The sequence below is a fragment of the Pseudomonas sp. AP42 genome (assembly GCF_001728935.1).
GTDB lineage: Bacteria > Pseudomonadota > Gammaproteobacteria > Pseudomonadales > Pseudomonadaceae > Aquipseudomonas > Aquipseudomonas lactis.
In genome coordinates, this window is the sequence record NZ_LYSO01000003.1 from 1 (window position 1) to 57,671 (window position 57,671).

General features: G+C 60.8%; 51 protein-coding genes and 1 pseudogene (1 of these 52 running past the window's edge). 36 read left to right on the plus strand and 16 right to left on the minus strand.

The features are described 5' to 3' along the window. From A7K61_RS01870 to A7K61_RS01890, 4 genes and pseudogenes are all read left to right on the plus strand, one after another. The coding region (locus A7K61_RS01870; RefSeq protein WP_069556887.1) for a pentapeptide repeat-containing protein at positions 1 to 588 on the plus strand (588 nt) is incomplete at its 5' end. 130 nt (positions 589 to 718) lie between these two features. Next, a pseudogene (locus A7K61_RS01880) lies at positions 719 to 2,002 on the plus strand (RHS repeat domain-containing protein); the annotation flags it as partial. Next, positions 2,002 to 2,661, plus strand: a complete 660-nt coding sequence (locus A7K61_RS01885; RefSeq protein ID WP_069556847.1) for a hypothetical protein — start codon at positions 2,002 to 2,004, stop codon at positions 2,659 to 2,661. The pseudogene A7K61_RS01880 and the gene A7K61_RS01885, both read left to right, overlap by 1 nt. A 136-nt stretch (positions 2,662 to 2,797) precedes the next feature. After that, positions 2,798 to 3,460: a hypothetical protein gene (locus tag A7K61_RS01890; RefSeq protein WP_069556848.1), complete on the plus strand. Its 663-nt coding sequence runs from the start codon at positions 2,798 to 2,800 to the stop codon at positions 3,458 to 3,460. A gap of 129 nt (positions 3,461 to 3,589) precedes the next feature. Here A7K61_RS01890 and A7K61_RS01895 read toward each other — a convergent pair whose 3' ends face one another. From A7K61_RS01895 to A7K61_RS01905, 3 genes are all read right to left on the minus strand, one after another. Further along, positions 3,590 to 3,865: an HU family DNA-binding protein gene (locus tag A7K61_RS01895; RefSeq protein ID WP_003213368.1), complete on the minus strand. Its 276-nt coding sequence runs from the start codon at positions 3,863 to 3,865 to the stop codon at positions 3,590 to 3,592. A 190-nt stretch (positions 3,866 to 4,055) separates the two neighbouring features. Further along, positions 4,056 to 5,204 (minus strand): NAD(P)/FAD-dependent oxidoreductase, encoded by a 1,149-nt coding sequence (locus A7K61_RS01900; protein ID WP_003195591.1) that lies wholly within the window; start codon positions 5,202 to 5,204, stop codon positions 4,056 to 4,058. A gap of 36 nt (positions 5,205 to 5,240) precedes the next feature. After that, positions 5,241 to 5,408, minus strand: coding sequence for a rubredoxin (locus tag A7K61_RS01905; RefSeq protein WP_002555879.1), 168 nt, complete (start codon positions 5,406 to 5,408; stop codon positions 5,241 to 5,243). A 195-nt stretch (positions 5,409 to 5,603) separates the two neighbouring features. Between A7K61_RS01905 and A7K61_RS01910 the strand changes: the two genes are divergently transcribed. Together A7K61_RS01910 and ubiA are read left to right on the plus strand one after the other, a co-directional pair. Then, positions 5,604 to 6,167: a chorismate lyase gene (locus A7K61_RS01910; protein ID WP_069556849.1), complete on the plus strand. Its 564-nt coding sequence runs from the start codon at positions 5,604 to 5,606 to the stop codon at positions 6,165 to 6,167. Beyond that, on the plus strand, positions 6,167 to 7,057 hold the full coding sequence (gene ubiA, locus A7K61_RS01915; protein WP_044269935.1) for a 4-hydroxybenzoate octaprenyltransferase: 891 nt from the start codon (positions 6,167 to 6,169) through the stop codon (positions 7,055 to 7,057). Before A7K61_RS01910 ends, ubiA begins: the two co-directional genes overlap by 1 nt. Before the next feature lie 120 nt (positions 7,058 to 7,177). On the opposite strand, the gene A7K61_RS01920 is transcribed toward ubiA, so the two are convergent. Beyond that, positions 7,178 to 7,555 carry a hypothetical protein gene (locus tag A7K61_RS01920; protein WP_003195615.1) on the minus strand — a complete coding sequence of 126 codons (378 nt, stop codon included), beginning with the start codon at positions 7,553 to 7,555 and terminating at the stop codon, positions 7,178 to 7,180. A gap of 154 nt (positions 7,556 to 7,709) precedes the next feature. Between A7K61_RS01920 and phoB the strand changes: the two genes are divergently transcribed. The 3 genes from phoB (at position 7,710) to A7K61_RS01935 (ending at position 11,379) form a co-directional block, all read left to right on the plus strand. After that, entirely contained in the window at positions 7,710 to 8,399 is a 690-nt protein-coding gene (phoB, locus tag A7K61_RS01925) for a phosphate regulon transcriptional regulator PhoB (RefSeq protein ID WP_003195617.1), read from the plus strand. A gap of 95 nt (positions 8,400 to 8,494) precedes the next feature. Continuing rightward, positions 8,495 to 9,781 (plus strand): phosphate regulon sensor histidine kinase PhoR, encoded by a 1,287-nt coding sequence (gene phoR / locus A7K61_RS01930; protein WP_256557694.1) that lies wholly within the window; start codon positions 8,495 to 8,497, stop codon positions 9,779 to 9,781. 257 nt (positions 9,782 to 10,038) lie between these two features. Continuing rightward, entirely contained in the window at positions 10,039 to 11,379 is a 1,341-nt protein-coding gene (locus A7K61_RS01935) for a hemolysin family protein (RefSeq protein ID WP_003195620.1), read from the plus strand. Between the two features lie 140 nt (positions 11,380 to 11,519). On the opposite strand, the gene A7K61_RS01940 is transcribed toward A7K61_RS01935, so the two are convergent. From A7K61_RS01940 to A7K61_RS01970, 7 genes are all read right to left on the minus strand, one after another. Then, positions 11,520 to 12,419, minus strand: a complete 900-nt coding sequence (locus tag A7K61_RS01940; RefSeq protein ID WP_014720514.1) for a response regulator — start codon at positions 12,417 to 12,419, stop codon at positions 11,520 to 11,522. 164 nt (positions 12,420 to 12,583) lie between these two features. Continuing rightward, on the minus strand, positions 12,584 to 13,345 hold the full coding sequence (phoU, locus tag A7K61_RS01945) for a phosphate signaling complex protein PhoU (protein WP_003195624.1): 762 nt from the start codon (positions 13,343 to 13,345) through the stop codon (positions 12,584 to 12,586). Positions 13,346 to 13,415: 70 nt separating this feature from the next. Then, positions 13,416 to 14,249 (minus strand): phosphate ABC transporter ATP-binding protein PstB, encoded by an 834-nt coding sequence (pstB, locus tag A7K61_RS01950; protein WP_003195626.1) that lies wholly within the window; start codon positions 14,247 to 14,249, stop codon positions 13,416 to 13,418. 140 nt (positions 14,250 to 14,389) lie between these two features. Further along, positions 14,390 to 16,060, minus strand: a complete 1,671-nt coding sequence (gene pstA, locus A7K61_RS01955) for a phosphate ABC transporter permease PstA (protein WP_003195629.1) — start codon at positions 16,058 to 16,060, stop codon at positions 14,390 to 14,392. A gap of 15 nt (positions 16,061 to 16,075) precedes the next feature. Beyond that, positions 16,076 to 18,109: an ABC transporter permease subunit gene (locus A7K61_RS01960; protein ID WP_171905448.1), complete on the minus strand. Its 2,034-nt coding sequence runs from the start codon at positions 18,107 to 18,109 to the stop codon at positions 16,076 to 16,078. A 486-nt stretch (positions 18,110 to 18,595) separates the two neighbouring features. Next, positions 18,596 to 19,582, minus strand: a complete 987-nt coding sequence (locus A7K61_RS01965; protein WP_003195633.1) for a phosphate ABC transporter substrate-binding protein PstS — start codon at positions 19,580 to 19,582, stop codon at positions 18,596 to 18,598. Between the two features lie 119 nt (positions 19,583 to 19,701). Next, positions 19,702 to 20,982 (minus strand): MFS transporter, encoded by a 1,281-nt coding sequence (locus tag A7K61_RS01970; protein ID WP_171905449.1) that lies wholly within the window; start codon positions 20,980 to 20,982, stop codon positions 19,702 to 19,704. 561 nt (positions 20,983 to 21,543) lie between these two features. Here A7K61_RS01970 and A7K61_RS01975 point away from each other — a divergent pair. Beyond that, positions 21,544 to 21,948, plus strand: coding sequence for an acyl-CoA thioesterase (locus A7K61_RS01975; protein WP_003176975.1), 405 nt, complete (start codon positions 21,544 to 21,546; stop codon positions 21,946 to 21,948). A gap of 58 nt (positions 21,949 to 22,006) precedes the next feature. Further along, entirely contained in the window at positions 22,007 to 22,906 is a 900-nt protein-coding gene (locus A7K61_RS01980; RefSeq protein ID WP_044269945.1) for a D-hexose-6-phosphate mutarotase, read from the plus strand. 143 nt (positions 22,907 to 23,049) lie between these two features. Here A7K61_RS01980 and A7K61_RS01985 read toward each other — a convergent pair whose 3' ends face one another. The 5 genes from A7K61_RS01985 to A7K61_RS02005 all read right to left on the minus strand — a co-directional run bounded on the left by A7K61_RS01985 (position 23,050) and on the right by A7K61_RS02005 (position 26,844). Further along, entirely contained in the window at positions 23,050 to 23,586 is a 537-nt protein-coding gene (locus A7K61_RS01985; protein ID WP_003195640.1) for a DUF3299 domain-containing protein, read from the minus strand. A 77-nt stretch (positions 23,587 to 23,663) separates the two neighbouring features. Continuing rightward, positions 23,664 to 23,909, minus strand: coding sequence for a GlsB/YeaQ/YmgE family stress response membrane protein (locus A7K61_RS01990; protein ID WP_003195642.1), 246 nt, complete (start codon positions 23,907 to 23,909; stop codon positions 23,664 to 23,666). A 105-nt stretch (positions 23,910 to 24,014) separates the two neighbouring features. Beyond that, positions 24,015 to 25,100 (minus strand): 5-(carboxyamino)imidazole ribonucleotide synthase, encoded by a 1,086-nt coding sequence (locus tag A7K61_RS01995; protein WP_044269947.1) that lies wholly within the window; start codon positions 25,098 to 25,100, stop codon positions 24,015 to 24,017. A gap of 11 nt (positions 25,101 to 25,111) precedes the next feature. After that, positions 25,112 to 25,603: a 5-(carboxyamino)imidazole ribonucleotide mutase gene (purE, locus tag A7K61_RS02000; protein ID WP_003195648.1), complete on the minus strand. Its 492-nt coding sequence runs from the start codon at positions 25,601 to 25,603 to the stop codon at positions 25,112 to 25,114. Between the two features lie 332 nt (positions 25,604 to 25,935). Beyond that, positions 25,936 to 26,844: a LysR substrate-binding domain-containing protein gene (locus A7K61_RS02005; protein ID WP_014720521.1), complete on the minus strand. Its 909-nt coding sequence runs from the start codon at positions 26,842 to 26,844 to the stop codon at positions 25,936 to 25,938. A 181-nt stretch (positions 26,845 to 27,025) separates the two neighbouring features. Here A7K61_RS02005 and aspA point away from each other — a divergent pair, with 181 nt between their 5' ends. The 25 genes from aspA to A7K61_RS02130 all read left to right on the plus strand — a co-directional run. After that, positions 27,026 to 28,450 (plus strand): aspartate ammonia-lyase, encoded by a 1,425-nt coding sequence (gene aspA, locus A7K61_RS02010; RefSeq protein ID WP_003195657.1) that lies wholly within the window; start codon positions 27,026 to 27,028, stop codon positions 28,448 to 28,450. 409 nt (positions 28,451 to 28,859) lie between these two features. Next, the gene (locus tag A7K61_RS02015) at positions 28,860 to 29,696 is read left to right on the plus strand and encodes an ABC transporter ATP-binding protein (RefSeq protein WP_050499539.1); all 837 of its coding nucleotides are present in this window, start codon (positions 28,860 to 28,862) and stop codon (positions 29,694 to 29,696) included. Positions 29,697 to 29,735: 39 nt separating this feature from the next. Further along, entirely contained in the window at positions 29,736 to 30,728 is a 993-nt protein-coding gene (locus A7K61_RS02020; protein ID WP_057701923.1) for an ABC transporter substrate-binding protein, read from the plus strand. A 27-nt stretch (positions 30,729 to 30,755) separates the two neighbouring features. Then, positions 30,756 to 31,532: an ABC transporter permease gene (locus A7K61_RS02025; RefSeq protein ID WP_032894483.1), complete on the plus strand. Its 777-nt coding sequence runs from the start codon at positions 30,756 to 30,758 to the stop codon at positions 31,530 to 31,532. Further along, positions 31,529 to 32,296, plus strand: a complete 768-nt coding sequence (locus A7K61_RS02030) for an SDR family oxidoreductase (protein ID WP_171905447.1) — start codon at positions 31,529 to 31,531, stop codon at positions 32,294 to 32,296. Before A7K61_RS02025 ends, A7K61_RS02030 begins: the two co-directional genes overlap by 4 nt. A gap of 13 nt (positions 32,297 to 32,309) precedes the next feature. Continuing rightward, positions 32,310 to 32,849: a cupin domain-containing protein gene (locus tag A7K61_RS02035; protein ID WP_014720525.1), complete on the plus strand. Its 540-nt coding sequence runs from the start codon at positions 32,310 to 32,312 to the stop codon at positions 32,847 to 32,849. A 4-nt stretch (positions 32,850 to 32,853) separates the two neighbouring features. Continuing rightward, positions 32,854 to 33,732 (plus strand): alpha/beta fold hydrolase, encoded by an 879-nt coding sequence (locus tag A7K61_RS02040; protein WP_069556853.1) that lies wholly within the window; start codon positions 32,854 to 32,856, stop codon positions 33,730 to 33,732. After that, a complete protein-coding gene (locus tag A7K61_RS02045) occupies positions 33,729 to 34,562 on the plus strand; it encodes an IclR family transcriptional regulator (protein ID WP_003195671.1) in 834 nt (277 codons plus the stop codon). The genes A7K61_RS02040 and A7K61_RS02045 overlap by 4 nt, the downstream gene beginning before the upstream one ends. Position 34,563: 1 nt before the next feature. Beyond that, positions 34,564 to 35,361, plus strand: coding sequence for an SDR family oxidoreductase (locus A7K61_RS02050; RefSeq protein WP_032894477.1), 798 nt, complete (start codon positions 34,564 to 34,566; stop codon positions 35,359 to 35,361). Next, positions 35,354 to 37,039: a thiamine pyrophosphate-binding protein gene (locus A7K61_RS02055; RefSeq protein ID WP_047712100.1), complete on the plus strand. Its 1,686-nt coding sequence runs from the start codon at positions 35,354 to 35,356 to the stop codon at positions 37,037 to 37,039. Before A7K61_RS02050 ends, A7K61_RS02055 begins: the two co-directional genes overlap by 8 nt. 10 nt (positions 37,040 to 37,049) lie before the next feature. Then, positions 37,050 to 37,853, plus strand: a complete 804-nt coding sequence (locus A7K61_RS02060) for an aspartate dehydrogenase (RefSeq protein ID WP_069556854.1) — start codon at positions 37,050 to 37,052, stop codon at positions 37,851 to 37,853. A gap of 9 nt (positions 37,854 to 37,862) precedes the next feature. Then, complete coding sequence (locus tag A7K61_RS02065) at positions 37,863 to 39,359, plus strand: aldehyde dehydrogenase (RefSeq protein ID WP_069556855.1); 1,497 nt, start codon at positions 37,863 to 37,865, stop codon at positions 39,357 to 39,359. Next, positions 39,356 to 40,321: a VOC family protein gene (locus tag A7K61_RS02070; RefSeq protein ID WP_014720531.1), complete on the plus strand. Its 966-nt coding sequence runs from the start codon at positions 39,356 to 39,358 to the stop codon at positions 40,319 to 40,321. The genes A7K61_RS02065 and A7K61_RS02070 overlap by 4 nt, the downstream gene beginning before the upstream one ends. A 13-nt stretch (positions 40,322 to 40,334) precedes the next feature. Continuing rightward, positions 40,335 to 41,477 carry an FAD-dependent monooxygenase gene (locus A7K61_RS02075; protein ID WP_047712103.1) on the plus strand — a complete coding sequence of 381 codons (1,143 nt, stop codon included), beginning with the start codon at positions 40,335 to 40,337 and terminating at the stop codon, positions 41,475 to 41,477. A 17-nt stretch (positions 41,478 to 41,494) separates the two neighbouring features. Next, the gene (locus A7K61_RS02080; protein WP_032894471.1) at positions 41,495 to 41,722 is read left to right on the plus strand and encodes a recombinase-like helix-turn-helix domain-containing protein; all 228 of its coding nucleotides are present in this window, start codon (positions 41,495 to 41,497) and stop codon (positions 41,720 to 41,722) included. 19 nt (positions 41,723 to 41,741) lie between these two features. Next, complete coding sequence (locus A7K61_RS02085) at positions 41,742 to 42,776, plus strand: aromatic ring-hydroxylating dioxygenase subunit alpha (protein WP_003195686.1); 1,035 nt, start codon at positions 41,742 to 41,744, stop codon at positions 42,774 to 42,776. Continuing rightward, the gene (locus A7K61_RS02090; protein ID WP_069556856.1) at positions 42,773 to 43,732 is read left to right on the plus strand and encodes a PDR/VanB family oxidoreductase; all 960 of its coding nucleotides are present in this window, start codon (positions 42,773 to 42,775) and stop codon (positions 43,730 to 43,732) included. Before A7K61_RS02085 ends, A7K61_RS02090 begins: the two co-directional genes overlap by 4 nt. A 453-nt stretch (positions 43,733 to 44,185) precedes the next feature. After that, the gene (locus A7K61_RS02095) at positions 44,186 to 45,412 is read left to right on the plus strand and encodes a hypothetical protein (RefSeq protein WP_047712105.1); all 1,227 of its coding nucleotides are present in this window, start codon (positions 44,186 to 44,188) and stop codon (positions 45,410 to 45,412) included. A gap of 1,025 nt (positions 45,413 to 46,437) precedes the next feature. Next, on the plus strand, positions 46,438 to 47,883 hold the full coding sequence (locus A7K61_RS02100; protein WP_034129133.1) for a sodium:alanine symporter family protein: 1,446 nt from the start codon (positions 46,438 to 46,440) through the stop codon (positions 47,881 to 47,883). Positions 47,884 to 47,959: 76 nt separating this feature from the next. Beyond that, positions 47,960 to 48,937: an asparaginase gene (locus tag A7K61_RS02105; protein WP_069556857.1), complete on the plus strand. Its 978-nt coding sequence runs from the start codon at positions 47,960 to 47,962 to the stop codon at positions 48,935 to 48,937. A 114-nt stretch (positions 48,938 to 49,051) separates the two neighbouring features. Beyond that, the gene (locus A7K61_RS02110; RefSeq protein ID WP_069556858.1) at positions 49,052 to 53,689 is read left to right on the plus strand and encodes a hypothetical protein; all 4,638 of its coding nucleotides are present in this window, start codon (positions 49,052 to 49,054) and stop codon (positions 53,687 to 53,689) included. A gap of 63 nt (positions 53,690 to 53,752) precedes the next feature. Continuing rightward, entirely contained in the window at positions 53,753 to 54,745 is a 993-nt protein-coding gene (locus tag A7K61_RS02115; protein WP_069556859.1) for an AraC family transcriptional regulator, read from the plus strand. Between the two features lie 127 nt (positions 54,746 to 54,872). Continuing rightward, positions 54,873 to 55,907 (plus strand): histone deacetylase family protein, encoded by a 1,035-nt coding sequence (locus tag A7K61_RS02120; protein WP_044269965.1) that lies wholly within the window; start codon positions 54,873 to 54,875, stop codon positions 55,905 to 55,907. Continuing rightward, entirely contained in the window at positions 55,904 to 56,995 is a 1,092-nt protein-coding gene (locus A7K61_RS02125; protein ID WP_069556860.1) for a polyamine ABC transporter substrate-binding protein, read from the plus strand. The genes A7K61_RS02120 and A7K61_RS02125 overlap by 4 nt, the downstream gene beginning before the upstream one ends. 177 nt (positions 56,996 to 57,172) lie before the next feature. Further along, on the plus strand, positions 57,173 to 57,671 hold the 5' end (the start) of the coding sequence (locus A7K61_RS02130) for a dermonecrotic toxin domain-containing protein (RefSeq protein ID WP_069556861.1). The gene runs 4,112 nt beyond the window's last position; 499 of the gene's 4,611 nt are visible here — the first part of the coding sequence; it begins with the start codon at positions 57,173 to 57,175; the stop codon falls past the right edge of the window.

The window sequence follows — 57,671 nt, forward strand, 5'->3', positions numbered from 1 at the left end:
AACAGCAACAGCAACAGCAACAGCAACAGCAACAGCAACAGCAACAGCAACAGCAACAGCAACAGCAACAGCAACAGCAACAGCAACAGCAACAGCAAATTCGAGAACTGCACTTTCATAAAGTGCAACTTTCGAGAAGCGTCTTTGAAAGATTGTGAATTCAGCAACTGCCTATTTACCCAGTGCAAGATCACTGACAACTCGTTCAATGCCAGCAAAATAAAAAACCTCAAGTTTTCGGGAAAATTACAAGAGGTAAGTTTCATATCCGAACCGCCCAACACCCCCCTTCTTGTTGATTTTGAATTGTGCAAATTGGATTGGGTAACATTTCAAAACTGTGATCTTACGCAGATTATCCCCCCCGCAGATATCCAGCACGTTTTTTTCAAAGACGTGTCAGATCGCGCCCGTAAAGCGCTTGCATCAATTACCTCTGAGCCAGACAACCAGATCAATAAGCTATTGAAACGCCGCCTCCAAAAACTCACAACGCAACGAGGCGCGCTCTTCAATATCAAGAATCTTGAAGAATACGAAGGGCCTAAGTTCACCAAACAGTTTATTGCGCTTCTTCAGGCAACTTAAGAAACGTTAGGGCAGCTCTGAATTAAAAATTCCTGATGATCGGGACCTCAGTTTATTAAAAACTGCAAAAGGTGGGCAGATTATTTAATTTAAATCGATCAAATAAATCCGTCCCCTTTAACCAAACGGCCAGCCCACGCAACTGCCGGCCGCCCAGCAAAAACACTTTGACTATGACCCGGCCGATAACCTGATCGGCCGCCTGGAGCGTGACCGCGATAACCGTCGGGATCAGCGCCAACTGCTCCACTACGACGCCACCGGGCGCATTATCGCCAGCCAGGACAACGCTCAGGGCCAGCGAGAAACGTTTGCCTACGATGCCGCAGCAAACCTGCTGGACGGACCATCAGCCAGTGCGGGGCTGGTGGTGCATAACAAGCTGTTGACCTATCAGGACAAACGCTATCGTTACGACGGCTTTGGCCGAATGATCGAAAAGCGCAGTGTCCTACGCGGCGTACAGCTCTTTGCCTACGACGCAGAGCATCGCCTGATCGAAGTCCGTAGCCAGAAGGATGGACGCGAAACGGTCGTAAAAATGACCTATGACCCCCTCGGCCGGCGCATCGCTAAAACCGAACATGACAGCAACGGTTATCCGTTGGGTGAAACCCGCTTTGATTGGGAGGGGTTGCGCCTGCTGCAGGAGCATCGGCATAGCCAGACCAGCCTCTATCTCTATGAAGAAGACGGCTATGTACCGCTGGCTCGAGTGGACGGCACGGGTGAGCATCAAAGCGTGCGCTACTACCACAACGACCTGAATGGATTGCCTGAGCAACTGACCGAAGCTGATGGGAAAACGGTGTGGCAGGCGCGCTATCAGGTGTGGGGGAATGCTGACGAAGAAGTGCGTGAAGCGTACTTTATCGAAGAGCAGAATTTGCGGTTCCAGGGGCAGTATCTGGATCGGGAGATTGGGCTGCACTACAACACGTTTCGGTTTTATGATCCGGATGTGGGGAGGTTTACGACGCCGGATCCGATTGGGTTGGCGGGAGGCGGCAATCTTTACCAATACGCTCCTAACCCGACGGGTTGGATAGACCCCTGGGGCTGGGCCTGTTCCTCAGCACAAAGGAGGCAGAATAAAGTCAACGGTAAAGCCGCTGAAAACCTGGTGCATCAGAAGCTATTAAATAATCCCAAAGTGACCGTGCTCGGTACACAGGTTTATGTCAAAACTCCAGGTGCAGGGAGAGGCCGCTACGTAGACATTTTGATAAAAAATAACAAAACCGGGAAAGTCGTCGCAATTGAGGTCAAGTCAGGTGGCGCTGTACGGTCTAAAGCCCAGCTTGCAAAAGACAAAATCATCGCCGATGGGAAAGGCATATTTGGTAATTCTGGAAAGAGCACAAAAGGCGTAACCGTTAGCGAAGCCAGGGTCCCACTATGGAGGTTGCCGTAATGACTGAAACTGTAAAAGATATATTGAAGTTACTGACCTCATTCTTAGCAGAACCCTTTGCGAAACATGGGTACGCGCTAAAAAAAGGCAGACATTTTGAAACGAATGGCGCGCGTGGTCGAGTTCGTCGCTACACGATAAATCTATCCAAGAGTAAGGGATGGTTTTCTCTCCACTTGACGCTTCAGATAGTGGAACCAGCGCTGATGACGTGCGTGAACAACGTCCTTAATAAAGCACTCCGAGACGAACGGTTTGAATATCCGGAAAACTGGTCCCAGTCTATTATCGAGAAGACTATTAAAACCCGGACTTCCAACCATGTTGTCGCCGAGCTGACGGACTGGCGGCCACTAAAAAATCCCGGCGAAACGCTTGAGAACTTCAATGAGCGTTTTTCAATATGGTTGTATTCATTTGACAGCCTGGATGAAAAACCTGACTGGAAAGAGCAGTTGCTGACCAGTATTGGATTAGCCCAATGTTGGTTTGACGAAGCAGATTCGGAAGACTGGATTCGCACCAACACTGATTATCCTGCTCTTTATTTGCTATATAACGAAGGTCTAAATCAGAAACTTGAAGACAAATACAAAGCTGTGCTGAGGTCCTCTGAAGACCCAAATGAAGTGGAACTGTTTTACCTGCATCTGTCTTGATAGCCAGAACAACACCCAAGGTCAACGGGAACCTTCATCTACGATGCCGAGCATCGCTTGATCGAAATCCATAGCGAGAGGCGCTCTGCCACGTCATTCGCCAAACGAAAAGGTTGTTTCTAAAGGATCACCGGCTATGGGTATCAATCAAATTATCCTCTCAGAGCAAGACCATAACCTTGGACAAATAGGCGGAGGTGCGTGGCTTACAGACCTTGCACTGTGGCCTAAAGACCCGCAAACCAATCAGCTTATGCTGCCGGTGATTACGATGACCTCAACGTTCTTGGACGTCCCATTCATACCCTCCGGGATGGCGCTTACGGTGTTCGTCTCCGTTGAGCGGACTGACGAAACGTACACACGATCGTCTGTACGAAAGTTGACTGTCCATCAACAAAGCGAGATGGAAAAACTTCAACTTGGCCATAGCCAGGTTCTGCTTCACGCGCTGGCGACTTCCGAACTCACACCCGCTGCGTTGGTTGATCCAATTCCGCGAACGTATATTGCCCAGCAACCGTTCACTCCCGAACAAATGGAGGAGGAATTGGAAGACGTGGACAGTGGCGCGGGTATCAGCAAGGCCCTTGGGCGCCCTGCTCGGTTGCAAGACCCTTTGTATGAAAGCCCTCGCTACTATTTCTTGGCTCAACTCAGCGACGCCGACATTGCAAAAATCAGCCCTAGTCACGAAGGAATATTCGGTGGCGGTATCGGCTATGTGTTCGCCGATAATCGAGCGAAAAAGCTGAAGGAAGGGGATGTGGGCGGCTATTTCCTAGTTCAATTCACCTGAAAATGCGACTAGGCGAGCTGGCTTAATCTGGCATACGCATCAGCACCCAACAAAAAATGGGCACCCGACCCAGTCGGCGTGCCCATCTTTTTTACCGCCCCGCCTCCCTTCGAGACGGTACCGCTTAACTTACGGGTTGACGCTGTCTTTGAGCGACTTGCCCGGCTTGAACGCTACGGTGTTGCTCGCCTTGATTTTCACTGGCTCACCGGTTTGCGGGTTTTTGCCGGTGCGGGCGCCACGGTGGCGTTGCAGGAAAGTGCCGAAGCCGACCAGGGTGACGCTGTCTTTGCGGTGCAGGGCGCCGGTGATTTCTTCGAGGACGGCGTTGAGGACGCGGTTGGCCTGTTCTTTGGTGAGATCGGCTTTTTCAGCGATGGCGGCTGCGAGTTCTGGTTTACGCATATGTGAAGCCTCTTTGACGGTTTTTTGTTGTTATGTCCGTGCTGCTCTCTGGTGGAGCAGCGCCAAGGCGCCGCAGGCTCTACTCTGCGGCAGACGGGAGTGAGGATGGCATGCCCTCGGGCGCCGCGCCAGTCTCGCGGCGGCCTTTCTCCGGGTAAGAACGTGATGTTTGCGACAGAACGGGTGGTATTTACGCCAGCAGCGGCGGAAGTTCTTTGTTCAGCGCCAGTTTTTCCATGACGGCGCTGCCGGTCAACGCATAACCCAGCAGGCGGCCGCTGGCATCGCGGCACAGGGCCTTGATGTCGGCACCCTGCCCTTCGACGCTCCACACGCCTTCCGTGCCCCGTGGCGCAGGTGATACCACGAGCGGGCACACCGGGGTTTTCACGGTGATGGGCATCGGCCCGTAGCTCACCGCCGTGGCATTGCCGGCCAGGGTTTGCGCCAGGGCGCGGGCGCAGCTCATCAGCGGCATCACGTACAACAGGTTCAGGCCATCGACCTCGGCGCAGTCGCCCAGGGCATAGATATTGGCGTGGGAGGTCTTGAGGTGGCGGTCCACCATGATCCCGCGGTTGATTTGCAGGCCGGCCGCTGCGGCCAGGTCTACGCGAGGGCGCAGGCCAATGGCCGACACCACCAGGTCACAGTGGATCACTTCGCCGTCCGACAGGTGCGCTTCAAGGCCATCAGCCGTGCGTTGCAGGCGATTGAGCACCGGGCCCAGGTGGAAGCGCGCGCCGATGCCTTCCAGCCCGGCTTGCACCGCTGCGGCTGCCGCCGGGTGCAGAAGGGTCGGCATGACTTGCTCACAGGGCGCGACCAGGTCGATTTCATAGCCGCCCAGGATCAGATCATTGGCAAACTCACAGCCGATCAGGCCGGCGCCGAGCAGCAGCACGCGCCGTTTGCCGGCAGCGGCAGCGCGAAAGCGCGCGTAGTCTTCCAGGTCGTTGATCGGGAAAATCAGCTCAGCCGCATCGCCTTCGACCGGTACGCGCACGGTTTCTGCACCCCAGGCCAGGACCAGGTCGCGGTAGGTCACTGCTTCCTCGCCGATCCACAGACGCTTGTGGCCTGGGTCGATGCCGCTGATGCGCGTATGGGTGCGCACTTGGGCCTTGAGTTGCTCGGCCATCGCGCCAGGCTCGGCCATGCTCAGGCCATCGGCTTCCTTGTTCTTGCCAAAGCCGGTGGAGAGCATGGGCTTGGAGTAGGAGCGTCCGTCATCGGCAGTGATCAGCAGCAACGGGGTCTCGCTGTCGAGCTTGCGAAACTCCCGGGCGACGTTGTAACCGGCCAATCCTGTGCCGATGATCACGACAGGTGCGTTCATTCCCTTCTCCTTGTAGTACGTTTCTTAATTCGTTGATTAGCCGATTTCGATCATTTCGAAATCCATTTTGCCCACACCGCAGTCCGGGCACAGCCAGTCTTCCGGGACGTCCTGCCACAGAGTGCCTGGTGCAATACCGTCATCCGGCCAGCCGTCCGCTTCGTTGTAAATAAGGCCACAGACGATACATTGCCACTTCTTCATTACGTGCTTCCTCAGGTTCAGGCGTGTTGGCCGGCGGTCGATGGATCCAGCGTTGCCGCACGGCTCAGGGCGTTTTGTACTGATCGGGGCCTGCAGATGCAAGCATGTTCGACGCAAACGACGGGTTTGGCACGGCAAAAGCCCAGGGTGCCATGGTAAGCTCGCCGCCTCCTTTGCTGCCAATACTGACTCACCGTGCCGCACTCAATCGCCCTTCCCGACGCTTGCCAATGGCTGACCCAGAGCCTTCTGAGCCCCTTGCCCACGCCCTTGACCCTCAATTGGCTGTTTGACGAAGGCTCGCTGACGCGACGACTGACGTGGCTGTCCAACGAGGGTTTCAGCGTGACGCCGCTGTTCGAAGGCTGGCAACCGTTGCGCGACGACGAATGTGCCGCGCTGGACCTGCCGCCGGCCAGTATCGGTTGGGTACGCGAGGTGTATTTGCGCGGGCACGGCCAGCCTTGGGTGTTCGCCCGCAGCGTGGCGGCCCGCAGTGCCTTGCAGGGCGATGGGCTGCACATGGACGAGCTGGGCAGCCGCTCGCTGGGCGAGTTGCTGTTCTGCGACCGCGCCTTTACCCGCCAGGCCATTGAAGTGTGTCACTACCCTCGTGCCTGGCTGCCGACAGCGGACCAGGCCGATAATCTGTGGGCGCGCCGCTCGCGCTTCGACCGCGGGACGCTGAGCGTGCTGGTGGCGGAAGTCTTCCTGCCGAGTTTCTGGCACGCGTTGCACGATCATCCGGAGAACTGCTGATGTACCAACGTCTGCTCAAGTCCCTGAACCGCCTGAACCCCAGGGCCTGGGATTTCATTCAGTTGACGCGCATGGACAAGCCCATCGGCATCTACCTGCTGCTGTGGCCGACACTGTGGGCCCTGTGGATTGCCGGCAAGGGTTCGCCGTCGCTGATCAATATCGTGATTTTCGTGCTGGGCGTGATACTCACCCGGGCCGGCGGCTGCGTGATCAATGACTGGGCCGACCGCAAGGTCGATGGCCATGTGAAACGCACCGAGCAACGCCCGCTGGTGAGCGGCAAGATCAGCTCGAAAGAAGCGCTGGTGTTTTTTGCCGTGCTGATGGGCATCAGTTTCCTGCTGGTGCTGCTGACCAACGCCAGCACCATCCTGCTGTCCCTGGGCGGCCTGGCACTGGCGGCGAGCTACCCGTTCATGAAGCGCTACACCTATTACCCCCAAGTGGTGCTGGGCGCGGCGTTTTCCTGGGGCATGCCGATGGCGTTTACCGCCGAGACCGGCCATTTGCCTGCCACGGCGTGGCTGCTGTACATCGCCAACCTGTTGTGGACGGTGGGCTACGACACCTATTACGCCATGACCGACCGCGATGACGACTTGAAGATCGGGGTGAAATCCACCGCGATTCTATTTGGCGATGCCGACCGCGTGATCATCCTCACCCTGCAAGGCCTGGCGCTGGCGTGCCTGTTGCTGGCCGGCGCACGGTTCGAGCTGGGCGGGTGGTTCCACCTGGGGTTGCTGGCGGCAGCGGGCTGTTTTGTCTGGGAGTTCTGGTACACGCGGGACAGGGACCGCATGAAGTGCTTCAAGGCGTTCTTGCATAACCACTGGGCGGGGTTGGCGATTTTTGTCGGGATTGTGGTGGATTACGCGGTTCGCTGAGGATTCTGTGGTGATTTTTGGGGCGCCATCGCAGGCAAGCCAGCTCCCACATTTTGATTGTATTCGCACATCAAAAGTGGGAGCGGGCTTGCTCGCGAAGGCCTCAAAGCCGCCGCTTAGTCAGGGTTTGATGATGTGCCAAACGCTACCCTTGCCATCACCGGTCTTGTCACCGGCTTTCTTGTCGTCCTTGTAGGTATAGACAGGCTTGCCTTTGTACGCCCACTGGCTGGTCTGGTCGTCGCGGGTGATCACCGTCCAATCGCCGGTCTTGGTGTCGGTGGACTCTGCCTTCAGCGGTGGCCAGTTGGTCGCGCACTGGTCCTTGCACACTGATTTGCCATCAGCGTCCTTGTCGAAGGTGTAGAGCGTCATCCCTTTGTGATCCACCAACATCCCGTCTTTAGTCATCGCCGGCTCTGCCGCAAACGCCAGGCCTGGCAGCGTCAACACCGCAGATACCAGCAGGGCTTTCCAGGAAACAGTGCTGTAAGTCATCGGAACCTTCCTTTTGTGGTTGTCAGGATTCGGACCCAAAGGGTAGTCCAGAGTGCCGTTAATTGCCCAAGCGACTAAATTACTGTCACACGACTGCAATAATTCCGTTATCTAATGCGGCGCAAGACAGTTAAATGACAAGAGGATTTTGAGCATGGTTGGCAGGAGCATTCTGATTGTTGACGACGAAGCGCCCATTCGCGAGATGATCGCCGTTGCGTTGGAAATGGCCGGCTATGACTGCCTGGAGGCGGAAAACTCCCAACAGGCCCACGCCATTATCGTCGACCGCAAGCCGGACCTGATCCTGCTCGACTGGATGCTTCCCGGCACCTCAGGCATCGAGTTGGCCCGCCGTCTCAAGCGTGACGAGCTGACCGGGGATATTCCGATCATCATGCTCACCGCCAAGGGCGAAGAGGACAACAAGATCCAGGGCCTGGAAGTCGGCGCCGATGACTACATCACCAAGCCGTTTTCCCCCAGGGAGCTGGTGGCGCGCCTCAAAGCCGTGCTGCGCCGCGCCGGCCCGACCGATGGCGAAGCGCCTATTGAAGTCGACGGCCTGATTCTGGACCCGATCAGCCACCGCGTGACCATCGACGGCAAGCCTGCGGAGATGGGACCGACCGAATATCGCCTGCTGCAATTCTTCATGACCCACCAGGAGCGCGCCTACACCCGTGGCCAACTGCTCGACCAGGTGTGGGGCGGCAACGTCTATGTGGAAGAGCGCACGGTGGATGTGCATATCCGCCGCCTGCGCAAAGCCTTGGGCGATGCGTACGAGAATCTGGTACAAACCGTGCGCGGCACCGGCTATCGGTTTTCTACCAAAGGCTGAGCCAGCTGCTTCGTGACTTAATCGCCTGACTTAAACAGCTGACAAGGACGCATGTTCAAGTGAACCAAAACTGGCATGGCACCCTGATCCGCCACATGCTCTTGCTGGTCACCGGCTGCCTGTTGGTGGGGCTAATCAGCGGCTACTACGGCTGGAGCCTGGCTGCGGGCATTGCCTTGTACCTGGGCTGGACCCTCAAGCAGTTGCTGCGCTTGCATGAATGGCTGCGCCAGCATAAACCCGATGAAGCACCGCCCGATGGCTACGGCCTGTGGGGCGAGGTGTTCGACAGCATCTACCACCTGCAACGCCGCGACCAACGGGTACGCGGGCGCCTGCAAGCGGTGATCGACCGGGTGCAGGAGTCCACCGCCGCGCTCAAGGACGCGGTGATCATGCTCGACAGCGACGGCAACCTGGAATGGTGGAACCGTGCCGCCGAGACCCTGCTGGGCCTCAAGACGCCCCAGGACAGCGGCCAGCCGGTGACCAACCTGGTGCGTCACCCGCGCTTCAAAGAGTACTTCGAGCAGGACAACTACGAAGAAGCCCTGGAAATCCCCTCCCCCACCAACGACCGCGTGCGCATCCAGCTGTACCTGACCCGCTACGGCAACAACGAGCACTTGATGCTGGTGCGTGACGTGACCCGTATCCACCAGCTGGAACAGATGCGCAAAGACTTCGTCGCCAACGTTTCCCATGAGCTGCGCACGCCGTTGACGGTGATCTGCGGCTACCTGGAGACGTTGCTCGACAACGTCGAGGAGATCAACCCGCGCTGGAGCCGCGCCCTGCAACAGATGCAGCAGCAAGGCTCACGCATGCAGACCCTGCTCAACGACCTGCTGTTGCTGGCCAAGCTTGAGGCCACGGACTACCCCTCGGACAACCACCCCGTGGCCGTGCACAGCCTGTTGCAGACGATCAAGAACGATGCCCAGGCCCTCTCGGGCGAACGCGGGCAGCAGATCACGCTGGAGGCCGACCCAACCGTATTGCTCAAGGGCAGCGAGGGCGAACTGCGCAGCGCATTCTCCAACCTGGTGTTCAACGCGGTGAAGTACACCCAGGACAAGGGCAATATCCGCATTCGCTGGTGGGCCGACGAGCACGGTGCGCACCTGAGTGTGCAGGACTCGGGTATCGGTATCGACGCCAAGCACCTGCCGCGCCTGACCGAACGCTTCTACCGGGTCGACTCCAGCCGCAACTCCAACACCGGCGGCACCGGGCTGGGCCTGGCCATCGTCAAGCATGTACTGCTGCGCCATCGGGCCCGCCTGGAAATCAGCAGCGTGCTGGGGCATGGCAGTACCTTTACCTGCCATTTTCCGCCGGCGCAGGTAAGCCGTTCGCGGGCACTCGAGACCGATGATTAGGTTGAAGTGAGCACGGCCCAATGTGGGAGCTGGCTTGCCTGCGATGGCGGCGGGTCAGCCAAATCATCGGTAGCAGGCAGACCGCCATCGCAGGCAAGCCAGCTCCCACACGGGTTCTGCGACACGACTTTGCAGCCCCGCCCGGCAGCGGGCACTAGGCAAGCGCCCCGTCAGCCGCTACATTGGCCGACTTGTGCCTGCCTTTCAGGCCCACCTGTCACCCCTTATTGAACACACGGAACCTGCAAAACCCCATCATGGACCCTTCCCCTGGCATTACCCTCGCTACACTCTTCGCCGATTTCGGCATGATTCTTTTTGCACTGATCCTGGTACTGCTCAACGGTTTCTTCGTTGCGGCGGAATTTGCCATGGTCAAATTGCGCGCTACCCGCGTCGAGGCCATTGCCCATAAGAACGGCTGGCGCGGGCAGATCCTGCGTACCGTGCACAGCCAGCTCGACGCCTACCTGTCGGCTTGCCAGTTGGGTATCACCCTGGCGTCCCTGGGCTTGGGCTGGGTCGGTGAACCGGCCTTTGCGCACATCCTCGAGCCGATGCTGGGCGCGGTCGGCGTGCAGTCGCCGGAAGTGATCAAGGGCGTGTCGTTCTTTGCCGCCTTCTTCGTGATTTCCTACCTGCACATCGTGGTCGGTGAGTTGGCCCCCAAATCCTGGGCGATCCGCAAACCCGAACTGCTGTCGCTGTGGACGGCCGTGCCGCTGTACCTGTTCTACTGGGCGATGTACCCGGCCATCTACCTGCTCAACGCCAGTGCCAACGCCATTCTGCGCATCGCTGGCCAAGGCGAGCCTGGCCCGCACCATGAGCACCATTACAGCCGCGAAGAACTCAAGCTGATCCTGCACTCCAGCCGTGGCCAGGACCCCAGCGACCAAGGCATGCGCGTACTGGCCTCCGCTGTGGAAATGGGCGAGCTGGAAGTGGTGGACTGGGCCAACTCCCGGGAAGACCTGGTGACCCTGGACTTCAACGCGCCGCTCAAGGAAATCCTCGCGCTGTTCCGTCGTCACAAATTCAGCCGTTACCCGGTGTATGACGCGGTGCGCAACGAGTTTGTCGGCTTGCTGCACATCAAGGATTTGCTGCTGGAGCTGGCGGCCCTGGACCATATCCCCGAATCGTTCAACCTGGCCGAATTGACCCGCCCGCTGGAACGCGTATCGCGGCATATGCCGTTGTCGCAACTGCTGGAGCAGTTCCGCAAAGGCGGCGCGCACTTCGCCCTGGTGGAAGAGGCCGATGGCAAGATCATCGGCTACCTGACCATGGAAGACGTGCTGGAAGTACTGGTGGGCGATATCCAGGACGAACACCGCAAGGCCGAGCGCGGCATCCTCGCCTACCAGCCCGGCAAACTGCTGGTACGTGGCGACACGCCGTTGTTCAAGGTGGAACGCCTGTTGGGCGTCGACCTGGACCACATCGAAGCCGAAACCCTGGCCGGCCTGATCTACGACACGCTCAAGCGCGTGCCGGAAGAGGAAGAAGTGCTGGAAGTTGAAGGCTTGCGGATCATCATCAAGAAGATGAAAGGGCCGAAGATCGTATTGGCCAAGGTGCTGCTGCTGGACTGACTGTAGACCAGTCGCCCTCTGTAGGAGCGAGCTTGCTCGCGAAAAACTCACAGGCGCCGCGTTTATTCAGGAAGCACGCGTTATCGTTGGCGTTTTTCGCGAGCAAGCTCGCTCCTACAGGGGATAGGCGTCGCGGTGCTTCATGCACCCGGCACGAAATGCTTCTGCGCCGTGCCACGGGCGATCAGGCGGGAAATGTAGTCCAGCTTCTGCGCATCCTGGTCGATAAAGCGGAAGGTCAGTTGCAACCAGTCGCTGTCGGGCTTGGGCTCGTAGGCGACGATGGCGTGCAGGTAGCCGTTGAGCCGCGCGACTTCGGCGTTGTCGCCCTGCTCAAGGTCGAGCACGGCGCTTTCCAGCACCTGAGGCAGGACCTCGCCACGCTTCACCACCAGCAACGCTTCCTTGATGCTCAGGGCCTTGATCACGCATTGCTGGGTGCCGCTTGCGAGGCGCAACTGGCCCTGACCGCGACTGCCAGCCGGGGCCGCTGCTGCGGGGGCCTTCACGGGTGGGGTGTTGAGCAGGCCTTTGCTGGGCGCCGCCACCGGGGCCGGCTTGACCGCTTCGGGCTTGCCGCCGGTCAGGGCGCTCAGGGAGTCGTTGCCGAAGGCTGAGTTCATCTTGGTCGGCGCGCTGGCAATCAGCGCATCGAGGCGACCGATCTTGTGCAGGGCCTGCTTGACCTTGTTCAGCAACTGTTCGTTGGTGAACGGCTTGCTCACATAGCCGGAAACGCCGGCCTGAATCGCCTGCACCACGTTTTCCTTGTCGCCACGGCTGGTCACCATCACGAACGGCATGGCCTTCAGGTGCGCTTGCTCGCGGCACCAGGTCAACAGCTCAATACCGGACATTTCCGGCATTTCCCAGTCACACAGCACCAGGTCGAAGGTTTCGCGCATCAGGATGGATTGCGCCTTTTTGCCGTTCACCGCATCTTCGATCTTGATTCCGGGGAAGTAATTGCGCAGGCACTTCTTCACCAGGTCGCGAATAAACGAGGCGTCATCCACCACCAACACACTGACTTTACTCATCGACCCTTCATCCTATAAAAACGTCTGCAAAACGCCTGACTGATGGCATTTTGCCAAAACTCGCGGGTCACAGAAGGACTTTATGGCGCCTGCTGTGCAAAAAATTCAGATGCCACAAACGAAAACGCCCGGCCAGAGGCCGGGCGTTAATTTCTCGGGCAACCTTACTTATCGTCAGATTCGCCCGAAACATTAGGGATTAGATCAGCAGTGCCTTCAACTTCGGCCTTCATGCGCTTGAGGCCCATGTGCCGCACGTCGGTGCCGCGCACCAGATAAATCACCAATTCCGAGATATTGCGCGCGTGGTCGCCGATACGCTCCAGGGAACGCAGCACCCAGATAATGTTCAAGACCCGCGAGATCGAGCGCGGGTCTTCCATCATGTAAGTGGCCAGCTCGCGCAGCGCGGTCTTGTATTCGCGGTCGATGATCTTGTCGTACTGGGCCACCGACAACGCCAGTTCGGCGTCAAAGCGGGCGAAGGCGTCGAGGGCATCACGCACCATGTTGCGCACCTGATCACCGATATGGCGCACTTCCACGTAGCCACGGGGCGCCTCACCCTCTTCGCACAGCTGGATGGCGCGGCGGGCAATCTTGGTGGCCTCGTCACCGATGCGCTCCAGGTCGATCACCGACTTGGAAATACTGATGATCAAACGCAGGTCCGAGGCCGCCGGCTGGCGGCGGGCAAGAATGCGTAGGCACTCTTCGTCGATATTGCGTTCCATCTGGTTGATCTGCTCGTCAATCTCACGCACCTGCTGGGCCAGGCCCGAGTCGGCCTCGATCAGCGCGGTGACCGCATCGTTGACTTGCTTCTCCACCAGCCCGCCCATCGCCAGGAGGTGGCTGCGCACTTCCTCAAGCTCGGCATTGAACTGCGCGGAGATGTGGTGGGTAAGGCCTTCTTTGCTAATCATGTTGGCGTCCTTGGAGCGTCCGGTAAGGTGCGGAGAACCGCAGCGTCAGTACAATCAGAACCACAGCTTCCTAGCCGTAGCGACCGGTGATGTAGTCTTCGGTCTGCTTCTTCGCCGGATTGGTGAACAGGGTGTCGGTATCGCCGAACTCCACCAGCTTGCCCATGTACATGAACGCGGTGTAGTCGGAAACCCGCGCCGCCTGTTGCATGTTGTGGGTCACGATGACGATGGTGAATTTGGACTTGAGCTCGTAGATCAGCTCTTCGACTTTCAACGTGGAGATCGGGTCGAGGGCCGAGCACGGTTCGTCGAGCAGCAACACTTCCGGCTCTACGGCGATGGTACGGGCGATCACCAGACGCTGCTGCTGGCCGCCGGACAAGCCGAGTGCCGATTCGTGCAGGCGGTCCTTGACCTCGTCCCACAATGCCGCACCCTTGAGCGCCCACTCAACCGCTTCGTCGAGGATGCGTTTCTTGTTGATGCCCTGGATACGCAGGCCGTAGACCACGTTTTCGTAGATGGTCTTGGGGAACGGGTTTGGCTTTTGGAACACCATGCCCACGCGGCGACGCAGCTCGGCCACGTCTTCGCCCTTGCGGTAGATATTGGTGCCGTAGAGGTTGATCGCACCTTCCACGCGGCAACCATCCACCAGGTCATTCATGCGGTTGAAGGTACGCAGCAACGTGGACTTACCGCAGCCCGACGGGCCGATGAAGGCGGTCACGCGTTGCTTGGGGATGTTCATGCTGACGTCGAACAGCGCTTGTTTATCGCCGTAGTAGAGGCTCAGGCCAGGGACTTCGATGGCCACGGTTTCCTGGGCCAGGCTCAGGCTCTGCTTGTCGCGACCCAGGGCAGACATGTTGATGCCGTGGGATTGGGTTTCGTGTTGCATGGGATGCTCCCTGTGCTACCAATTCATTGTGTGGGAGCGGGCTTGCTCGCGAAGGCGTCGTATCAGTCGCCAGGTGTGCTGAATGACACACCGCTTTCGCGAGCAAGCCCGCTCCCACATTTAATTCGCGTTCACTTCAATTAACTGTCCAACGCCTTGTACTTCTCGCGCAGGTGGTTACGAATCCACACCGCCGACAGGTTGAGCGTGGCGATCACCAGTACCAGCAGCAAGGCAGTGGCGTACACCAACGGCCGTGCGGCTTCGACGTTGGGGCTCTGGAAGCCGACGTCATAAATATGGAAACCCAGGTGCATAATCTTCTGGTCCAGGTGCAGGTACGGATAGTTACCGTCCAGCGGCAGCGACGGCGCCAGCTTCACTACACCCACCAACATCAGTGGTGCCACCTCACCGGCGGCACGCGCCACGGCGAGGATCATGCCGGTCATCATTGCCGGGCTGGCCATCGGCAGCACGATCTTCCACAGCGTTTCCGCCTTGGTCGCGCCGAGTGCCAGAGAGCCTTCACGCACGGTGCGGGGAATGCGCGCCAAGCCTTCTTCGGTGGCCACGATCACCACCGGCACCGCCAGCAGGGCCAGGGTCAGCGAGGCCCAGAGCAGCCCCGGCGTACCGAACGTCGGCGCCGGCAGGGCTTCAGCGAAGAACAGACGGTCGACCGAGCCCCCCAATACATACACGAAGAAGCCCAGGCCGAAAACGCCGTAGACGATGGCCGGTACGCCGGCCAGGTTGTTCACGGCGATGCGGATGATGCGGGTCAAGGTGTTCTGCTTGGCGTACTCACGCAGGTACACCGCGGCCAGTACGCCAAACGGGGTCACGATCATTGCCATGATCAGGGTCATCATCACGGTGCCGAAGATGGCCGGGAAGATCCCGCCTTCGGTGTTGGCTTCCCGTGGGTCATCGCTGAGGAATTCCCAGACCTTGCTGAAGTAGAAGCCGATTTTGGTCATGGTGCCCATGGCGTTCGGCTGGTAGGCGTGCACCACTTTGCCGATGCCGATTTCCACTTCCTTACCGTTGCCGTCACGTGCGGTGAGGGCGTCGCGGTTGAACTGTGCGTGCAGGTCGGCCAGGCGCGCTTCGATGTCCTGGTAGCGGGCGTTCAGCTCGGCGCGGTCGGCATCCATGTCGGCCTGGGCGGCTGCGTCGAGCTTGCCTTCCAGCTCCAGTTTGCGACCGTGCAAGCGGATGCGCTCCAGTCCTGCGTTGATCGCGCCGATATCGGATTTTTCCAAGGTCTTGAGCTGAGCGGCGAGCTTGTTCACACGCTCGACACGCGCCTGCAGTTCCGGCCACGCAGCTTCGCCTTCAGCGATAACCTTGCCATCCTGCTTGACGTTGACCAGGGTGCCGTAGAAGTTGCCCCACTCACGACGCTCGATGGCCATCAGGTTCGCAGGCTTGGTCTGGTCCTTCAGCCACTCGCCGACGATCCAGGTGAAGTCGTTTCCATTCAGGTCGCGGTTGCCGACCTTGATCAGCTCACGGGTCATGAATTCCGGGCCTTGGTCCGGCACCGGCAGGCCCGCGCTTTTCAGGCGTTCACGCGGCACTTCTTCTTTCTGCACCACTTCGCCGATCACGATGTGGTTGGCCTGGCCTGGCACGTTGTAGTTGGCCTGGATCAGGTCGGCCGGCCAGAAATGGCCCAGGCCCCGCACCGCAATCACAGCCAGCAAACCAATGGTCATGATGACCGCGATGGACACCGCGCCACCGCTGATCCAGACGCCGGGGGCGCCGCTCTTGAACCATCCATTCAGGGAGTTCTGTTTCACAGACTTCTACCTTTCTTAAAGCGACGAGTATTTCTTGCGCAGACGCTGACGAATCAGCTCGGCGAGGGTGTTCATGATGAAGGTGAACAACAGCAGCACCAGCGCCGAGAGGAACAGCACGCGGTAATGACTGCCGCCCACTTCCGACTCGGGCATCTCCACCGCAACGTTGGCCGCCAGGGTGCGCAGGCCCTCGAACAGGTTCATCTCCATCACCGGAGTGTTGCCGGTGGCCATCAGCACGATCATGGTCTCGCCCACGGCGCGGCCCATACCGATCATCAGCGCCGAGAAGATGCCCGGGCTGGCGGTGAGGATGACCACGCGGGTCATGGTCTGCCACGGCGTGGCGCCCAGGGCCAGAGAGCCCAGGGTCAGGCCGCGTGGCACGCTGAACACGGCGTCTTCGGCGATGGAGTAGATGTTCGGGATCACCGCAAAACCCATGGCCAGGCCGACCACCAACGCGTTGCGCTGGTCGTAGGTAATGCCCAGATCGTGGGAGATCCACATGCGCATGTCACCGCCGAAGAACCAGGTTTCCAGGTACGGGCTCATGTACAGCGAGAGCCAGCCCACGAACAGGATCACCGGGATCAGGATCGCGCTTTCCCAACCATCGGGAACGCGCAGGCGGATCGACTCAGGCAAGCGGCTGAAGACAAACCCTGCGACCAGAATGCCAATCGGCAACAGCATCAACAGGCTGAAAATGCCCGGCAGGTGCCCTTCCACATACGGCGCCAGGAACAGGCCGGCGAAGAAACCGAGGATCACCGTCGGCATGGCTTCCATCAGCTCGATCACCGGCTTGACCTTGCGGCGCAGGCTCGGTGCCATGAAGTAAGCGGTGTAGATCGCTGCGGCAACCGCCAGTGGCGCCGCCAGCAGCATGGCGTAGAACGCAGCCTTCAAGGTACCGAAGGTCAGCGGGGCCAGGCTCATCTTGGGTTCGAAGTCGGTGTTGGCAGCTGTGGATTGCCAGACGTATTTAGGTTCGTCGTAGTTTTCGTACCAGACCTTGCTCCACAACGCACTCCACGACACTTCCGGGTGCGGGTTATCGAGCAACAGCGGTTGCAGCTTGCCACCCGCCTCGACGATCACACGGTTGGCCCGTGGCGACATGCCGAACAAGCCCTGGCCGTCGACCACCGGGTCCACCAGCAAGGTGCGGTGGGCGGTGCTGTGGAACACGCCGAACTGGCCAGCAGCATCTAGGGCGGTGAAGCCTTTGCGGCGCTCTTCAGCGCTGATTTCGACGATGGGCGCGGTGCCCATCTGGAAGGTGCGGATCTGTTTCAGGCGCTGTTCGCCATCCGGGTCGCGGGCCATGAACCACTGGGCCAGGCCGCCTTTGGAGTTACCCAGGATCAGCGAGATGCCGCCAACCAACTGGGTGCTGGCGGTGATTTCGGTGTCGGCGTCTTCCAGCAGTTTGTAGCGACCGTTGAGGCTCTTGTCGCGCAGGCTGAACACATCGGCGAGGGCACGGCCGTTGATCACGTACAGCCACTGCTGGCGTGGGTCGATGAAGATCGCTTTCACCGGCTCGGTCATCTGCGGCAGCTCGACACGCTTCTGCTCGCTGGTGACTTCACCGGTCATCATGTTTTCTTCGCGGCTCAGGGTCAGCACGTTCAAGTGCGAACCAGCGGAACCTGCCACCACCAGGGAGGTGTCGGTGGCGTTGAGCGCAACGTGTTCCAGCGGGCGACCGGCGTCATCCAGCACGATCGGCGTTTCGCCGTAGGGGTATTCGATTGCCGGGGTGATGGTTTTCTTGCCGTCCGGGTACGACACCTTATAGGTGTGGCGGAACACCAAAGATTGGCCATTGGACAAGCCGAGGATCACCAGCGGGCTGCCCGGCTGGTCTTCACCAATGGAAGCAACGCTGGTACCGGCCGGAAGCGGCAGGTCGACACGCTTGAGCTCGGCACCGGTGTCCACGGCAAAGAACAACGCCTGGCCCGTGTCGGAGACCCGCATGGCGACTTGGTTCTGTTCTTCGAGGGAGATCATCAACGGCTTGCCGGCGTCCTGCATCCAGGCGGGCGTCAACGCGTCTTCCTTGGTCAACGAGGCGCCCTGGAACAGCGGCGCAACCACGTAGGCGAGGAAGAAGAAGATCAGGGTAATGGCCGCCAGCACGGCGAGGCCGCCGACCAGCACATACCAACGGGTGAAGCGATCCTTGAGCGCGCGGATGCGGCGCTTGCGTTGCAGCTCAGGCGTATTGAAATCAATGCGCTTGGGAGGGGAAGTCGTCGTCATGGTGGAATTGGCCAGATCATTCATGCGCACACCCTAGCGATCCTGTATGACAGAAAGATGACAGTGCAGTGACGCAACAAATCCGCCGCGAAGCAGGGCTGGCAGCGGATAAAAAATTCGGGATGTAACCGGGCTTGTGTGGGAGCGGGCTTGCTCGCGAAAGCGGTGTGTCATTCAACACATCGGGCGACTGACACGACGCCTTCGCGAGCAAGCCCGCTCCCACAGGGGCCCGGTATTACACCGGGTATCGCAGGCTTAGTTGCCTTCTTTCAAACCCAGGTCAGCCAGGGCCTTGGCGGCGACTTTGGCTGGCAGTGGGATGTAGCCGTCTTTGACCACGACTTCCTGGCCCTGCTTGGACAGCACCAGTTTCACGAACTCAGCTTCCAGCGGCGCCAGTGGCTTGTTCGGGGCTTTGTTGACGTACACGTAGAGGAAACGCGACAGCGGATACTTGCCGTTCAGGGCGTTTTCTTCGGAGTCTTCGATGTAGTCAGTGCTGCCTTTCTTGGCCAGTGGCACGGTCTTCACGCTGGCGGTCTTGTAGCCGATGCCCGAGTAACCGATGCCGTTCAGCGAGGAGCTGATCGACTGCACAACCGAAGCCGAGCCCGGTTGTTCGTTCACGTTTGGCTTGTAGTCGCCTTTGCACAGGGCTTCTTCCTTGAAGTAGCCGTAGGTGCCGGATACCGAGTTACGCCCGAACAGTTGCACTGGCTTGTTGGCCAGGTCGCCGGTCACGCCCAGGTCGCCCCAGGTTTTCACATCGGCCTTGGCGCCGCACAGACGCGTCGAGGAGAAGATCGCATCGACCTGTTCCATGGTCAGGTGCTGGATCGGGTTGTCCTTGTGCACAAATACCGCCAGGGCATCCACCGCAACCGGGATTGCCGTTGGCTTGTAGCCGTACTTCTGCTCGAAGGCCGCCAGTTCGGTGTCCTTCATCTTGCGGCTCATCGGGCCCAGGTTGGAGGTGCCTTCAGTCAACGCAGGTGGCGCAGTGGCAGAGCCGGCAGCTTGAATCTGGATGTTGACGTTCGGGTATTCCTTTTTGTAACCCTCGGCCCACAGGGTCATCAGGTTAGCCAGGGTATCGGAGCCGACGCTGGACAGGTTGCCCGACACACCAGTGGTCTTGACGTAAGCCGGGATTGCCGGATCAACACCAGCGGCCACCGCGTTGGCGGTCGCAACGCCAGCAGCGACAAAAGTCATTGCCGCCATCAAACGTTTCAGTTTCATGCCTTGCTCCTAGCAGATAGGGATAATTGGATCGGGGCCAAGTATCGGCAGGCCGTGTGAACACTCTATGTCTGAAATATGACAATTAGATGAAAGGCCACTATCTGAATGTGCAGGCTTCAGCGACCGCGTTTCCACAGATACCCGCCTACCAGCATCCCCATCACGCATAGCACGGCTACGTAATAAGCCGGGCCCATGGGGCTCTCCTTCATCAGCAGCGACACCACCAATGGCGTCAGCCCGCCGAACACGGCATAAGCAACGTTGTAGGAGAACGACAGGCCACTGAAACGCACCACCGGCGGGAAAGCTTTGACCATCACGTAGGGCACCACACCGATGGTGCCGACAAACAGGCCAGTCAAGGCATACAACGGGAACAGCCAGTCCGGGTGGGCCATCAGGCTGTGATACAGCGTCCAGGAAGTCGCCAGCAGCAGTGCGCAACCGGTTACCAGCACGCGGCCGGCGCCAAAACGGTCGGCCAGGGCACCCGAGGCGATGCAGCCCAGGCTCAGGGTCACGATGGCCAGGCTGTTGGCTTGCAGCGCAACCGTAGGGCTGAAGTGGTAGATGGTTTGCAGCACGGTCGGGGTCATCAGGATGACTACCACCACGCCGGCCGACAGCAGCCAGGTCAGCAGCATCGACAACACAATGGCGCCACGGTGATCGCGCAACACGGCGCGCAACGGCAGTTCAGCGGCCAGGCTTTTGCGTTGCTGCATCTCGGCGAAGATCGGGGTTTCATGCAGCCAGCGACGCAGGTACACCGACAGCAGGCCGAATACGCCGCCGAGCAGGAAAGGAATCCGCCAGGCGTAATCAGAGACCTGTTCCGGTGTATAGGCGCTATTGATGGCGGTAGCCACCAACGAGCCCAGCAGAATACCGGCGGTGAGGCCGCTGGTCAGGGTGCCGCAGGCGTAGCCGATGTGGCGCGGCGGCACGTGCTCGGAGACGAACACCCAGGCGCCCGGCACTTCGCCGCCAATCGCCGCGCCCTGGATGATGCGCATCAACAGCAGCAGCAGCGGCGCCCACAGGCCGATCTGTGCATAGGTCGGCAGCAGGCCCATGATCAGGGTCGGCACGGCCATCATGAAGATGCTCAGGGTGAACATCTTCTTGCGGCCCAGCAGGTCACCGAAGTGCGCCATGATGATGCCGCCCAGCGGGCGCGCCAGGTAGCCTGCGGCGAAGATGCCGAAGGTCTGCATCATGCGCAGCCATTCGGGCATGTCGACAGGGAAGAACAGCTTCCCAACCACGGTGGCGAAAAACACGAAGATGATGAAGTCGTAGAACTCCAGCGCCCCACCCAGGGCAGACAGCGACAGGGTTTTGTAGTCGTTGCGGTTAAGCGGTCGTGCGGGCGGCGCAATGCTTGAAGGCACTGTGGTCATGGCAAGGCTTCTCTTATTAGTCAGATCAGGAATCCGCAACAGCGTGGGTTTGCGCCTGGCAGGTCCGGCACGATAGCAAATTGCCCGGAAAAGCACAGTCCAAACCCTTGCGCCGCATCAGCGCCACCTCGCAAGCATCCCCACTTGCGAAGCACCTTATTCCCTTTCCGAATTGTTATGGGGGGCCGAAAACGCCATCAGATACTGACGGCCAGCGCTAAAAAGAAACAATGGTCAAACCCCTCAAGTTGAATGACCGTTTTGGCCAATTTTTTGACGCATGGAAACTCTTCTATATAGATGCACAAAATCAGGAGCAGATGGTCGTCGCGCAGGCTATCGACCGATATACTCCCAGCCCTGCACCGGTCTATTGCGTGGAAGTTGCGCGAAACCGTCGTTGGCACCGGCCAGCCGATTTCGCAGAGTTTCCCTCAAGGCGCCTTTCGAAAAACGTGACGAACGTAGTATGTTCGGGGCTGAATCGTTTTTCCAAGACGGCTATTCACCGATTACATAGTCCAAGAGTCACGGGTCAGAGGCACCCCCGGCATGATCGAACTCGAACAAGAAGATCCTATCCCGCAAGGCGATCTCGCCCTGCAAATCACCGCGCTTCCGCGTGAAACCAACGGCTTTGGCGATATCTTCGGCGGCTGGTTGGTCGCGCAGATGGACCTGGCGGGCACGGCAATGGCCAGCAAGGTCGCCGGTGGGCGCGTGGCCACCGTGGCCATTGATCGCATGGCGTTCCTGGTGCCGGTGGCCGTGGGTGCGCAGCTTTCCTTCTATACCCAGGCCCTGGAAATCGGCCGCAGCTCGATCCAGATGATGGTCGAAGTGTGGAGCGACGATCCGTTGTCCAGCGAATGGCGCAAGGTGACCGAAGCCGTATTTGTGTTCGTCGCCATCGATGGCAGCGGCCGCACGCGCTCGGTACCGTCACGGGCGCGTTAAACCTCGCCGGGTTTTAACGGTCAATTGCCCCATTGCCTGCCATTAAGAGAGCTTTGTCATGCCTACGCCCCACGTTGAGACGGTAAAAATCGACGAGCTGGACTGCTGGCGCATCCGCCACAACGGTGCCGAGCTGATGGTGGCCCAACAGGGTGCGCATATCTTCAGTTACCAGCGCGAGGGCGAACAGCCGCTGATCTGGCCGAACCCCGAGGCCGTGTTCAAGCAGGGCAAAGGCATTCGTACCGGCGTACCGGTGTGCTGGCCGTGGTTTGGGGTGTTCGACCGCAACCCGCAAAGCGTCAAAGCCATGCGCCAGAGCGATCAGCCTGCCGGCGCCCACGGTTTTGTGCGCACCGCGCGTTGGGAGCTGGCCACCACCGAACTCGACGGCCAGACGCTGCGAGTGGACCTGGTATTGCCGGTGCCGGCGGGCGGCTTTCCAGGCTGGCCCCATCAGGTAGACCTGACGCTGAGCCTGCTGCTGGACGATCACCTGCATATCCGCCTGACCAGTCACAACCGTGGCACCGACACCGTGACCCTCAGCCAGGCATTGCACACCTACTTCGCCGTGAGCGATGTGCGCAAGGTGCAGGTCGAGGGCCTGGATGGCGTGGATTACATCGATACCGCCGATGGGTGGGCCGAGAAGCAGCAAGCCGGGCTGCTGCACTTTCGCGCCGAGACAGACCGCATTTACCTGAATACGCCTGCACAGTTGAATATCGTTGATAGCGACTGGCAGCGCCGTATCCAGCTCACCAGCGAAGGCTCCAAATCCACCGTGGTCTGGAACCCCTGGACCGAACGCGCCAAGGCTTTCGACGATATGGCCGATGACGGCTGGCAGGGTATGTTGTGCATCGAGACAGCGAATGTGCTGGATGATGTGGTGAACCTGGCGCCCGGCGAAAGCCACACTCTGGGCGTAAGCATCACCGCGATCACCCTGTAGTAAATTGTAGGAGCGAGCTTGCTCGCGAAAAACCCACAGACGCCGCGTTTATTCAGGAAACACGCGTTATCGTTGACGTTTTTCGCGAGCAAGCTCGCTCCTACAGAGTTCAGGACCCTCCCACATTGGTTATGTATTGGGCTTTAGAGATCAGATTCCTTTACTACCCGCACCTTCCCCGCCTCCAGCGCATACGCGGCATCCGCCAAGTCATTATTGACCTTCTCCACCTTCAACGTGCCCGTGACCCACAGCGGCGTGTAGATATCATCGAGCTTCAGCCCCTTGGGATAGCGCACCAGCACCAGTTGGTTAGGCGGCGGTGGCGGCACATGGATGCAGGCGCCCGGATACGGGACCAGAAAGAACAACGTGCTGCGGCCTTTTGCGTCGGTTTCCAACGGCACCGGATACCCACCAATGCGGATATTCTTGCCGTTCATGGCCGCCACGGTCTTGGTGGAATACATCACCGCAGGCAGGCCCTTGCTCTGCTTCAAGCCACCCTTTTCGGTGAACGTGCCTTGGGCTTCGGGGGAGTTGTGGTCGATCTCGGGCATGGCCTCGAGGGCTTTCTGATCCGACAGCGGCATCAGGTCGAGCCAGTCGGTTTCCGGCAGTTCGCCAGCGTGCGCCAGGCCAGAGCCCAGCAGAAGAAGCGTTAACAGAAGACGGCGCATGGAGAGGCTCGGCAAATACAAGTGCCGAGCATTCTAGCCCTCTGCGCCTGCGCAGCGCAGAGGACTTTGTCGGCTGATTACTTCTTTTTGACCAGGCCGTAGATCACCAGCAACACGATGGCACCTACCAGCGCGCCGATGAAGCCTGCGCCCTGGCCTGCCTGGTAGATCCCCAGGGCCTGACCGCCGTAGGTCGCGGCCAGGGAACCGGCGATACCCAGCAGGATGGTCATGATCCAGCCCATGCTGTCGTCGCCAGGCTTGAGGAAGCGCGCCAGGAGGCCGACGATCAAGCCGATAAAGATGGTTCCGATGATACCCATGGCATTTCCCTCTGATTGGTATGAGTCATGCCAAAGCCTAGTCAGGCTTTGGCATCCTGCAATCAGAGAGACACAGAACCCCAATGGTTCCCGCCAGGGCCAGGCTTATTGTTCGGCGATCAGCGCTTCAACCTTGAGGATCTGCGCCTGCAACGTCGCACGGTCCTTGCAACGCAGGTTGGCGTGGCCGACCTTGCGCCCGGCCTTGAAGGCCTTGCCGTAGTGATGCACGTGGCAATCGTCGATCGCCATCACGCGCTCTACCGGCGGCACAGAACCGATGAAGTTGAGCATGGCGCTCTCGCCGATCTTGGCCGTGGAGCCCAACGGCAAGCCCGCCACCGCCCGCAGGTGGTTTTCGAACTGGCTGCACTCGGCGCCTTCGGTGGTCCAGTGCCCGGAGTTGTGCACACGCGGGGCGATTTCGTTGGCCTTCAGGCCACCGTCGACTTCAAAGAACTCGAACGCCATCACGCCGACATAATCCAGTTGCTTGAGGACGCGGCTGGAATAATCTTCGGCCAGGGCCTGCAGCGGGTGGTCGGTGCTGGCCACGGAAAGCTTGAGAATGCCGCTGTCGTGGGTGTTGTGCACCAACGGGTAGAAGCGGGTTTCACCATCACGGGCCCGCACGGCGATCAGCGACACTTCGCCGGTGAACGGCACAAAGCCTTCCAGCAGGCAGGCGACGCTGCCCAGCTCGGCAAAGGTACCGACCACATCGGCGGCGGTGCGCAGGACTTTCTGACCCTTGCCGTCGTAACCCAGGGTGCGGGTTTTCAACACCGCCGGCAGGCCGATGCTGGCGACTGCGGCGTCCAGGTCGGCCTGGGACTGGATATCGGCGAAGGCGGGGGTCGGAATGCCCAGGTCCTTGAACATGCTCTTTTCGAACCAGCGGTCGCGAGCGATGCGCAAGGCTTCGGCGCTCGGGTACACCGGCACGAACTGCGACAGGAAGGCCACGGTTTCAGCCGGGACGCTTTCGAATTCGAAGGTCACCAGGTCAACTTCATCGGCCAGTTGGCGCAGGTGGTCCGGGTCGCTGTAGTCAGCGCGCAGGTGTTCACCCAGGGCCGCAGCGCAGGCGTCCGGCGCCGGGTCCAGGAAAGCGAAGTTCATCCCCAGCGGCGTACCCGCCAAAGCCAGCATGCGACCCAGTTGGCCGCCACCGATTACACCGATCTTCATCAATAACAACCTCAGGCGATGCGTGGGTCTGGATTGTCCAGCACGCTGTCTGTCTGCTCAGCACGGAATTTTTTCAGCACCGCATGAAACTGCGGGTGCTTGGCGCCCAGGATGCTGGCCGACAGCAAGGCTGCGTTGATCGCGCCGGCCTTGCCGATCGCCAGGGTTGCCACCGGGATGCCGGCCGGCATCTGCACGATGGACAACAGCGAATCCACGCCCGAGAGCATCGACGACTGCACCGGCACGCCAAGTACGGGCAGGTGAGTCTTGGCCGCACACATGCCAGGCAAGTGCGCAGCGCCGCCGGCACCGGCGATGATCACCTCGATGCCACGGGATTCTGCTTCATCGGCATACTGGAACAGCAAGTCCGGGGTGCGGTGGGCGGAGACCACCTTCACTTCGTACGGAATGCCGAGTTTTTCCAGCATATCGGCGGTGTGGCTAAGGGTGGACCAATCGGACTTGGAGCCCATGATCACGCCAACCAATGCACTCATCGTCGTGCCTCTTCTCTCTGGGCGCCCGCAGGCGCGTCAAAAAACAACAAGCCACGCAGGAAATCCGGCGTGGCTTGGTGTACGAATTAAGGCCGGTGGGACCGGCCGAAGGCCGCGCAGTATACCGTAATAATCCAGATAAACAGCCCCTGGGATGACCATCTGTCTAGCGGCGCAAAGTGGCGGTTTTATTGACTCAAGAGTCAGCGAAAACACCACGAAATCCTGTGGGAGCTGGCTTGCCTGCGATAGCAGTGGATCAGTGCCAAATAGGTTGGCTGACACACCGCTATCGCAGGCAAGCCAGCTCCCACATGTGTTCTGCGCTGGGCTCAAGCGCTTTGCGCGGCCCCACCTTCCAGCTTGCGCCACAACAACCGCACATTCGCCTTGCGCACCAACGCGCAGCGATACAAGCGAATCTCCAGCGGCACATGCCATTGCGGCCCGCCGCACACCACCAGTTCGCCGCGTGCCAACTCCGCACGTACGCTCAACTGCGGCACCCAGGCGATACCCAAGCCTTCCAGCGCCATACTCTTGAGGCTGTCGGCCATGGCGGTTTCGTAAATGGTCGTAAAGCGCAGGGCACGCTGGCGCAGCAGCAAATTCACCGAGCGGCCCAGGAACGCGCCGGCGCTGTAGGCCAGCAGCGGCACACTGCCCTCGCCTTCCAGGTCGAACAGCGGCTTGCCATCGGCATCGGCGGCACACACCGGGAGCATTTCGGTGTTACCCAGGTGCAGCGACGGGAAAATCTCGGCGTCCATTTGCATCGCCGCGTCCGGGTCATAGAACGCCAGCATCAGGTCGCAACCGCCTTCGCGCAGGGCGTGCACGGCGTCGCCGACGTTGGTGGCCACCAGCCGCGTGGCAATGTTCAGCCCTTCGTTGCGCAACTGCGCGATCCAGCGTGGGAAGAACCCCAAGGCCAGGGAGTGGGCGGCCGCCACTTGCATGACTTCGCCCTGCCCGCCTTCCAGATGATGCAAATGGCGCAGCACTTCGCCCAGCTGTTCGACCACCGTGCGCGCCGTCACCAGAAACAACTGCCCGGCCGCTGTCAGCTCCACCGGCGTGCGTGAACGGTTGACCAGCGTCAGCCCCAACGCGGCTTCCAGGCTGCGGATACGCCGACTGAACGCCGGCTGGGTGACAAAGCGCCGCTCAGCCGCCTGGGAAAAACTACGCGTCGCCGCCAGGGCGCTGAAGTCTTCCAACCACTTGCTCTCAAGGTTCATCACTGCCTCCCACGGAATGCACCATTTTGGCACACACGCCCGCCAAGATAACCGGGTCACATCCACATTATGCCGTTTGTGCATAGGCCAGTGTTTAACAGCATTGGCCCAAAAAGTTCTACAAGCCTAGCATTCGCAGCGTTCCGGCCAGTCCCGGGTCCATATTGAGATGATTTCCGTCATGTCCTCTGCTGCATCTTTCCGTACCGAAAAAGACCTGCTTGGCGTACTCGAAGTACCGGCTCAAGCGTATTACGGCATCCAGACCCTGCGAGCGGTGAATAACTTCCGTCTCTCGGGCGTTCCGATTTCGCATTACCCGAAATTGGTGGTCGGTCTGGCAATGGTCAAGCAAGCAGCGGCTGACGCCAACCGCGAGTTGGGCCAGCTCAGCGAAGCCAAGCACGCTGCCATCAGCGAAGCCTGTGCCCGTCTGATCCGCGGCGATTTCCACGAAGAGTTCGTGGTGGACATGATTCAAGGCGGCGCTGGCACTTCAACCAACATGAATGCCAACGAAGTCATCGCCAACATCGCGCTGGAGGCCATGGGTCACCAGAAGGGCGAATACCAGTACCTGCACCCCAACAACGACGTGAACATGGCGCAGTCGACCAACGACGCCTACCCGACCGCGATCCGCCTGGGTCTGCTGCTGGGCCATGACGCGCTGCTGGCCAGCCTCGACAGCCTGATCCAGGCGTTCGCCGCCAAAGGCGCCGAGTTCAGCCATGTGCTGAAAATGGGCCGCACCCAATTGCAAGACGCCGTGCCGATGACCCTCGGCCAGGAATTCCGCGCGTTCGCCACCACCCTGGGTGAAGACCTGGCCCGCCTGAAAACCCTGGCACCAGAGCTGCTCACTGAAGTAAACCTGGGCGGCACCGCCATCGGTACCGGCATCAACGCCGACCCGCGCTACCAGGCCCTGGCCGTACAACGCCTGGCCACCATCAGCGGCCAGCCGCTGGTACCGGCGGCCGACCTGATCGAAGCCACCTCCGACATGGGCGCCTTCGTACTGTTCTCCGGCATGCTCAAGCGTACCGCCGTGAAGCTGTCGAAGATCTGCAACGACCTGCGCCTGCTGTCCAGCGGCCCACGCACCGGCATCAACGAGATCAACCTGCCGGCTCGCCAGCCAGGCAGCTCGATCATGCCCGGCAAGGTCAACCCGGTGATCCCGGAAGCGGTCAACCAGGTAGCGTTCCAGGTCATCGGTAACGACCTGGCCCTGACCATGGCAGCCGAAGGCGGCCAACTGCAGTTGAACGTGATGGAGCCGCTGATCGCCTTTAAGATCTTCGACTCGATCCGCCTGCTGCAACGCGCCATGGACATGCTGCGCGAGCACTGCATCGTCGGCATCACCGCCAACGAAGCCCGCTGCCGCGAACTGGTGGAACACTCCATCGGCCTGGTCACCGCGCTGAACCCGTACATCGGCTATGAAAACGCCACCCGCATTGCGCGTATCGCGCTTGAAAGCGGGCGCGGCGTGCTGGAACTGGTGCGTGAAGAAGGCTTGCTCGACGACGCCATGCTCGACGACATCCTGCGCCCGGAAAACATGATTGCCCCACGCTTGGTCCCGCTGAAGGCCTAAGCGTTTGTTGCACCGCTCACCAGGCTGAGGGACTAGACACCTCTCACCTTTTGAGGGCTTGAAGACTCGTTCTTCAGGCCCTTTTTTTTGCCCGTAATTCCCCTCCTTATATAAAGCGCTGTTAATGCGTTTCACCTATAAAACATCACGTCTGCGGCGTTACTTGAAAAAGCATTGATTCATTGCAAGTTCCCATCGCGTGCACAAACGGTGTGCAGTTTCGTGCCATATAAAAACAAGGGTTTCATATATGAAACGCTCAATAAATAACCTTAGTCTCGCAACCAATTAATTTAAAAGGAAATTCAACAAAAATTTGTAGGAATTAACTCACTGGCATTGTTCATGCACTAAACGGCGTATCACCTATAAAACAGACCAGAGTACCTTCCTGATGGCTGTGAAAGAGATGTACGCCGTGACGCCCCAATGGAATACGCCCGCACTTAAGGAAGAGCTGGAGCCGACTGAAATTGAATTCCGTAATGTCGGTAAATGTTTCCCAGCCAAAGGTAAAACAGAAGCGCCATTTGCCATTCGCGATGTGAACTTCAAGATTCGTCGCGGCGAGGTCGTGTCGATCATCGGTCCGTCCGGCTGTGGCAAGAGCACCATCCTCAATATGGGTTCTGGCCTGTATCGGCCCACTGAAGGTGAAGTCTTCGTGGGCGGTGAGCCGGTGACCGGGCCTGTGCCACAGGTCGCGTTCATGCTGCAAAAAGATTTGCTGATGCCCTGGCGCAGCATTCGCCGCAACGTCGAACTGGGCCTGGAGATTCAAGGCGTGCCCAGCGCGACCCGGCAGAAGGTAGCCCTGGACTTGCTAGACCGTTGCCACCTCAACGGCTTCGCCGACCACTACCCATTCCAACTCTCCGGCGGCATGCGCCAACGCGCCGCCCTGGCACGCACCCTGGCCATCGACCCCCAGGTGTTGTTCCTCGATGAGCCGTTTTCCGCCCTCGACGCCCAGACCAAGATGATCCTGCAGCAGGACATGGCGCGGATGCTGTTCGACGAAAAGAAGACCGCGCTGTTCATCACCCACGACCTGATCGAGGGCATCGCCATGTCCGACCGGTTGCTGGTCATGAGCGCCCGCCCCGGCACCATCATCGAAGAAATCAGCATCGACCTTCCGTTTCGCGACAACCCGCTGGAGCGCCGCAAGCTACCGGAGATCGGCCCGCTGGTCGGTCGCCTGATGGAGCTGCTGCACGTCGGCGCCGACACCGAACTGCACTGATTGCCGCACGTGCGGCCCCCAACCGATTCAGGAGTTCCCATGCTCAAGTCTCTGTTCCAACGTTTTTGCGCGCTCAGCCTTGGCCTCGGCCTGACCTGCGCGGCCCAGGCGCAGCCGACCGACGTTACCTACCTGCTGCCGGCCCCGCCTAACTTGCCAGCCTTTGCACCCTGGATCATCGCCAAGGAAAAAGGCTACTACGCGGCCCAGGACCTGAACCTGACGTTCATTGCCGCCAAAGGTGGTGTGGATGTGGCCAAGCAGATCGGCGCCGGCAATGCCCTGCTCGGCGGCGCCATCGGCGACACGCCGATCATGGTGCGCGGCAACGGCATCCCGGTGCGCGCCGTGGCGGTGCTGGGCGCGGGCGGCGTGACCATGATCGCCACCCATTCCAGCGACAACATCAATAACGTCAGCGATCTCAAGGGCAAGACCATGACGGTGATGTCGTATTCCGACACCACCTACTACGCGCTGCTCGCTTCGTTGCGCAAGGCGGGCCTTGGCAAGAACGACGTGGATATCCAGGCCGCGGGGCCTGCCGGGGTCTGGCAGTTGTTCACGGCCAACAAGGCCCAGGCCATGGCCGGCGTGCCGGACTGGATGGTCACCGCCGAAGAAGCCGGCGCGCAGATCAAGCTGATTCCCCAGGAGCAGATTTTCGAAAGCATGGCCCAGGCAATCCTCGCCTCGGATGACGCCATCAAAAACCACCCCCAAGTGGTGCGCGGCGTGGTCCAGGCCACCCTCAAAGGCATGCACGACATTATCCAGGACCCACGTGCCGCCGCCGTTACCTTTGCCAAGGCGGTGCCGACCTACGCCGGCAAGGAAGACTCACTGGAGAAAATCTTCAAGCTCTATGTCGAGCACGTCTACGCCAACCAGCGCGTACTGGGGCACATCGACCCCGAGCGTCTGGACAAGGTCCGTCAGTTCTACGTGAGCGAAGGCATCGTCCCTCGGGAAACCCCACTGGATGAGCTGTTCACCAACCAATTCGTCGACAGCCCGGTCGCCGCGCAATAGCGCACTGGATAACAAGGTACGCATACGATGAAAAACCTGAACCCCTCCGTGCTCGGTAGCGTTGCGCTGCTGATCCTGTTCCTGGCGCTTTGGCAGTGGGGCCCCGGGCTGCTCGGCATGCCCGAATTCGTCATGCCCAAACTCAGCCGCGTGGCCCAGGAAAGCCTGGTGATGTGGCACAGCGGCGGCCTACTGGAACACACCCTGATCACCGCCATGGAGATCGTCGTCGGCTTTGCCCTGGGCGCCTTGCTGGGCGTGATGATTGGGGTGTCCCTGGGCCTGTCGCCCGCGGCTGAAGCGATGCTGTCGCCCTATATCCTGGCGTTGCAGATTGCACCGAAGGTTGCCTTTGCGCCGCTGTTCGTGATGTGGCTGGGCTACACCATCTACCCGAAGATTCTGATCGCGATCCTGATCGTGTTTTTCCCGGTGATGATCAACGTGCTCTCGGCGATCCGCACGGTCGACCCGGACATGATCAACCTGGTGCGCACCATGAACGCCAGCCGCTGGCAGATCTTCCGCCTGGTGGAATTTCCTTCCGCCATGGCCGCGCTGTTTTCCGGCCTGCGCATCGCCTCCACCCTGGCGGTGATCGGCGTCACCGTCGGTGAGCTGGTCGGCGGTAACCAGGGCCTGGGCTTCCTGTTGGTGGACGCCGAGGGCCAAGGCAACACGGCCGGGGTATTCGTCGCCATCGTCATGCTCACCCTGATTGGGGTGGTCGCCTACGGCGCCGTGGTGTGGGCAGAAAAACGCGTCCTGCACTACATGCCCAAAGCCATGTTGAGCACGCAATGATGAACAATCAAAACCGTTTGCTCGAAGGTCGTCGCGTACTGGTAACCGGCGGTGCCCGTGGCCTGGGTTACGGGTTCGCCCAAGCCATCGGCCAGGCCGGTGCGCGCGTGGTGATTGCCGATGTGCTGCAAGACCGTGTGCAACAGGCAGCCTGTGAACTGCAGGCCCTGGGCCTGGACGTTCACGCTGTCACTGTCGACCTGGCCCAGCCTGAGTCGATCCAGGCATGCATCGCCGCGACACTCGATGTGCTGGGCGGCCTCGATGGCCTGGTGAACAACGCCTCCATCACCAACTCCGGTGGCAAAGGCTGCGAAGACCTGAGCATCGACACCTGGGACCAGGTGATGCAGGTCAACGTGCGCGGCACCTGGCTGATGACCACCGCCTGCCTGCCGGCGCTGCGTGCCAGCGGCCACGGCGCCATCGTCAACCTGGCCTCCGACACCCCTCTGTGGGGCGCGCCAAACCTGCTGGCTTATGTCGCCAGCAAGGGCGCAATCATCGCCATGACCCGCAGCCTGGCTCGCGAGCTGGGCGCCGACAACATCACCGTCAACGCCATCGCCCCTGGCCTGGTGCTGGTGGAAGCCACCGCCTACGTGCCCGAGGCACGCCACCGGTTGTACAACGACCAGCGGGCGATCCAACGCCCGCAATTACCCGAAGACGTCAGCGGCGCCGTGCTGTTCGCGCTGTCCGACCTTGCCCGCTTCATCACTGGACAAACCCTGCCGGTCAACGGCGGGTTCGTCATGCCTTGATCTGGAGACTGTCATGACTGATCTATCTGCCCAAAACGACACCCCGAAAAGCTGGGACCGCCCGGCCGGCGCCAGCCTGGAAAGCTGGATGAACACCCGTATCGCCCGTTACGAAACACGCAAGTACGACTGGGATGCGCTGAAGTTCCAGGCCGACTACGACCCCAAGTTCCGCCGTGCACAAATGCGCTACATCGGCACCGGCGGCACCGGCATCAGCACCGACATGAACACCATCCCGTCGGAGCATTTCACCTTCTCCACCATGGTGATCCCGGCCGGCCACGAAGGCCCGCCGCACTTGCACATCGATGTCGAAGAAGTGTTCTTCGTGCTGCGCGGCAAGCTCAAGGTGGTGCTGGAAAAAGACGGCGAGCGCTTCGAGACCATTCTCACCGACCGCGACGTGATCTCCGTGCCACCGGGCGTGTACCGCGAGGAGATCAACATCGGCGACGAAGACGCGTTGATGTGCGTGATGCTCGGCGCGAAAAAACCCATCACACCGACCTACCCGCCAGAACACCCTCTGGCCTCGATCAAGCGCGGATAAGCCCATGCTGCCAGGACTCTCTCAAGCCGCGCCGGCGGCGGACCTGCAAGCCCAGCTGGAGCGCGATTTCCCTCAGCGCCTGGTGGCCTCGGCCGGTGGTCAGCAGGCGTTGCGCGAATGTGGCGCGGGGCCGGTGGTGGTGCTGCTGCACGGTATCGGCTCCGGAGCGGCGTCCTGGCTACAAGTGGCGCGGCAACTGGCGCCCCAGGCCCGGGTCATCGCCTGGGACGCTCCCGGCTACGGCGACTCCAGCCCGCTGGAGTCGGATGCGCCCAAGGCCGAGCAGTACGCAGCCCGTCTGGCGCAGATGCTGGATGCACTGGGTGTCGAGGAATGTGTGCTGGTCGGCCATTCCCTTGGTGCCCTCACCGCTCTGGCGTTCGCCCGCAGTTCACAGGCCCATCGCGTCAACCGGCTGGTGCTGATCAGCCCGGCGCGCGGCTACGGCGCACCAGCGCTTGGTCAACAGCGCCAACAGGTGCGTCAGCAACGCCTGGACAACCTGCAACGCCTGGGCATCGTCGGCCTGGCCGAACAACGCAGCGCCCACATGTTGTCGCCCCGCGCCACGCCCCAGGCCCTGGCCTGGGTGCGTTGGAACATGGCGCGCCTGAACCCCGTTGGCTATCGCCAGGCCATTGAATTGCTGTGCGGCGATGACCTGCTGCGCCATGGCCAACCGGCCATGCCCTGCGAGGTGCATTGCGGTGAAGCCGACAGCATCACCCCCGCCGAGGCCTGCCTGAGCGTGGCCAAGGCGCTGGGCGCCAGCTTCAACCTGATTGCCGACGCCGGCCACGCCAGCCCCATCGAGCAACCCCAAGTGGTAGCCGGGCGCCTGGCCTGCGCCATTCATCAATCCCTGACAGGTAGAACCTTATGAACGATTCCGATCTGCTCAAAGACGCTCAGGACAAATACATCGTTCCAGGCCTGGAGCGCGGCCTGCTCCTGCTCTGTGAGTTCAGCCGACGCAACCGCACCCTGACCGCGCCGGAGCTGGCACGCCGCCTGGCACTGCCCCGCTCGACCATCTTCCGCCTGCTGACCACCCTGGAGACCATGGGCTTCGTCACCCGCAGCGGCAATGAATACCGCCTCGGCATGTCGGTGCTGCGCCTGGGCTTCGAATACCTGGCGTCGCTGGAGCTGACCGAACTGGGCCAGCCGTTGCTGGCGCGCTTGTGCGACCGCGTCAACTACCCAAGCAACCTCGTGGTGCGCGACGGTCGCTCGATTGTCTACGTGGCCAAGGTTTCACCGCCGTCGGTGTTCTCCAACGCGGTCAACGTCGGCACCCGCCTGCCCGCCCATGCCACCGTGCTGGGGCGCATCCTGCTCGAAGACTTGTCGCTGGCCGAGTTGCGTGAGTTGTACCCCGAAGAGCACCTGGAACAACACTCGCCCTGCACGCCGAAAACCGTGATGGCGCTGTTCGACCTGGTCCAGGCCGACCGCCAGCGCGGTTTTGTCAGCGGCGAAGGCTTTTTCGAATCGGCGATTTCCACCGTGGCCGCGCCGGTGCGTGATCAGAGCGGCGGCATTGTCGCAGCCCTGGGCGTGACCATCCCTACGGCGCAGATCGGCCACGTCAACTTTGAAGAACTCTTGAATCAGGTCCGGCGCAGCGCCGACGAGCTGTCACGCCTGCTCAACTACAACGGCGGCGCCCATAACGGTCAGCCCCGCGTCACCGCCTTGATGAGAGACTGACATGAGCCTTTACCAATTGCAGGGCCGCGTCGCCATTGTCACCGGGGGTTCTTCGGGCATCGGCCTGGCCTGTGTCGAACTGCTGCTGGAAGCCGGTGCGGCGGTGGCGTTCTGCGGTCGCGATCAAGAGCGCCTGCGCCGTGCTGAAGCCGGTTTGCGCGAGCGTTTCCCAAAGGCCCGACTGCTGGCCCAGGCCTGCGATGTGCTCGATGCCGAGTCGGTCAACGCGTTTGCCGCCGCCAGCCTGGCTGCGCTGGGAGCGGCCAATGTGCTGATCAACAACGCCGGGCAAGGCCGGGTCTCGACCTTTGCCGACACCACCGACAGCGCCTGGACCGAAGAGCTGAACCTGAAGTTTTTCTCGGTGATCAACCCGGTCCGCGCCTTCAAGCCTCAGCTGGAAAGCCAGCCTGACGCCGCCATCGTCTGCGTCAATTCGCTGCTGGCCAGCCAGCCCGAACCGCACATGGTCGCCACCTCCGCCGCACGCGCAGGGCTCAAGAACCTGGTGCGCTCGATGGCCACTGAATTCGCCCCGCAGGGCATCCGCGTCAACGGCATCCTCATCGGCCTGGTGGAGTCCGGGCAATGGCGCCGGCGTTTCGAAGCGCGCGAAGAACGCGACCTCGGCTGGGCGCAATGGACCGCACGGCTGGCACAACAAAAACACATTCCCTTGGGGCGCCTGGGCCTGCCGATTGAAGCGGCCCGCGCGATCCTGTTTCTGGCCTCGCCTCTGTCGGCTTACACCACAGGCAGCCATATCGATGTATCCGGAGGCCTGTCCCGCCATGCGTAATGAAAACAACACTGTCACCGTGGGCGCTGCCATCACCGCCTTTCTCGAGCAATGCGACGTCAAGGCTGTGTTCGGCGTGATCTCGATCCACAACATGCCGATCCTCGATGCCTTTGCAGTGCGCGGCAATATCCGCTTCGTCATGGCCCGGGGCGAAGCCGGCGCCGCCAACATGGCCGACGCCTATGCCCGCACCACCGGCGGCCTGGGTGTGTGCCTGACTTCCACCGGCACGGCCGCCGGCAATGCCGCTGGCGCGATGGTCGAAGCCCAAACCGCAGGCACCCCGCTGCTGCACATCACCGGGCAGATCGAAACGCCGTACCTGGACCAGGAACTGGCTTATATCCACGAAGCCCGCGACCAGTTGAACATGCTCAAGGCCGTATCCAAGGCCGCCTTTCGCGTACGCAGCGTCGAGACCGCCCTGAGCACCATGAAGCTCGCGGTGCAGACCGCCCTCACCGCGCCCACCGGGCCGGTCAGCGTCGAAATCCCTATCGATATCCAGTCCACCTTTATCCCGATGCCCACCGACCTGTCGCCCCTGCCGATCCCGGTGGCCGTGCCCGCGCCGGAAGCCCTGGACCTTATGGCCGACCGCCTGGCCAGCGCCAAGCGGCCGATGCTCTGGCTCGGCGGCGGCGCCCGGCACGCCGGCGCACAGGTCAAGCGCCTGCTGGCGATGGGCGTGGGCGTGATCACTTCCACGCAAGGACGCGGCGTGGTCAATGAAGACGACGAGCGTTGCCTGGGGGCTTTTTCGCAGAACAAGCGCGTCGAACAGTTCCTGCAAACCTGCGATGCGCTGCTGATCGCCGGCTCGCGGCTGCGCAGTAACGAAACCTTCAAGTACGCGCTGAAACTGCCTTCGAACCTCTTGCGCATCGACGCCAACCCGGCGATCGAAGGCCGTAGTTACGCCAGCGAACTGTTTGTCTGCGGCGACGCGGCGCTGGCGCTCGAAGGCCTGGCTGATCGCCTGGAAGGTCGCTTGCACACCGACCCGAGCTTTCTCGCGGAACTCAAAGCCGTGCGCGAGCAATCACGTAGCCAACTAATGGCCGACCTCGGGCCTTACTCGGCCATGGTCGAGCAATTGCAGGCCGTGACCGGGCGCAACTTCTCCTGGGTACGCGATGTGACCCTGTCCAACAGCATCTGGGGCAACCGCCTGCTGACCCTGTATCACCCACGGGCGGGTGTTCATGCGTTGGGCGGCGGGATTGGCCAGGGGTTGGCCATGGGCATCGGCGCAGCCGTCGCGGCAGCGGAAACCGCGCCTGAGCGCAAAGTGTTCGCCATCGCGGGTGACGGCGGTTTCATCCTAAACCTGGGTGAGCTGGCGACCCTGGTGCAGGAGCGCGCCAACCTGGTGATCCTGCTGATGAACGACCAGCGCTACGGCGTGATCCGCAATATCCAGGACGCGGTCTACGGCAGCCGCCATTGCTACGTCGACCTGCACACCCCGGACTACACCAAGCTCGCCGAGTCCCTGGGCCTGCGCCATGGCCTGGTCACTGATCTCAAGGACTTCGGCAAGGTGGTGGACAGCGCCCTGAGCCAGCCGGGCCCGTTCCTGCTGGAAGTGGACATGCTCAGCGTCGGCAACTTCGCCACCCAGTTTGCCGGCCCGCCCAACAGCGAAACCAAAGCCCAGAAGGCCACGGCCTGAGGATCGCACCATGTTGCATATCACCATGATCGGCTGCGGTGCCATTGGCGTCGGTGTGCTGGAGCTGCTGGAGAACGACCCACAGCTGTGCGTGGATTACGTCATCGCCTCCGAGGGCTCCGAAGCCTTGGTGCGCCAGCGCCTGGCCAGTTTCAAACAGCCGCCGCAGGTGCTGACGGCCTTGCCCGCCGATGCCCGCCCGGATTTGCTGGTGGAGTGCGCCGGGCATCGCGCCATTGAAGAGCATGTGCTGCCGGCGCTGGAGCGTGGGATTGCCTGCCTGATTGTATCGGTGGGCGCGTTGTCCGAGATCGGCCTGGTGGAGCGCCTGGAGGCGGCGGCGGAACGCGGCAAGACCCGCATCGAATTGCTGCCTGGCGCCATCGGCGGCATCGATGCGCTGTCGGCGGCCAAGGTCGGCGGGTTGGACGCGGTCAACTACACCGGCCGCAAGCCGGCCCGCGCCTGGAAGAACACCCCTGGCGAGCAGGCCTGCGACCTGGACACCATCGAGCACGCCACGGTGATCTTCCAGGGCAGCGCCCGCGAAGCGGCGCGCCTGTACCCCAAGAACGCCAACGTCGCGGCCACCCTGTCGCTGGCCGGGCTGGGCCTGGACCGCACCCATGTGACGTTGATCGCCGACCCCCACAGCGATGAAAACGTCCACCACTTCGAAGCCCGTGGCGCCTTTGGCCGTTTCGAGTTGAGCCTGCGCGGCAAGCCCTTGCTGGCCAACCCGAAAACCTCGGCGCTGACCGTGTACAGCGTGGTCCGTGCCTTGGGCAACCATGCCCACGCAATTTCCATTTAGGAGCCGTCGATGAACACCGAACAGACGTTACCCATCTGCATCGCCGGCCAGTGGCGCACAGGCCGTGGCGAGCGCTACGCCAGCCGCTACCCGGCCACCGGCGAAGCCGTGGCCTGGCTCAATGCCGCCGACCTGCAGGATGTGGAAGAGGCCATCCAGGGCGCGCACCAGGCGTTCCTGCACAGTGGCTGGGCCCAGCGCAAACCCCATGAGCGCGCCGGTGTGTTGTACCGCATCGCCGAGCTGATCCGCCTGCACAGCGAAGAGCTGGCGCAGCTGCAACGCCAGGACAACGGCAAGCCAATCAACGAAACCCGCGCCTTGGTAGCCAGTGCGGCGGGCACCTTCCAGTTTTTCGCCGCAGCCTGCGAAACCCTGGAAGAAACCATCACGCCGTCACGCGGTGATTTCGTCAGCATGAGCGTGTATGAGCCGATGGGCGTGGTCGCCGCGATCACCCCGTGGAACTCGCCGATTGCCAGCGAAGCGCAAAAGGTTGCGCCGGCACTGGCAGCCGGCAACGCGGTGGTGATCAAGCCTGCGGAAATCACCCCGCTGCTGGCCCTGCGCCTGGCGCGTCTGTGTGAAGAGGCCGGCTTGCCCAAGGGATTGATCAGCGTGCTGCCGGGCAAGGGTTCGTTGCTGGGGGATGCGCTGACCCGCCACCCGCTGGTCAAGCGCGTGTCGTTTACCGGTGGTACGCGCACGGGCAAGCACATCGCCCATATCGCCGCCGACAAGATGATGCCGGTGTCCCTGGAGCTGGGCGGCAAGTCACCGACCATCGTCCTCGAGGACGCCGACCTTGAGCATGCGGTGGCCGGGGTGCTGTACGGCATCTTCAGTTCGTCGGGCGAAGCCTGTATCGCCGGCTCTCGGTTGTTCATCGCCCGCGCCTTGTACGAGCCCTTCATGCAGCGCCTGGTCGCCGCCGCCGCGAACCTGCGGGTGGGTGACCCGGCCGACGAACACACACAGATGGGCCCGTTGATCAGCGCCAGCCACCGAGAATCCGTGGAGCGTTACGTCGCCCTCGGCCTGGCCGAAGGTGGACGCCTGCGCCTGGGTGGGCAGCGCCCCAGCGGTGGACTGTATGACCAGGGTTACTTCTACCCGCCGACCATCCTCGAGGGTCTGAGCAATCACCAGCAAGTGTGCCAAGAGGAAATCTTCGGGCCGGTATTGGTCGCCATGCCGTTCGACGACGAAGCACAACTGCTGGAGCAGGCCAACGACAGCGTCTACGCCCTCGCCGCTGGCATCTGGACCCGTGACTACAAGCGCGCCTGGGCCCTGGGCCGGCGTTTGCAGGCCGGTACGGTGTGGATCAACACCTACAAGCAGTTCTCGATCTCCACGCCGTTTGGCGGCTGGCGCGACAGCGGCCTGGGCCGCGAAAAAGGTCGCCTGGGCATCCTGCAGTACATGGAACAAAAGAGCCTCTACTGGGGCATGAACGAACAGCCACTGGCCTGGGCCGGTGTGCCACGAGAGGTAGCGCAATGAGCGTGTTAGGGATTGATGAAGTCACCTATGGCGTCGAGGACCTGGACACCTGTGTGCGTTTTTTCAGCGACTGGGGCCTGACGCAAGTCAGCGCGCAACCGGATGAAGTGGTATTCGAGACCCTCAACGGCTGCCGCGTAGTGCTTGCCGACCTGAACAAGCCGGGCCTGCCTCCGGCCATCGAAGCCGGCTCCACGGTGCGCGAAGTGGTCTGGGGCGTGGCCAGCACCGCGGACCTGGCGCTGTACAGCCAACGCATCGCCAATGACCCGGGGTTTATCGAACGCGACGGGCGCATCGGCTGCACCGACCCCAACGGTTTGGCGATTCGCCTGCAAGTCACGCGCAAGCGTGAACTGGAGATTGAATGCAGCGGCCACAACACCTGGCAGACCAAGGGCCGGATCAACAAGGCGGCGCCGATCTATGAGCGCGCCACACCGATTGAAGTCGGCCATGTGGTGTTTTTCGTCAAGGACGTGAACGCCTGCGAAGCCTTCTACCACGAGCGTTTCGGCTTCCAGGCCTCGGACCGTTACCCGGACCGCGGGGCCTTCTTGCGCACCGCCGAAGAAGGCGGCCACCACGACCTGTTCATGCTGCAACTGCCGGCGCCACGGGCCGGGCTGAACCACGTGGCGTTTACCGTGCGCGATGTTCACGAAGTGTTTGGCGGTGGCATGCACGTGTCCCGCAGCGGCTGGCCGACCGAGATCGGGCCGGGCCGCCACCCGGTGTCTTCAGCATTTTTCTGGTACTTCAAGAACCCGGCGGGCGCGCTGGTGGAGTACTACGCCGATGAAGACCAACTGACCGGCGAATGGCAGCCACGCACCTTTGAGCCCGGCCCCACAGTGTTCGCCGAATGGGCCATTGCTGGCGGTATCGACGGCAACACCCGGCGCCAGCAACACGTCGAAGCGCCGCAAGGCAAGTTCCTCACCGACAAACCCAAACCTTGAGCAGGAGTCGCCCATGCCTTCCCTGAATATTGCTATCGCCGGTGCCGGTATCGGCGGCCTGACCGCTGCCATCGCCCTGCATCGCGCCGGTCACCAGGTCACCGTGTTCGAACAGTCCAAGGCCTTTTTGCGCGTCGGTGCCGATATCAACCTCACCCCCAACGCAGTCCGTGCGCTGGATGGCCTGGGCATTGGCCCCGCCGTGCGCATTCCGGCGGCCCGGCCCACCCATCGCATCAGCCGCATGTGGGACACCGGCCAGGAGACTTCGCGCCTGGAAATGTCCGACGCCGCCGAACAGAAATACGGCGCGCCGCAATTGACCATCCACCGCGCCGACCTGCTCGCGGCCCTGGCCGAGGTGTTCCCACTGAACCAGGTGCAGTTCGCCAAGCGTGCCGAACGGGTAGTACAGGCTGACGACGGCATTACCCTGCACTTCAAGGATGGCAGCCAACACCGCTGTGATGTGCTGATCGGCGCCGACGGTATCCATTCGGTTGTGCGCAACGCGCTGTTTGGCGAAGAGCACCCGCGCTTTACCGGCGTGGTGGCGTATCGCGCGGTGGTGCCGGCCGAGCAGGTGGCGCATGTGCCGAACATCCAGGCGTTCACCAAATGGTGGGGGCCGAACCCGCAAAGCCAGATCGTCACCTTCCCGCTGAACCAGGGCAAAGACATCTTCATCTTCGCCACCACCGCCCAGGACAGCTGGCACGAAGAGTCGTGGACCAGCGCCGGCGATGCCGATGAGCTGCGCAGCCACTACCAGGCGTTCCACCCGGACGCCCGCGCCCTGCTCGATGCCTGCACCGACGTGCTCAAGACCGCGCTGTATGAGCGCGACCCACTGCCGTTCTGGTCCAAGGGCGCGATCACCCTGCTGGGCGATGCCTGCCACCCAATGATGCCGTTCATGGCCCAGGGTGCCGGCCAGGCCATCGAAGATGCGGTGGTGCTCGCGCGCTACCTGCAAGACCTCGACAGCCAGGCCTCGGTGGCCGGTGCCTTGCAGGCTTACCAGCAAGCGCGTCTTGAGCGTACCAGCCAGATCCAGATCGGCTCGCGGGGCAACCAGTGGCTCAAGGACGGCGGTAATGCCGATTGGGTCTACGGCTACGACGCCTGGGGCGTCTCGACAACTCACGCAGCCTGAATACGGAGGTCAACACCATGAGTACTCACGAACCCTACCTGCAACCCCATCAGGCGCGTAAACGGCCCAACACCCAGTTCGAAGAGTTGCTGGGCGACTCCATAGAGCGCGCGTTCGGCAGTGGCGTGACCGAGCTTGCGGCCCTGCTCGCGCACTTGAACCTGGCCGGCCCGCCGTGCCCGCTGACCAGCGGCGAATGGACCGAAGATGCCTACAAAACCCTGATGGCCCGGCTGGGCGAATGACCCGGCAGAAGGAATAAAAATGAACATGCAATTGACCGTCGACCCTGTTGAACAGCATCTGGCCAATGGCCTCAAAGACCTCTGGTTCCCGGTATTGCCGTCGGACCTTTTGGGTGAGAAGCCGCTGTCGATACGACGCCTGGGCTACAAGATCGCCCTGTGGCGCGACAACGATGGCAGCGTTCACGCGCTGGAAGACCATTGCCCCCATCGCGGCGCCCCGCTGTCCCAAGGGCCGGTGTTGGGCGATCGCCTGCAGTGCCCGTATCACGGCGTTGAAGTGCGCTGCGACGGCACCGTTACCAAGGTGCCCGGCAGCCCCGGTTGCAAGCTGGAAGGCAGCCGGCCCACGCGTATGTTCCACACCCGCGAAGCCGCAGGCGCGATCTTCTTGTTCAACGCCACCGACCCGCACCTGGACGTTGCGCCGGAGCTGGTGCTGCCCGAACAATTGACCTCGCCCGAATGGAGCAGCTTCGTCTGCTACACCGAGTGGAAAGGCGACTATCGCTACGTGATCGACAACGTCATGGACCCGATGCACGGCACCTACCTGCACAAGATGTCGCACTCGATGAGCGAAGGCGAAGCCACCGCCAAGTTCGTCACCCGCGACACCGACACCGGCTTTTTCTTCGAGAAGGAAGGCCAGCGCGGCGTGAACTTCGACTGGACCGAGTTCGTGGACAACGGCTGCCACTGGTTGCGCCTGGAAATCCCCTATCCGAAAACCGGCGGCCCCGGCGGCAACTTCACCATCATCGGCAGCTACACCCCCAGCAGTCGTTCGCTGGCCGCCGCATTTCACTGGCGCTGCCGCCCGCTGACCGGCTGGCAGCGTGACACCTGGCGCTTCTTGTACAAGAACCGTCTGGAAGCGCGGCATTGGGCGGTGCTGGAGCAAGACCGGGTGCTGTTGGAATTCATGGAGCCGGACGCCAATCAGCGTGAAAACCTCTACCAGCACGACTTGGGCGTGGTGCGGCTGCGGCGGTACCTGAAGAACGCCGCCAAAGCCCAGCTCGAGTTGATCGACGCGAAGCAATTGCCATGAATAAAGCCGCGCTCCTCAACGCCCGCGTCCACACCCTGCGCTATGAGGCCGAAGGCATCATCAGCGTCGAACTGCGGCCTTTGGGCGATACCGTGTTCCCACCGTTCGACGCCGGCTCGCACATCGACCTGCACCTGGCCAACGGCCTGGTGCGCAGTTATTCGCTGCTCAACTCGCCCAGCGACCGTGGGCGTTATGTGGTGGGTATCCTGCGTGACCGCAACAGCCGTGGCGGGTCGGAGTATGTACACAGCCAGTTGCGGGTCGGCATGCCGCTGTCGATCTCGCCGCCGCGCAACAACTTCGAACTTGACCTGAGCGCCAGCCACAGTGTGCTGGTGGCCGGTGGCATCGGGATCACGCCGATCTACTGCATGTTCCGCCAGTTGCTGGCGCTGGGAAAATCCGCCGAGTTGATCTACTGCGCCCGCTCACGCCAGGAGGCAGCGCTGGTGGAAGCCTTGAGCGGGCTCGATGCGCGGGTGACCTACCACTTCAACGACGAAAAAGGCGTGCCGCCTGATCTTGCCGCCTACCTCGCCGGTCAACCTGCCGATACCCATCTGTACTGCTGCGGCCCGACGCCGATGCTCGACGCTTTCGAAAGTACCTGTGAGCGCCTGGGTTATCCCCATGCCCACATCGAGCGCTTTGCCGCCGCCGAACTGCCGCCCAGCGAAGACGCCCAGAGCAGCTATAGCGTTGAACTGAAAAGGTCCGGCAAAACCCTGGCGGTGGAACCTGGCTTGAGTTTGCTGGATGTGTTGTTGGAGGCGGGCTGCGACATTGATCACAGCTGCCGCGAAGGCGTGTGTGGCTCCTGCGAAACGCGGGTGGTGGAAGGCGAAATCGACCACCGCGATGGGGTGCTGACCAAAGCCGAGCGGGCGGCGAACAAATCGATGATGGTGTGCGTTTCTGGCTGCAAGAGTCGACGGTTGGTGCTCGACCTCTAACCCCCCCCCACCCCTTGTAGGAGCGAGCTTGCTCGCGAAGAACTTTCAGGCACCGCGTTATTCAAGGGTGCACGCAGTATCGTTAACGTTTTTCGCGAGCAAGCTCGCTCCTACAGGATCACCCGCAAAGTGCCCGTTTCATAGGCAGCGTGCAATAAATACGCACCTATCACGGGCAACTTTGTTACCGCACTTGCGGGTTGTTTCACGGGTTATACAAACAGCTTTGTTTCCCATATAAACAACTGTTTTTGATGATGTTTTTATAAAAAATAAACTAACAGTCTGCCTGGCACACTTCCTGCTCTACTCCTGTGCATTCACTGATTAAACGGCGTTTCGCCGATAAAACAATAATAACCAACACTTAAACCCGGTAAGACCCGCTCCCTCCTTAGTTGCCTTTAAAGGCAAGCGGACGAGTGTTGCCGATCACCCGGTAGAGAGGTCTCTATGAAGCGCGTCTTGTGTGCAGGTTTGATGTTTGCCAGTTTCAGCAGTTTCGCCGCAGAACCCATTCCCTCCGAGCCGGTGCGGGCCAACGCCGCCAACAAACCTTTCCCGCATATCTCCTGGCGCAGCGATAGCGGCGACAGCAGCCTGGACATCGGCGGGGCGCTGCGCACCAACTATCGCGACGAACATTGGGACACTACCGAGAATAACGGCCGGTTTCTGTTCGATACGTTCCGTCTGGATGTGCAGGCCACCTACAAGAGCCTCTACAGCGATGTCGGCTACTGGTTCCAGGATGACGGCAAGCGTTCCATTGATCGCGGGTTTGTGGGCTACCGGCTCAATGCCAACGCCAACCTGCAACTGGGGGCGCCGTTCAAACCCTTCGGCCTGGAGCCTTATCCGCAATTTGGCTGGAGCTACCACCTGCCGTTTTTCATGGGCTACGCGGTGAGTGCCGGCACCGGCCTCAAATACAGCTACAAGGACCAGGACTGGGACGTGCAGCTCGGCTATTTCCCACGCATGCTGCCCAGCGACCTGCGTTACTCACCGGAAGTGGGGCGTTACGCCGACTTGAATGACAACGCGATTGCCTTCACCCAGTCGCGCCAGGACAACGAGAAGCGCAACCAATTCAACGCCCGCGTGGCGCGCACCTTCAACAGCGAGGGCTGGAAGACCGAAGTCGGCGCCTCGCTCGCCACCGCCCAACTGTACAACGCCACCACCAAAGACAATGGCGACTACTGGGCCGCCGGCGTGCACGCCATCATCAGCAAGGGCCTGTGGACCGTCACCACCCAAGCCATCCGCTACGAATACGACCCCGAAAACCCGGCCGGGGTGAGCAACGACTCAGTGCTGATGGGCGGCAATGGCCTGACGCCTGCGTACCTGATCGCCTCCAAGGCCAGCCTGGCTTCGCTCAACGTCGGCTACGACATCCACACGCCCCGGCTGGGGCAACTGAAGAAGATCAAGCTGTACAGCGATTACAGCCGAATGATGAAAGACAAAAGCGCCTGGGACGACTCGCAGATGTTCACCGTGGGCGCGCAGTTCCTGGCGATGCCGGTGATGGCCTGGGTCGATCTCACCTGGGCGCGCAATGCCAACCCCTATGGCGGTGCGGAGAATGGCAGCGGCTTTACCAGCACCAATTCGGTGGGTAGCAACGACTGGTATTACCGCACCAACGTCAACATCGGTTACTACTTCTGACATCGCCCCCCCTGTGTGTGGGCTTGCTCGCGAATGCGCCATATCAGCCACTGCATACGTTGACTGACCCACCGCATTCGCGAGCAAGCCCGCTCCCACAAGGGGGGGTGCGCTGACAGTTCGCTTTTTGCTGATATCGGGCCTCGGGTGAGGCCCGTTTGGGTTACCTGAACTTTTCCAGAATGTATGCAGCCGCCAACCAAATCAGAGCCGTAAAGATCAGCGTCGTACCGAGGGAATCAGGCGAGCTCGACAGGGGCAACTACTGAAGCTGTCCAGCGTGCCAGCGACACGTTTTCCATGACTTTGAATATGGGAAATGCCGCCTAGAATCTGGTAAGTCCCTGCATGTTTCCCGCACGTCACTCGGTCGCCTTCACGCGCGTGGAGAACACCGTGCATATTTACCCTTCATCCATATGGTATTTGGCCGTGCTTTCCTCCCCGCCTCGATACGTGTGACGCCTTTCAATCGAGGTAAACGAGTAAAGGAAAGTCAGCGGCAAGCCAAACTCTGGAGAGGGATTTACTTAGGGCAAAGCCGGACGATTCCGTGAGTTTTGTCGTATAAATCTGATGGGTTGCGGCGCCCGATGCCGTGCACCGGGCGCGTATTACTCGTTGCCACTACGTTTCCAGGCACGGTCGTCAAATGGCTGTTGTGGCGAGGGAGCAAGCTTGCGCTGGGACGCGAAGCGGCCCCGGAAAATGGGACTGCTGCGCAGTCCAACGGGAGCGAGCTCCCTCGCCACAGGTAAGCTATTTATCGGCCCCAGCGCGCCTTTTCCTATTGACCGTTCCTCGGCCAATTACGCCCCTTGCAGACGGCTGGCGCGCACCTAGGTATAGTGCCGCCCCTCTTCGCGTCTGCGGCCGTCGGTAACGAGGCCCGGGTACACCGCGAAAGCGCATGAATAACAACACCCGCAAAAGGATGGGGATCGAGCGTCGTGCACTGCCTGGTGCCGAGCGATGCGTCGGACCTTCCTGCGTTTGCCATTAGAAAAATCAGCGAGGAACACTCCATGCTCGAAGTCATCAACGACTTCCTCTCAGGGAAAGTACTGATCGTGCTCATAGTCGGGCTCGGCGGTTATTTCACGATCCGCTCGCGTTTCGTGCAATTGCGTCACTTTTTCCACATGTTCTCGGTGTTTAAAGACAGCCTCAAGAGCAGCGCCGGCCAACTCAGTTCGTTCCAGGCGCTGATGCTCAGCCTGGCGGGCCGCGTGGGTGCCGGTAATATCGCCGGTGTCGGCATTGCCGTGACTCTGGGTGGCCCGGGTGCCGTGTTCTGGATGTGGGTCACCGCGCTGGTGGGCATGTCTTCGAGCTTTATCGAGTGCTCCCTCGGCCAGTTGTACAAACGCACCGACGCTGAAGGCACCTACCGTGGTGGCCCGGCGTATTACATCCAGCACGGCCTGCACAAGCGCTGGCTGGGGATGGTCATGGCGTTCCTGCTGCTGGTGACCTTCGGCTTTGCCTTCAACGGCCTGCAAGCCCACGCTGTGACCCACTCGCTGAACAACGCCTTCGGCCTCGACACCACCTACACCGGCCTTGCGCTGGCGGTGTTGCTGGGCCTGGTGTTCATCGGCGGGATCAAGCGTATCGCCTCGATCGCCGACCTGCTGGTGCCGGTCAAGACCCTGGTCTACATCGCCGTGACTCTGTACGTGATCGTGCTGCAATTCGACCACGTACCGGCCATGCTCGCGACCATCGTCAAGAGCGCCTTCGGTCTCGACCAAGCCTTCGGTGGCCTGGTGGGCAGTGCGATCATCATGGGTGTGAAGCGCGGCGTGTTCGCCAACGAAGCAGGCCTGGGCAGTGCGCCTAACGTGGCGGCAGTGGCGTCGGTAGAACACCCGATCGCCCAAGGCGTGGTGCAAGCGTTCAGCGTGTTCCTCGATACGTTCGTGATCTGCACCTGCACTGCGTTGCTGATCCTGCTGTCCGGCTTCTACACCCCGGGCTTTGAAGGCGACGGCATTGCCCTGACCCAGAATTCCCTGGCGGCGGTAGTGGGTGACTGGGGCCGCATGTTCATCTCGGTGGCCCTGGCGTTGTTCGTGTTCACCTCGATCATGTACAACTACTACCTGGGCGAGAGCAACCTGCGCTTCTTGGTCGGTAACAACCGCAAGGTGCTGATGGGTTATCGCGCCTTGGTGCTGGTGCTGATTTTCTGGGGCTCCATCGAGAACCTGAGCACGGTGTTCGCCTTCGCCGACATCACCATGACCATGCTCGCGTTCGTCAACCTGTTCGCCCTGGCGTTCCTGTTCAAGATTGCCATGCGCATCCTCAACGACTACGACAACCAGCGCGCGGCGGGTATCAAGACCCCGGTGTTCGATTCCAGCCAGTTCCCTGACCTGGACCTGGACCGCAAGGCCTGGCCGGCCAACCCGGTGAAAACCGAGGCGGCCCCGGCAGCGGAACTGAGCGCTCAAGCGCAACGTTAATCGCAGCCAGATGACACGCCGCTCGGCCTTGGGCATGCTCTGGGCCCGGCGGCGTTTTTCGTTCAGGAGATTTTCGATGCAATCAGCTAATAACGTGATGGTGCTCTATACCGGCGGCACCATTGGCATGCAGGCCAGCGCCAACGGCCTGGCGCCCGCGTCTGGTTTTGAAGTGCGCATGCGTGAACAGTTTGCGGGCGCAGACCTGCCCGCGTGGCGCTTCCAGGAAATGTCACCACTGATCGACAGCGCCAACATGAACCCTGCCTACTGGCAACGCCTGCGCAGCGCCGTGGTCGAGGCGGTAGATGCCGGCTGCGACGCCGTGCTGATCCTGCACGGCACCGACACCCTGGCCTACAGCGCGGCGGCCATGAGCTTCCAACTGCTGGGCCTGCCGGTGCCGGTGGTGTTCACCGGCTCGATGCTGCCAGCCGGTGTGCCCGACAGCGATGCCTGGGAAAACGTCAGCGGTGCGTTGACGGCCTTGGGCGAAGGGTTGAAGCCGGGTGTGCACCTGTACTTCCACGGCGCGTTGATGGCGCCGACCCGCTGCGCGAAGATTCGCAGTTTTGGGCGCAACCCGTTCGCAGCCTTGCAACGCCAGGACGACTTCGCCCGTGCCGACTCCCTGCCGGCAGCGCTGGATTACCGCCAGCCCAAAGCCTTGGCGAACGTCGGCGTACTGCCGCTGATACCCGGTTTCGAGGCTGCACAGCTGGACGCAATCATCGGCAGCGGCATTCAGGGCTTGGTGCTGGAGTGCTTCGGCAGCGGCACCGGGCCGAGCGATAACCCGCAATTCCTCGCCAGCTTGCAGCGTGCGCAGGATCAAGGGGTGGTGGTGGTCGCCATCACTCAGTGCCATGAAGGCGGTGTGGAGCTGGATGTCTACGAGGCCGGCAGCCGCTTGCGGGGCGCCGGCGTGTTGTCCGGCGGTGGGATGACCCGCGAAGCCGCGTTCGGCAAGTTGCACGCCTTGCTCGGTGCCGGCCTTGCCGTGGAGCAAGTGCGGCGCCTGGTAGAGCTGGACCTGCATACCCAGCCAGCTTGAACGCTTAAGACAGCCCTACATAAGCACTGCAATTCCCTGCTTGCCGATACCTAACATGGAATACCCGAGCCTGCGCTCGGCTTTTCCATTGATCGGCAAGACAGGGATGCCCGCATGACGACCTCCAGTTCCACACCCTCGCAGCAAACGCCTCCAGACACTGAAACACACAAACTGGCCACTCAACTGTCCGTCGGACCTTCGTTCCGGGAAGCGGCTCGCGAACTGCTGCGCCAGTCTTTGCTGGAGAAATACCCCGACCTGGACATCGACCCGGCCATGACACTGATGGGCACTTCCACCTGGGAGCTCATCGATGACCAGATCGTGCCGGGGCCAACACATTATGAAACCCTGAGCAGCATCCTGGCCCGGCAGGCCATCCTCAAAGTGCCGACGCTGTGCGTCGAGGGCAATCACTTCCTGACCCTGAAGCCGGTAACCGACCCCCCGCTTCATTTGCCCGTGCGTATTGTCGAAGTCGCCAACCTGATCAACACCCTGGCGCCGGTGGTCTACCGGGCCTTTCAGGAACAGCTGATAACGTTCTGGAACCAAAGCAACGGCAACGGTCCTCGCTGGCAAACACTCGCCCAGAGCCTGCGCGGAGCCTGGAATGTGCAACACGTCGATGCCTGGACCGACGAATACTGCACGATGGCCCGCACGCTGTTCCATGCACCCACCCGCTCCGCTCGCCAAGACAAAAATCGTTATAGCAGCCGCGCTTACCTGATTGATGCCGACCTGGTCAAAGGTTCCAAGACGCAGCACACCGACCAAGTGTTCATGACCGTGCTGGAGGGCAAACTCGAAGACAAAACGCTGATCCTCTGTTACTCACCCTTCAAGGGATACGAGAAATACGACACCTACCAACAGCTAGGCGATTCGTTGAAGGATCACCTGGAGCAACCCGAGGCCTTTGATCGCCTGGAGTGGCGCCTTTATGAACCCGACGGCGATTTTTTCGAACACGCAGCCTGCAAGCTGATCGCCCTGCAGCTTGAGACCGTGGAAGGTCTCAAAACCAGTGATGGCAAACAGCCCAGCACCCAACAGTCACCCCTGCTCACACTCCCGACGCCTGCCGAAAAATCGGTTGCCAAGGGCCCGGGGCCGGGCTGGTATCAAACCCTGCTGCCAGACTGGCTGACCGATGCCTCTGCCAGCGATCAATCACTCTATGCACGCCACCTCAAGGACTTGGCCGCGCTCAATAGCCTGAATGCCGGCAAGACCTATGAGGACGGTATTCCCAGCATTCATCAATTCGCCTTGGACCAGTTGAAAACCGAGCTGCTCAAGGACCACCCGACCCTGCAACACCTGAAGCTCGACAAGCTGAAAATCCAGGTCAAGAGCCTGGTGGTGTGGGGCCTTTTCACCGTGCCAGGGCAGTACGAAACCACCACGTTCAGCCTTGCCGAACTGGCCCTGCAAAACCTGATTGCACTGCCCACCGGTAATAAAACGTTGCTGAGCGACGTCGGCCACTCCATACCGAATCAGATCACCGTGGCTTACCTTGAGACACTGATCAGCCGCTGTAATATCGGTGCCACCTACCCAAAACTGATCCGCAGCAAACTGCTGGATGACTCGGCTGAGGCCTCACGTCGCAAAAAACTGTACCGCGATCACCTGCGAGTCCAGCTGCCGATGTTGGCCTTGCAGCACAAGATCCGCCGCATTGGCGGGATTGACGAGCGCGGCTACCGCTACGTCGTAGCTGTGATGCAGGACGAAAGCGGCGACCAATACGTCGACGGCAAAGCCATCGTGATGCGACGCCTGAGCTTCAACCCCAAGCGCCGGCTCATCAACAGCAACGATGATGTCACCAACATGTACATCATCGGCCCAGAAAATGCGCAAGACGGCCCTTGCGTGCTGTACCGCCCGTTGTTTGAACCCGCGTTGCTGCAATATCCATCACCGGCGAACTTACTGTATGCCATCAGCCAGTCGCGCACTTTGCGAGACTCGGTGGTTACCTGGCTACCGGACTCGGTGCGTCACCACTACACCAATTATGTCTTTACCAGTCATTGGCCTTCGCCATGGCTTGTCGCCGAGTTTCTGGTCAACCCCAGCGATCTATGGACCTATAGCGGCCCCGTGAATCTTGGTGAGGAGGTGCTCAATGGGGATAGGTTCAAGACACTGTTCGATAGCAATGCCAATGCGCTGGTTGAACTGGCGGACCGCCAGTCGGTATCGAATGCCGAACGCCGCTGGGACACGTTGAAGCAAGCCGGTTGGGTGCTCTTCAACGCGGCCCTGCCCTTTATGGGGCGCGTGGCAAGTACTAGCGCATGGATCTGGCAAATCGTCGAACAACTGGATACCTTTGCCCAGGCGCATGAGGAAGGCGATAAACCCGCACAATGGTCGGCGCTGACCGACGTGCTGCTTAACCTGGGCATGGCGATCACCTTGCACAGCGCCCAGCGCAGCAGACCTAAGTTCGAACCGGCCAGGATCGAGCCCACCAAGGTCAAGACGACCGAGCTTGCGCCTGAAACGCCAGGCCCCTCCAGCACGATAAGCTTCACCGTCGAGCAACTGCCTGAGCGCACCTCTCTGGCCCCGCCTCCCGATCACGAGATCGCGCTGAACACGAGCGGCGCAATCAACCGCACGCCAGCGCTGGAAACCTCGATGCTTGAAGGCTTTAAAATAGAAAAACCCGATGACCTCGGCACCGTGATAGACCAGCCGGCTGCTGACCAATACCTGTATCAGTTGGGTGAGCAGCACTACGCTCCCGTCGGCAAAAACTGGTTCATGGTGAAAGTGGACGATGATAAAAACATCGTTGTCATTGACCCCAACCAGACCCACCGCATCGGGCCCATGCTGGTTCACAACGCCCAGGGTCAATGGTCCGTCGATCACCGGATACGCCTGCGTAAATCCAGTACCGATCGGTTGAAAAATACCGCCAAGGACCTGGCAATCAGCGAAGCCGACGCATCGCGCAGGAAATTGAAAGCGTTTGAAACCGCAAAAAAAAACCAGCAGAACCTACTGCAAGAAACCCGCAAAGCAATGGACGAGGCCCCCAGTACCAGTGCCCAAGCCAAACGCCAGGCCTACCTGGACACGCTCAATCGCCAATCAGAAGACTACGAAAAAGCACGCCAACACTTGCTGACCATGGCCGTCTTCACCTCGGAGCCTGAATTCCAGATAAAAGCCATTGGTTACCTACAGGCTCAACTGGAACTCAATGAAGCGGGGGTAAACGAAGAGCTCATCACCTTTGCGCCAAAACTCTCGCCCGTCCTGGACCAGCTCCCAACCCATGCACCGTCACCTCATACCAGCGATATCGCCGACCACCAACAGGTCGTCGAGATGAGCGACAGCATGATCAAGCGCCTGGATTACGCTCAATCACGCTTCACCGAGCTGCGCAAATTCGGCCCGGCCGGATTCGACGTGATCAGAGAGCGCCAGCGCAAACTGCCCAGCTATACGAGCGACGATCTCAGGGCCCTGCAGGTGACGTTGGCCCGTCACTTGTGCCTGGCCCCTGAATCCCTCACCACCGAACCCCAGGCCTGGGAGTTGCTCAACGACACGCTCGACAGCGCCGACGTTGCAGTACAGACCCTGCGTGACACCCTGGATGAGCGAAGCGAATATCGCCTGGACGAGCGTATTGACGCCTTGAGCAACCTGGTGGAGCAATTCAAGTTCATCGATGAGCGCTTGCAGGACCTTTCTCAAGAGTTCTCCGAGCAGATCCAGGCCCAACCCTTGAAACGCCTGAGCCAATCGCTGCAAGGGTTCGCCAATCGCGCCAAGGCGGCACTTGTCCCGCTGCACGAGGAACAGAACCTGAAGCGCATCAAGCCCACCCCTCCTCCTACGCCGCCCAGGCCGCTGAAGAGGTTTATCCAGACACGCTACAACGGCGTGCTGATTGGCGAACCCCGCTTGGACCCGATAGGGACCGTATCAAAGTTCGTTGATATCAAGTCCCCGATAACCGGCCAGGTCCTGGCTACCTTTCATGAGAAGACCCCGGGCATGTGGGTCGAGCACATCGAAACGTCCCCGGCACAGGCCACATCTACAGCGCTCACGCTCCACGACGCCACCACCGCGGGCGAAAAATTACTCGCCCAATTGCCGAAGTTTCAAGAACGCGCCAGCCAACAAGCCGACGATCCCTCGCGCACAGCCATTGGCATCGAGCACATGTTTCACCAGCACGCCTGGTTGCTCGAACGCAGCAAGCAAGATATCGACGAGGCATTGATCAAAGCCAAAGTCACGGCGCAAACCAAGCAGTCCAGCGCAGACCTGCGCAGAAGACTCAAAGCCGCCACAAAAGCACTTTACGAACGGGCCACTGAAACCGTGGCCAAGCTCATCAAGCGACAGCCTCCGACCATTGCCCATGTCGATTGGCTCATTAACCACCGCGAAATTGCGATCAAAAAGATCATGACCCGCCAGCCCCTCAAGGGCGCCACTTGGAGCTATCAAGATGAGTATGCGGTCATTGATCTGTCTACCAGCAAACCTCTCTGGTATGCGCATTTCCAATACTCGAGCGCCCACGCTTCACTCAATAGATTTCTTCACGCACGACTCAAAACCCCAGCAGAACAACAGCTCAAAGAGGTAGCTGACACGCTCACCGGCTTAACCGCAGAGCAACAGCTCGACTACTACCGCAGTTCCATCAACCTGACCCAAGCCCAGCGCTTGTTTTTCCCGCCAGAGGTCTATTGACGGCGCGCTCGCGCAACGGCACATAACTTGCTCCAGCCTGACAAACCCAGGCTGGACTCCATCATGCTGCATTCACACCTGACCACCCTCAATGCGGTCTCGCTGATCCTGGAGACGTTCAAGCCCGACGGCATACCCAGCCAGACCCTGCTGGCTGGCAGTGGCATCGCCAGTGCCGACCTGAGCCGCGCCGACACGCGTATTACCACTCATCAGGAAATGCGCGTATGCGCCAACGCCGTGGCGTTGCGCCGGGACATCGGCCTGGAACTGGGCCGGCGCATGCATGTGTCGTCCTACGGCATGCTCGGTTATGCACTGCTCACCAGTGCCACCTTCGGTGACGCTTTGCGCCTGGCCCTGCGCTACCCGGCGCTGTTGGGAACACTTTTTGAACTGAGCCTGGAAGAGGACGACCAGCGTGTCTGGTTCAGCGCCACTGACTACCGCGAAGACCCAGCCCTGGGCGCCTTCAATGTCGAGTTCTGCCTGCTCTCGCTGAAAGTCATCTGCGACGACCTGCTCGGCCAGCCGTTGCCATTGCTCGGTGCACGCTTTGAATACCCAGCGCCCGACTATCGAGCACGCTACGCCGAACGCTTCGACTGCCCGCTGCAATTTGGCGCCGCCACTAACGCCTTTGCCTTCGACCGTGACTGGCTCGACCAGCCCCTGCCGCTGGCCGATGCCGTCACCCACTGCGCCATGGTGGAACGCTGCCGTCGGCAGAACGCCGAGTTCACCGGTCGCCAGGCCTGGCTGGGGCGCGTGCGCCTGTTACTGGCCGCGCAATTAAATGCCGCTCCGGGCCTGGATGGACTGGCAGGGCAAATGAACTGTTCGGCACGCACCCTGCGCCGGCATTTGCATGATCTGGGGTGCAGCTATCAGGAGTTGCTCGACGAGCTACGCTTCGAACGCGCCAAGCAGTTACTGGGGGAGGATGAACTGCCGATCTACCGCATCGCCGAACAACTGGGCTTTAGCGAGACCGCCAGCTTCAGGCATGCGTTCGTGCGCTGGAGCGGTGTGGCGCCGAGTCAGTTCAGGCCCTAGCAAGGGGCGAATAGCGGACAAACACATTGGCCATATCGATCCCCTTTTGGCCGCTCCTGCCGTTCTCCAAACCCCGGCGTCTGGCAACACTGCATGGCATACCCCTGAGCCTTTGGAGAACAACAACATGCTGACGATCTACTCGGACGATCATCATTTGCACCATGGCCGTTGTGAGCTGATGGACGGGCAACTGATGCCCTGCTTCGAAATGCCCTCGCGCGCCGACCATGTACTGCAACGCGTCAAAGAGCGGGAGCTGGGGCCGGTGCAGGCGCCGCAGGATTTCGGCCTGGCGCCGCTGCAACGTATCCACAGCCGCGACTACCTCGACTTCTTCAAAGACGCCTGGCAGCGCTGGACCGAATACGGCCAGGACGGCGACCTGCTGCCCTACACCTGGCCGGCGCGCACGTTGCGCCGCGTGTTGCCCACCAGCCTGCACGGCCAGTTGGGCTATTACAGTTTCGACGGTGGCGCGCCAATCACCGCAGGCACTTGGCAAGCGGCTTACAGTGCGGCGCAAGTGGCCCTTACGGCGCAGGCCGCCATCGCGCAAGGCGCCCACAGTGCCTTCGCCCTGTGCCGCCCACCGGGGCATCACGCCGCCAGCGACTTGATGGGCGGTTATTGCTACCTCAACAACGCGGCCATCGCAGCCCAGGCATTCCTTGATCAGGGCTGTAAAAAGGTCGCGATCCTCGACGTGGACTACCACCACGGCAACGGCACGCAGTCGATTTTTTACGCGCGCAGCGACGTGCTGTTCACCTCGATTCACGGCCATCCGGAGGCGGAGTTTCCGTTCTTTCTCGGCTATGCCGATGAGCACGGCGAGGGCGCAGGCGTTGGTTTCAACTTCAACTATCCGTTGCCAGCAGGCTCCGGCTGGCAGGCCTGGAGCGCCGCGCTGGAACAGGCCTGCGCCGAGATCGAGCGCTACGCCGCCGACATCATCGTGGTGTCCCTGGGCGTGGACACTTTCAAGGACGACCCTATCTCGCAGTTCAAGCTCGACAGCCCGGACTACCTGGCCATGGGCGCACGTATTGCCCGCCTGGGCAAACCCACGCTGTTCGTGATGGAAGGCGGCTACGCGGTGGAAGAAATCGGCATCAATGCCGTCAACGTGCTGGAAGGTTTCGAGGAAGCAGCCCAATGAACATGCTCAAGTCGCTCGCCCTGTGCGCCGTGGTTGTCAGCGGCGCAGCCCAGGCCGAAGAAAAAACCCTGAAGGTCTACAACTGGTTCGACTACATCACGCCCAAGGCGCTGGAAGACTTCAAGGCCCAGCACCCGTCGATCAAGCTGGTGTACGACATCTTCGACACCAACGAAGCGCTGGAAGCCAAGTTGCTCACCGGCAACTCCGGCTATGACGTGGTGGTGCCTTCGAACGTGTTCCTGGGCAAGCAGATCGAGGCCGGCGTGTTCCAGGCCCTGGACCGCAGCCAACTGCCCAACTGGAACCACCTTGATCCCAAGCTGATGAAGCTGATCGAGGCCAACGACCCCGGCAACCAGTACGCCGTGCCCTACATGTACGGCACCATCCTGATCGGCTTCAACCCCGCCAAAGTCAAGGCCGCCCTGGGCGACAACGCGCCCGTGGACAGCTGGGACCTGATCTTCAAGGAAGAGAACATCAGCAAGCTCAAGCAATGCGGCGTCGCCCTGCTGGACTCGCCCTCGGAGATCCTGCCCCTGGCCTTGCAGCGCCTGGGCCTGGACCCCAACAGCAGCAACCCCAAGGATTACGACAAGGCCGAAGCGCTGTTGATGAAGATCCGCCCGTACGTCACCTACTTTCATTCCTCCAAATACATGGCCGACATCGCCAACGGCGATATCTGCGTGGCGGTGGGCTACTCCGGCAGTTTTTCCCAGGCCGCCAACCGCGCCAAGGAAGCCAAGAATGGCGTGACCGTGGACATGCGCCTGCCCAAGGAAGGTGCGCCGATCTGGTTCGACATGCTCGCCATTCCCAAAGGCGCTAAAAACCCGGGCGATGCCTACACCTTTATCAACTACCTGCTGCAACCCAACGTGATCGCGCCGATCAGCGACTTTGTCGGTTACCCCAACCCCAACAAGGACGCCAGCGGGTTGGTCGACCCGGCCATTCGCAACAACCCCAACCTGTACCCGACCGACGCGGCCATGGCCACGCTCTACACCCTCAAGCCCCTGGACAGCAAAGCCGAACGCGCCAGGACGCGGGCCTGGACCAAGATCAAATCCGGGAAGTAACGCACCGGTTCTCTGGTTGGTCGTTTTTCTTTAAAACGAGGGCCGCTTGCGCCCTCGCCACCCTTGCAGCACTGAGCAGTTGCGCCTCGACGTATCTACCGCCTTCACCGCCATGGCGCTCGCTACCTTGCCCATTCCTGAAGCCCGTCCGGGCCATCGAATGCAGAGGAGCTGCGCATGCCCAATGACATCGCCAATAACCACCGCCCACCGACGACCTATGAACTGCTCACCCAACTGACCACTGGCCCCACCACCCGTGAAGTGGCCGCCACCACACTGCGCTCGGCGCTCAAAGAGCTGTATCCCACGCTGAATATCGACCCCGACCTGGCTGTGGTGGTCAGCCCTCAATGGGAGGTGATCGGCGAGGCTGTCGAACGCGCCCCAGCGCTTGTCGAATCGCTCACGTCGGTGCTCGCGCGTCAGGCGCTGTCCAGCGACAGAGTCACCTACATTGACGGCCAACACTTCCTGACGTTGCAGCCCAATGCTGCGGCACCTGTCCACCTGGCCGTGAAGATCGACGCCATCGCACGCCTGATCAACGAGCTGTCCGGCCTGCTGTTCACCGCGTTCCAAGAACAGCAACTGGACTTCTGGAACGCATCCAACGGCGCCGCCGGCCCGCGATGGCAGTCCTTCTCCAACGCCCTGCGCAAAGTATGGAACCTCA

What these genes read in the sequence shown, in the direction of transcription:
- A7K61_RS01920 (WP_003195615.1), bottom strand. Translation starts at nt 7,555, where the DNA reads ATGACTTACAGCACTGTTTCCTGGAAAGCCCTGCTGGTATCTGCGGTG.
- A7K61_RS01975 (WP_003176975.1), top strand. Translation starts at nt 21,544, where the DNA reads ATGATCGAACTCGAACAAGAAGATCCTATCCCGCAAGGCGATCTCGCC.
- pstB (WP_003195626.1), bottom strand. Translation starts at nt 14,249, where the DNA reads ATGCAACACGAAACCCAATCCCACGGCATCAACATGTCTGCCCTGGGT.
- A7K61_RS01885 (WP_069556847.1), top strand. Translation starts at nt 2,002, where the DNA reads ATGACTGAAACTGTAAAAGATATATTGAAGTTACTGACCTCATTCTTA.
- A7K61_RS01985 (WP_003195640.1), bottom strand. Translation starts at nt 23,586, where the DNA reads ATGCGCCGTCTTCTGTTAACGCTTCTTCTGCTGGGCTCTGGCCTGGCG.
- A7K61_RS01935 (WP_003195620.1), top strand. Translation starts at nt 10,039, where the DNA reads ATGGACCCTTCCCCTGGCATTACCCTCGCTACACTCTTCGCCGATTTC.
- A7K61_RS01890 (WP_069556848.1), top strand. Translation starts at nt 2,798, where the DNA reads ATGGGTATCAATCAAATTATCCTCTCAGAGCAAGACCATAACCTTGGA.
- A7K61_RS01965 (WP_003195633.1), bottom strand. Translation starts at nt 19,582, where the DNA reads ATGAAACTGAAACGTTTGATGGCGGCAATGACTTTTGTCGCTGCTGGC.
- ubiA (WP_044269935.1), top strand. Translation starts at nt 6,167, where the DNA reads ATGTACCAACGTCTGCTCAAGTCCCTGAACCGCCTGAACCCCAGGGCC.
- A7K61_RS02065 (WP_069556855.1), top strand. Translation starts at nt 37,863, where the DNA reads ATGAACACCGAACAGACGTTACCCATCTGCATCGCCGGCCAGTGGCGC.
- A7K61_RS02095 (WP_047712105.1), top strand. Translation starts at nt 44,186, where the DNA reads ATGAAGCGCGTCTTGTGTGCAGGTTTGATGTTTGCCAGTTTCAGCAGT.
- A7K61_RS02020 (WP_057701923.1), top strand. Translation starts at nt 29,736, where the DNA reads ATGCTCAAGTCTCTGTTCCAACGTTTTTGCGCGCTCAGCCTTGGCCTC.
- A7K61_RS02100 (WP_034129133.1), top strand. Translation starts at nt 46,438, where the DNA reads ATGCTCGAAGTCATCAACGACTTCCTCTCAGGGAAAGTACTGATCGTG.
- A7K61_RS02005 (WP_014720521.1), bottom strand. Translation starts at nt 26,844, where the DNA reads ATGAACCTTGAGAGCAAGTGGTTGGAAGACTTCAGCGCCCTGGCGGCG.
- A7K61_RS02070 (WP_014720531.1), top strand. Translation starts at nt 39,356, where the DNA reads ATGAGCGTGTTAGGGATTGATGAAGTCACCTATGGCGTCGAGGACCTG.
- aspA (WP_003195657.1), top strand. Translation starts at nt 27,026, where the DNA reads ATGTCCTCTGCTGCATCTTTCCGTACCGAAAAAGACCTGCTTGGCGTA.
- phoR (WP_256557694.1), top strand. Translation starts at nt 8,495, where the DNA reads ATGCTCTTGCTGGTCACCGGCTGCCTGTTGGTGGGGCTAATCAGCGGC.
- A7K61_RS02090 (WP_069556856.1), top strand. Translation starts at nt 42,773, where the DNA reads ATGAATAAAGCCGCGCTCCTCAACGCCCGCGTCCACACCCTGCGCTAT.
- A7K61_RS02085 (WP_003195686.1), top strand. Translation starts at nt 41,742, where the DNA reads ATGAACATGCAATTGACCGTCGACCCTGTTGAACAGCATCTGGCCAAT.
- A7K61_RS02025 (WP_032894483.1), top strand. Translation starts at nt 30,756, where the DNA reads ATGAAAAACCTGAACCCCTCCGTGCTCGGTAGCGTTGCGCTGCTGATC.
- A7K61_RS01980 (WP_044269945.1), top strand. Translation starts at nt 22,007, where the DNA reads ATGCCTACGCCCCACGTTGAGACGGTAAAAATCGACGAGCTGGACTGC.
- A7K61_RS02045 (WP_003195671.1), top strand. Translation starts at nt 33,729, where the DNA reads ATGAACGATTCCGATCTGCTCAAAGACGCTCAGGACAAATACATCGTT.
- phoB (WP_003195617.1), top strand. Translation starts at nt 7,710, where the DNA reads ATGGTTGGCAGGAGCATTCTGATTGTTGACGACGAAGCGCCCATTCGC.
- A7K61_RS01960 (WP_171905448.1), bottom strand. Translation starts at nt 18,109, where the DNA reads ATGCAGGACGCCGGCAAGCCGTTGATGATCTCCCTCGAAGAACAGAAC.
- A7K61_RS01900 (WP_003195591.1), bottom strand. Translation starts at nt 5,204, where the DNA reads ATGAACGCACCTGTCGTGATCATCGGCACAGGATTGGCCGGTTACAAC.
- A7K61_RS02120 (WP_044269965.1), top strand. Translation starts at nt 54,873, where the DNA reads ATGCTGACGATCTACTCGGACGATCATCATTTGCACCATGGCCGTTGT.
- A7K61_RS02125 (WP_069556860.1), top strand. Translation starts at nt 55,904, where the DNA reads ATGAACATGCTCAAGTCGCTCGCCCTGTGCGCCGTGGTTGTCAGCGGC.
- A7K61_RS02030 (WP_171905447.1), top strand. Translation starts at nt 31,529, where the DNA reads ATGATGAACAATCAAAACCGTTTGCTCGAAGGTCGTCGCGTACTGGTA.
- A7K61_RS02060 (WP_069556854.1), top strand. Translation starts at nt 37,050, where the DNA reads ATGTTGCATATCACCATGATCGGCTGCGGTGCCATTGGCGTCGGTGTG.
- phoU (WP_003195624.1), bottom strand. Translation starts at nt 13,345, where the DNA reads ATGATTAGCAAAGAAGGCCTTACCCACCACATCTCCGCGCAGTTCAAT.
- A7K61_RS02050 (WP_032894477.1), top strand. Translation starts at nt 34,564, where the DNA reads ATGAGCCTTTACCAATTGCAGGGCCGCGTCGCCATTGTCACCGGGGGT.
- A7K61_RS02105 (WP_069556857.1), top strand. Translation starts at nt 47,960, where the DNA reads ATGCAATCAGCTAATAACGTGATGGTGCTCTATACCGGCGGCACCATT.
- A7K61_RS02040 (WP_069556853.1), top strand. Translation starts at nt 32,854, where the DNA reads ATGCTGCCAGGACTCTCTCAAGCCGCGCCGGCGGCGGACCTGCAAGCC.
- A7K61_RS01905 (WP_002555879.1), bottom strand. Translation starts at nt 5,408, where the DNA reads ATGAAGAAGTGGCAATGTATCGTCTGTGGCCTTATTTACAACGAAGCG.
- A7K61_RS02080 (WP_032894471.1), top strand. Translation starts at nt 41,495, where the DNA reads ATGAGTACTCACGAACCCTACCTGCAACCCCATCAGGCGCGTAAACGG.
- purE (WP_003195648.1), bottom strand. Translation starts at nt 25,603, where the DNA reads ATGAGTGCATTGGTTGGCGTGATCATGGGCTCCAAGTCCGATTGGTCC.
- A7K61_RS02035 (WP_014720525.1), top strand. Translation starts at nt 32,310, where the DNA reads ATGACTGATCTATCTGCCCAAAACGACACCCCGAAAAGCTGGGACCGC.
- A7K61_RS02115 (WP_069556859.1), top strand. Translation starts at nt 53,753, where the DNA reads ATGCTGCATTCACACCTGACCACCCTCAATGCGGTCTCGCTGATCCTG.
- A7K61_RS02110 (WP_069556858.1), top strand. Translation starts at nt 49,052, where the DNA reads ATGACGACCTCCAGTTCCACACCCTCGCAGCAAACGCCTCCAGACACT.
- A7K61_RS01995 (WP_044269947.1), bottom strand. Translation starts at nt 25,100, where the DNA reads ATGAAGATCGGTGTAATCGGTGGCGGCCAACTGGGTCGCATGCTGGCT.
- A7K61_RS02075 (WP_047712103.1), top strand. Translation starts at nt 40,335, where the DNA reads ATGCCTTCCCTGAATATTGCTATCGCCGGTGCCGGTATCGGCGGCCTG.
- A7K61_RS01990 (WP_003195642.1), bottom strand. Translation starts at nt 23,909, where the DNA reads ATGGGTATCATCGGAACCATCTTTATCGGCTTGATCGTCGGCCTCCTG.
- A7K61_RS02055 (WP_047712100.1), top strand. Translation starts at nt 35,354, where the DNA reads ATGCGTAATGAAAACAACACTGTCACCGTGGGCGCTGCCATCACCGCC.
- A7K61_RS01940 (WP_014720514.1), bottom strand. Translation starts at nt 12,419, where the DNA reads ATGAGTAAAGTCAGTGTGTTGGTGGTGGATGACGCCTCGTTTATTCGC.
- A7K61_RS02015 (WP_050499539.1), top strand. Translation starts at nt 28,860, where the DNA reads ATGTACGCCGTGACGCCCCAATGGAATACGCCCGCACTTAAGGAAGAG.
- A7K61_RS01895 (WP_003213368.1), bottom strand. Translation starts at nt 3,865, where the DNA reads ATGCGTAAACCAGAACTCGCAGCCGCCATCGCTGAAAAAGCCGATCTC.